The organism is Haloarcula taiwanensis (genome assembly GCA_002844335.1).
In the GTDB taxonomy this organism is placed as follows: Archaea; Halobacteriota; Halobacteria; order Halobacteriales; family Haloarculaceae; genus Haloarcula; species Haloarcula taiwanensis.
Map to the genome: position 1 here is coordinate 1,985,221 of CP019154.1, position 57,671 is coordinate 2,042,891.

The window sequence follows — 57,671 nt, forward strand, 5'->3', positions numbered from 1 at the left end:
GACCTGACGACCGGGTCGCCTGCAACTGTCTCCGTCTCGATGACGGCGTCTGGAAGCATGTTAAACAGGTACGAGAACCGGTCGCGTTCGTCTTCCAGCTCCGCCCGCGCCTGTTTGAGTTCGGTCAGGTCACGGACGACGCCGACGGTGCCACGGAACTGCTCCGCATCGAGCAGCGACACGTCGATTTCGACCGGCCGCCGCTCCCCGGCGGCCGTCTCAAGGGTCGTTTCGAGTTGGATACCGCCGGTCCCGTCCCGCTGACGGAGGTCGGCGATGCGGCGGGCGAACTCGTCGACAGCGTCCTGTTCGAGGACCACGCTCGGATGCTGGCCGAGAAGCGTCGCCCGCTCGTAGCCGAGCCACTCCGCGAGCGGTTCAGTGACCAACTGGACCCGGCCTTCGTCGTCGAGGACGTACATCATGTCGCGGACGTTCTCGACGACCGACTCGTACCGCAACAGGCTCCGCTCGCGCTCGACGCGGTCGAACGCGGCGGCCGCGTTGGAGGCAAGGATTTCTGCCACGGAGATGTCCGAGTCGGTCAGCTCCATCCCGTCTTGTGCGCCGATGCTCACGGCCCCGTGATCACCCATCGGGAGGTACATCGTTGCCGACAGGGCGTCGGAGTCGTAGTTGTCCACCCGGTCGAACTCGTCGATGACCAGCGGGTCGCCGCGCTGGAACGCGTCGCCGGGGAACCCCTCGTCGGCATCGTACACCGGCCGTTCCGGGACCTTATCGCTGGCGGCGGCGGGTCTGAGGGTGTCCGTTGCCTCGTCGTACAGCCGTACGAGCGCGTGGTCGAACCCGAGGTCCAACTGGATCGCTTCGATGACTGTTTCGGCGACCTCCTGCGGCGTCTGTGCCTGCATGAGCGACCGGGTCGTATCAAGCAGTCCGGACAGTGCCTCGTCACGCCGTTTCTGCTCCGTGATGTCCCGGATGACGCCCGCGGTCCCGGCGAACCGTCCGTCGTCGTCGTACAGCAGCGTCATGTGGTCCTGCGCGGGAAACGACCCACCCGACGCCTGCTGAATCGCCAGTTCGAACGTCTCCTCGTCGTCGCGGTCCTCGAATATCATCTCCTGAACGATGGATTCGGCCCGCTCGACGACGCCATCGTTCTTGATGAAACCGGTGTACGAGCCAAGCAGTTCAGACTCGGAGTAGCCCGTGAGGTCGGTCATCGCCTGATTGACGAACTGGAAGTACCCCTCGGAGTCGAGGGCGTACACGCCGTCGTCGACCGCCTCGATGATGTTCTCGTACCGTTCGAGTTCGTCCTCGCGGTGGCGGCGTTGGAGTTCGTGGTTCACCCACTCGACGAGCAGTTTCATGAACGCCTCCTCGCTGTCGGAGAATGACTCCGACCGGGCCTGTTCGTCGCCGAAGCAGAGCGTTCCGTAGGGCTCACCGTCGACTGTGATGAGCCCACCGGCGTAGCACGCGACGCCGCTGTTTCGATACACGTCACCCACGTGCCCATCCTCGGTGGTGGCATCGGTAATTGCGTAGAGGTCACCGGATTCGAGCACTCGCTGGCAGTACGTGTCTTCAAGCGGCGTCTGTGTCCCGGATTCGAGGGGGGTGTCCCCGGTGACCAGCTGGATTTCGTGGACCCCGTCTTCGATACGGCTCAGGTAGCCAAACGCCATGTCGAGCCGGTCCAGCCCGATTTCGATAACTCGGCCGACAGTTTCGGCCTTGTCGAGTCCGTTCCCGGTTGCAAGCTGTGTCAGCTCCTGCAGCGAGTCGTTGTTGGCACGCAGCGTCTGTTCGCGCTCCTTACGCTCCGTGATATCCGTGGCGATGGCGACAAGGCGTGGGGCCTGTGCGTCGCGGTCCTCGATAACGCCGCTCGTCCGGAGCCATCGCGTCTCTCCGTCGACATCGGTACGGAACTCGGCGTCGACCCGCTCGTCGCTCTCGGACACCCGCTCGAACGCCGCTTCGAGCGACTGCCGGTCATCGGGATGGACGCGCTCATAGAACGCGGAGACGGTGCCTTCGAAGGCCGCTGGCGTCGTTCCGAAGAGTTCCGCGGTCGCTTCGTCCCAGACCATCTCGCCGGTGCCCAGATTCCACTCGTAGACGCCGGTATCCGTTCCGTCCAGCGCCAGGTCGAGGCGGCGGTTCGTCTCTTCGAGCGCCCGCTCGCGCTCTTTCCGGTCAGAGATATCCCTGAGAACGCCCGTACAGAACCACTGCCCGTTTCGCTCGAAATCACCGAACGACACCGCAACGGTCAGCTGTTCTCCGGCAGCGGTTACGAGCGGCAGTTCGAGGTAGTCCCAGTCGACGTTCCGGTCGCCGGTCCGGCGGTAGCGGTCCACGCCGTCGAAGTGGGAGCTTCGCAGATGTTCGGGAATCACTTTCGCGAAATCGTCACCGACCAGCGTCTCGCGGTCATAGCCAGTTAGCTCAGCGGCCTCGTCGTTGGCGTACACGACTTCGCTGTCGGCATCGATTGTGACGACGGCGTCGGAGATACTGCCGGCGATGGCGTCAAAGGAGTCCGCGAGTTCCGGTGGGAGCCGGGTCGGCCCGTCATCGAGAGCAGCCGATGAGCGACTCTCGTTGCCGCGGCCCGCTGGTTCGCGCCCCTGCGTCACGATGTCGTACACTCGGTCCGTCAGCGACACGTCGCTGCGAGGGACGTACTCGGTCACATCGAGTCGTGTCGCGCGAGCGGCGACCGAGCCGTCCGGTTCGGCCGTGCAGAGCACGACCGGGAGCGCGTCGTACTGCTCACGTATCGCTGCCAGTGCCTCCAGCCCAGTTTCCCCTCCCGACAGGTGCTGTTCACAGACGACGGCGTCGTAGGCGTGCTCGGCCAGCTCCGACAGTGCGTCCGCCACGCCGGTGACTGACGTGACTGAAGCCGGCGTGCCGGGCATGGCCGTGTCCGCGTCATCGCCAGCAGAGCCTACGTACAACAAATGCGGCATATCGGACATAGCGTTCCGTTGTAAATGCTATACAACGGGGTGGCATATACGCTCGGGCGAGAGTATCAAATGTCGAAACGAGCGGCTACGTGTCGTCAAGCGCTTGCCAGGAGAGCCGCGGGGTCCGGGCCGCAGTCGCCTGGTCGATGCGTTTCGCCGTCGGACGCGACGGTGCGTCGGCCAGTTCGGCGTCCGAGTCACCGGCCACAGCGTTGAACGCGGCCGCGAGCTGGTCCAGCGAGCGCTTGGTTTCGCTCTCCGTGGGCTCGGTCATCAGCGCCTCGTCGACGATTTCGGGCCACTTCGTCGTCGGCGGGTGGACGCCGTAATCGAGCATCCGCTTGGCCGCGTCTGCAGCGTCTTGCTCGCCCGCGCTGGCGACGAACTCGTGGTGGAACGGGCCAAACGGAACGTCGTACTCGATCTGCTCGGCGAGATAGTTCGCGTTCAACACGGCCTTCGCGCTGGCGTCGCGGAGCCCTTCGTCGCCCAGTCTGGCGATGTACGCGAAGGTCTTGAGCAGCACCGGCCAGTTGCCGTAGAAGCCATGCACCTTCCCGACGGAGTTCGACGGCTCGTAGTGTTCGTAGTTCCCGCCGCGCTCTCTGACGTGTGGGTTCGGGAGGAACTGGGCCAGTCCCTCGCGGACGCCGACCGGACCAGCACCGGGGCCACCGCCGCCGTGGGGCGTCGCGAACGTCTTGTGGACGTTGTAGTGCATCACGTCAAAGCCCATGTCGCCGGGGCGAGCGCGCCCCAGCAGCGCGTTGAGGTTCGCGCCGTCGTAGTACAGCAGGCCACCGGCGTCGTGGACGATGTCGGCGATGCGCTCGATGTCGCGCTCGAACAGCCCCAGCGTGTTGGGATTCGTGAGCATCAGCGCGGCGGTATCGTCGCCGACAGCCGCCTCCAGTGCCTCGATGTCGACGCGACCGTCGTCGCCGCTCGGGAGCTCGACGACCTCGTACCCGGCCATCGCCGCTGTCGCGAAGTTCGTGCCGTGTGCCGAGTCCGGGATGACGACCTCCGGGCGCTCGTCGTCGTTGTGTTCGTGGTACGCCTTTGCGATCTGTATTCCGGTGAACTCGCCGGCCGCGCCGGCGGGTGGCTGCAGCGTCACGGCGTCCATGCCACCGATGCGGCCGAGATAGTCCTGCAGGCGATGACACAGTGCCAGCGTCCCCTGGACCGTCGAATCGGGTCGGTCCGGGTGGATGGCAGCATCGGCTCGTCCAGCGACATCCTCTGTAAAGGAGGGGTTGTACTTCATCGTACACGAACCGAGTGGGAACGGCCCGCTCTCGACGCCGTAGTTCATCTGCGAGAGGCGCGTGTAGTGCCGGGCCAGTTCGGGCTCGGCTGGGTCCGGCAGTGAGAGACTGTCTCGCGTCAGGTCATCGGGTAGCGGCGAGTCCTCGACCGCGACCGTCTTGTTCGCTTTCTCCGAGAGCAGCGGCTCGTACAGGTCCTCGCTGTCGTCAGTCCAGCGCGCTTGATCGTATTTCACGCGAGACACCCCCGTGTCGAGCGTGACGCTCGTGGGGCGTGGCTTGTCCCACGGTGGGTCGCCGAACGCAGTGCGGCGAGTGTCATTTCGCCACCTCTCGGAACGCCGCGACGAACTCGTCTGTGGCGTCGGCAGTGGTCTCGGTCGTACACACCTGTACCAGATGGTCATCGACCGCGTGGACCGCGAAGCCCTCTGCTGCGAGATCGGCAACGATGGCGCTTGCGGGCTGGTCCGTACGTGCGAGGAACTCCCGGAAGTGATGGCGGCCGTGAATCGGCGCTTTCACGCCGACGATGTCGTCGAGGCGGTCGGCCAGGTCACGAGCGCGGGTCACACAGTCCTCGGCGAGGTCGACCAGCCCGTCCGGGCCGAGCCACGCGGCGTGCATCGCGGTTCGGAGCGCGACCCACGCCTGGTTCGTACAGATGTTGGAGGTGGCTCGCTCCTTGCGGATGTGCTGCTCTCGTGTCTGGAGTGTCAGCGTGTACGCGCGGCGGTCAGCGGCGTCTTCGCTGGCCCCGACCAGCCGACCGGGGACCTGCCGCAGGTACTCCTCGCGGGTGACAAACATCCCCAGTCCAAAGCCGTAGGCGGTCCCGGTCCCCAGCGACGCGGCGTCGCCGACGACCACGTCTGCCCCGACATCGACCGGGCGCTCAAGCAGGGACAGCGCGAGCGGGTCCGAGCCGAGGCAAAACAGCGCCTCGTGGTCGTGAGCCAGGTCGCCAATTGCGCCGAGGCGTTCCTCGATAACGCCGCGGACCGTCGGCGACTCGGCGTACACCATCGCGGTGTCGTCGCCGAGTTGGTCAGACAGCGCCGGTACGTCGACGGCCCCGTCGGTCATCGGGTAGGACTCGATCGTGAGAGCCGGTCCATCGGCGTAATTCGACAGCACGGCTCGTTTGCTCTCCCGAAGGTGTTCAGGGACCAGAATCCGGTCGCCAGACACCGAGCGGACGCGCTGGGAGAGCGTCGCCGCCTCACCCAGCGCCGTCGCATCGTCGTACATAGAGCAGTTAGCAACGCCCAGCCCCGTGAGTTCCACCAGTATCGACTGGAACTCGAAGAGGGCCTGCAGGAACCCCTGTGCGACCTCGGGCTGATACTGCGTGTAGGAGGTCAAAAACTCAGACCGGCTTGCGAGGTCGTCGACGACGCTCGGGACGTAATGATCGTAGTGGCCGCGGCCAAGGAACTCGGTAAGGTCGGCGTTGCGGCTCAGGAGGCCGGCGACTTCTCGGCGGGTCGCCCGCTCGCTCCGGGCATTGATGCCGAACTCGCCGTCGAAAGCAACGGACTCGGGAACGTCGAACAGCGATTCGAGGTCGTCGGCCCCGACCGCGTCGAGCATCGCCGCGGTCTCTGCAGCCGTTTGCGGTGCGTACGGACTGCCTGTCGCGTGTGAATCACTATCGCTCATTGGAGAACCACCCAGTAGCGCCGGGGTGACATGATATCGACAGCTAGCGACCGTGTCCACATTAGGTTACTCCTTTCACCCCTGCAGGGGACCACTGCCACCGGGTTACTCGATCTGGTCGCGGTACGCGTCGGGTGAGAGCAAGTCGTCGACTTCGCTCTCGTCGGCCACTTCGACCTTGAGCATCCAGCCGTCACCGAACGGGTCCTCGTTCAGCAGTTCCGGCTCGTCGCGGAGTCGGTCGTTAACTGCTGTGACGGTGCCGGAGACGGGGGCGTACACGTCGGACACGGCCTTGATCGACTCCACGACGCCGAAGTCCTCGGCGGCGGTCAACTCCGCCCCTTCCTCGGGCAGCTCGACGAACACCACGTCGCCGAGCTCGTCCTGTGCGAACGCCGTGATGCCGACCTCTGCGGTATCGCCGGCGACGCGTACCCATTCGTGTGACTCCAGATATCGCAGGTCGTCGGGAACGTCGAAGCTCATCTATCGAGGAATGGCGTGCTCCTGGTACGTGCTTTCTTCGGTTCACCACGGACGACAACGCGGATAGATGTACCCGGTTCGGCGTACGCCGCCGGGACGTAGGCGAGGGCAATCGGCGCTCCCAGTGTCGGACTCATCGTTCCGCTGGTGATGTGGCCGATTGGCTCTCCGTCAGGCGTCGTCACGTCGTACCCGTGGCGCGGGACACCACGGTCGATGAGTTCGATGCCGATGAGCTTCTCTTCGGGACCGTCAGCGGCGACGCCCTCCAGTGCGTCCCGACCGACGAACTCCGTATCCAGTTTGACAGTCCAACCGATACCGGCCTCGTAGGGCGTCCTGGGCTCGTCGACTGGATGGAACTCCTGCCCTGAGAGCAGAAAGCCCATTTCCAAGCGGAGGGTGTCGCGCGCGCCGAGCCCACAGGGCTGGCACTCAAGCGCGCCCCAGACCGCTTCGGCATCGTCTGGCGGACAGAGGATTTCGAAGCCCGGTTCGCCCGTGTATCCCGTCCGGGCAATCAGAGAGTCAACGCCAGCGACAGGCCCGTCAGTCACCTCGAACCGCGACAGGCCAGCGAGCGAAACCTCTGTCTCGGCCGACAGCAGGTCCGGCGCGTCAGGCCCCTGAACGGCGATCATCGCGTACTCCTCGGTCCGGTTCGTCACTGTCGCGTCAAGCCCCCGTTCGTCCCGCTCGGAGAGCCACCGCTCGGTCATCTCCCCGTCGTGACCGGCGTTCGGGATGAACAGGAACTCATCGGCCGCGCCTTCCGGCAGCCGGTAGACGACGGTGTCGTCCAGCATGATCCCATCCTCGTCTGTGATGGCTCCGTACTGGGCCTCACCCGGGTCCAGCACGGTCACGTCGTTGGTGGTCAGCCGCTGTGTCAGTGTTGCCGCGTCCGGCCCGGCCACGGTTATCTGTCCCATGTGCGAAACGTCGAACTTCCCAACCTCGCTCCGAACTGCCTCGTGTTCCGTGCGAATCGACTCGAACTCGACCGGCATCTCCCACCCGCCGAAATCGGTGAACGAAGCGTCGGCTCGCTGGTGAACCGCAGAAAGCGGTGGTGCCCGCAGTGTCATACGCGAACCTCTCGAACCGCGTGGTCTTACCGTTTGGCCCTCCGCCGCCTTCGACCCACTGATAAATCACATACGACGATATCAAATCGGCAATCGTGGCAGACGCACGGCGAATTGAGAGAGAAAATAAGCAGTCGTCTTCGTTACTCGTTTCGCGCCTGCGGGAACACGAGTTCAACTCGGGTTCCGTCGCCGTGATCTTCGTCCATCGTCACGGACCCACCGAGTCGTCGGACAAGCCACATGACTGCCCATAGTCCGAGCCCACGGCTGTGTGCCACTGGCCCCTCAGTCTCCGAAGTCAGAACGTCGCGTTCCATATCGGGGATTGCGGAGCCATCGGTGTCGACCTCAACTGTCACCTGTCCCGACGGTGTCTCCTCAGCGGTAAGCTCAATTGTCGGGTCGGTCAGGTCGCTGTATTCCAGCACGTTCTCGACGAGAATCTCCAGTATCAGGTCGATAGCCATCCTGTCGCCTGATACCTCCGCGTCAGTCGGCGCTACCTTAATAGTCACCTCGGAATATTGTTCTGTGAGGTCGCTCTGGACAGCAGTGAGCGCCTGCTGGAGGTGAAATGTCCCACTCCGGAGGTCGCGCTCAATAGCCCGGTCGAACGTCCGTGCGCGCTCAGCCAGCGAGTCAAGCTCTTCGGAGGCGTTTTCGATTCTGTCGATGTGTCCGCTAGCAGCGTCAACAGTGAAACCAGGCGAATCGAGTTCTTCCTTGAGAAGTCTCGAATTACCCCGTATCACGGTCAGCTTGTTCCGGATGTTGTGCCGGAGAACCCGGCTCATGACCATGAGCCGCTGCTCTCGCTCTTTGTCTTGTGTGATGTCGCGAACGATGCCTCGCAGTTTCGGCGTCCCGTTCCGGACCGTTTTTTCGGCCCGAAGTCGGAACCAGCGCTCGGTTTCGGACGCGGTCTGGCGGCGTGCCTCTAGTTCCATCGGTTCGCCGGTCTCACAACAGGCCTCGATGGCGTCGCGAACGGCCGCTCTATCGTCGGGATGGTACTGCTCGATAGCCTCCTCAAGCGTCGGATTGTACTCTGACGTTCCGTAGAGGCGCTTCATTCCAGTCGTTCCCTCTATCGTACCCGTCTCCAGATCGAGTTCCCACCCGCCAATGTCGGCCAACGTTTCGGTCCCGACAAGCCACTCCAGTTGTTCTTCGCGCTGTTTCAATCCCGTGGCGTCGTCCAGACCAACGACGACGCGTTCGACAGTCCCATCCTCGCCCAGTATCGGCGCGGCATTGCTCGAAAGCCACCGCTCGTTCCCGTTGTCGAGTTCTATCCAGTGCTCGAACCCAAACACCGGTTCACCCGATTCGAGCACCCGCGTAACCGGGTGTTCCGAATCGGGGATTTCCGTCCCGTCTTCGTAGTAAATATTCCACTCCGGTTGGGTGTATCGTCTCTGAGTGATCTTCTCGCGTTCGAGACCGAGCAGTTCCTCGGCGCGCTCGTTAGCTAGCGAAATTTTGCCAGACCGTTCTACGACGACGATGCCGACCGGACTGACCTCGAACACCCGTTCGATGAGGGCCTGCTTTTTTTGCCGCTGTTTACGCTGTGTGATATCCTCCGCCAGCCATAGCACGCGCTCCATGTTATCACCGCCGACCGGCGTGACACGAGCCTCGAAGTATCGCTCTCCGTGATCGAGCGATAACTGGTACTCGATATCCTGCTGTTCACCACTTTGTAAAGCATCCTCTATAATCGCGTAGAACTGGTCTGCCTGTGCTGTAGAGAAAATATCCCAGAGATCTGCTCCAAGTAGTGTCTCTGGATCTTTGAAAAATAATGCCCCGTTGTGGGCGTTGTGGATAACATCGACAAAGGCGCCGTCGGCGTCTAGAACAATAGCCGGATCAGAAATAATCTCACAGAGCCCGTTTAGTACGTCTTGGTCGTGAAGGCGTTCTTCACTCATATGTCAATGTCCACGCATTGTTGCTGGCCGACTCCGGACGGAAATGCGTACATAGTGTGAGGAGGGTATCATACTAAACTTTGTGTCGTATTATTCTATATAGCGAGAAAGAGTTTACCGACCGAAGCGGCACGCATAAGCAGACCGGGCAGGGAAAGAGGCGTATGGAGCTGCTCCGTCGGATATTCGAGGAGAAAGATTCGCGACAGCGCGTCGGACTGTTCGTCGACGGCCCGAACGTGCTCAGGTCCGAGTTCGATGTCGATCTAGATGCGGTCCGGGATATCGCAGCCGAATACGGTCCGCTGGCGGTCACTCGTCTCTACGTCGACCAGAACGCCTCGCCGGGGCTTATTCAGGCCGCCGAGGCCCGCGGCTTCGAGGTTCGAACCACCAGCGGTGACGTCGATGTCCGGCTGGCTGTTGACGCGACAGACGCCGCCGTTGCTGGACAAATCGACGTACTGGCCGTTGCCTCGCGGGATACGGATTTCAAGCCGGCGCTGGAAGTGGCTGCACGAGAAGGAGTCCGAACGGTCGCCATCGCGCCGGGAGAGTATGGCCGCTCTGATGCGTTACGCAACGCGGCTGAGGACGCAGTAACGCTCTAAGGTTCGAATCTCATGACGCCAACTGTTTTTTCCGCCAGTGCTAGTGAGCACGTATGAATATCGACAACACGCCGATACTGGACAACCACCTGCATCTCGATCCGGTCAACGGCCGGAACGTCGCGGCAGCCGAGGAGTTCGCAGCACAGGGCGGCACACACCTGCTGGTGCTCAACAAGCCGTCCTGGCATTTAGTCGAGATGGCCACCGACGAGGCCACCTTCCGGGAAGTGTTCGACCTGACTGTCGAAGCGGCCGCCGACGCGTCGGACGTACTCGACGGCCGGGCCTGGCCCGTTCTCGGTGTTCACCCGGCGCTGGTTTCGAAGCTCGTCGACGACGGCCACACGCCATCGGAAGCGCGGGACATCATGCAGACCGGCCTCGACGTGGCGGCGGAGTATGTCGATACCGGTGACGCACTCGCGATGAAATCCGGACGCCCGCACTACGACGTGGACGACGCCGTCTGGGAAGCCTCGAACGAAGTCATGTGTCACGGGTTCGAGCGCGCCGCCGACGTGGGCTGTGCGATACAGCTTCACACCGAGGGCGGCGAAGACTTCGAAGAAGTCGCCCGCTGGGCCGAAGAACGCGGCCTCGACCGCACGCAGGTCGTCAAACACTACTCCGGGGGCCGGCTCCAGGGGCCGGTCAAGTCGGTGCTGGCCGACAAGGACGAACTGGAAATCGCCGTCGAGACAGACGAGCCGTTCCTGATGGAGACCGACTACATCGACGACCCGGACCGCCCCGGTGCGGTACTTGGACCGAAAACCGTCCCACGGCGCGTCCGCTGGCTACTCGAAGAGGGACACGAGGACGCGGTCAGAACGGCACACGTCGAGACACCGAAGGCGGTGTACGGTATTGACACCGAAGCGACGCTAGAACAGTAAGAGGCGACGAAAACGGCCGGTCCGCAGGCGACGGCTATCCGAACTTCCCAGTGATGTAGTCCTCGACGCGCTGGCTGTCGGGGTTCTCGAATATCTTGTCCGTGTCGTCGAACTCGACGAGTTCGCCGCCGGTGAGGAAGACGGCCGTCTTATCGGAGATGCGGGCCGCCTGCTGCATGTTGTGAGTCACGATGACGACAGTGTACTCCTCGGCCAGTTCCTCGATGAGGTCCTCTATCTGTGAGGTGGCGATGGGGTCAAGCGCCGAGGCCGGTTCGTCCATCAGGATGACCTCGGGGTCGACGGCGATGGCGCGGGCGATGCACAGTCGCTGCTGTTGCCCGCCAGAGAGATCGAGGGCCGACTCGTCGAGCCGGTCTTTGACCTCGTCCCACAGCGCCGCTTTCTTCAAAGACTGCTCTACCACCTCGTCTATGTTATCGGTCTTGTCCTGAATGCGGAGGCCGTAGGCGACGTTGTCGTAGATGCTCTTCGGGAACGGGTTCGGGTGCTGGAACACCATTCCGATTCGGCGTCGGAGAGCCACCGGATCCACGTCAGTGTCGTAGACGTTTTTCCCCTTGAACATGAGCTCCCCATCGATGCGGGCGATGTCGATGAGGTCGTTCATGCGGTTGATACACCGCAGGAACGTCGATTTGCCACAGCCCGAGGGGCCGATCATCGCCGTCACCTGGTTCTCCGGAATGGCCAGGTCGATGTCCTGGAGCGCCTGGGTCTCGCCGTAGAACACGTCGAGACTGCGGGACTCAATGACGGTCCCCGCCCCGCTTTGCCCGACCGAGCCGCGGTCGGCGTTCTCGTCCAGACCGCCTTTGCCGGGGTCGGTCGTCACGAGGGAGTCGTCGTCGGTCTCAACGTCGGTGTCGCTGGCCATGTCCTGTGAAGTCATTAGTTTGCCTCCTGTTGATATTTGTTCCGTACGAGAATCGCAACTGAGTTCATCGTCAGCATGACGATGAGCAGCGTCACGACGCCGGCCGCGACGACGCCGTACCGGAATTCGTCGCTCGGTTCGAACGCCCAGGCGAAAATCTGCATCGGCATCGCGGTGAGCTTGCCGAACAGCCCGCTCGGCGGGGAGAACTTCGTCGTCGCTGCGCCGACCATAATAAGCGGTGCGGTCTCCCCGATAGCCCGCCCGAGCGCGAGAATCGTCCCGGTCAGAATGCCCGGCAGCGAACGCGGCAGGACGACGTTCCGAATCGTCTGCCATCGGGTCGCGCCCATCCCGTAAGACGCCTGCCGCAGCGAGTCCGGCACGGACCGAATCGCCTCCTGCGCGGAGATGATGACGATGGGCAGGATGAGCAGGGACAGGGTCATCGCGGCGGTCAGCACCGTCCCGACGCCGAAGCCGGCGTAGGTGAACGGGCCGAGCTGGGACTCGATGTTGACGAAGATGCCCAGTCCCAGCAGGCCGTAGACGACCGACGGGACGCCGGCGAGATTCGAGATGTTCACCTTGATAATCCGCGTGATGGCGGCCAGCGGGCCGCTGCCGGGCGCGTACTCTTCAAGGTAGATGGCCGCGCCGACGCCGAAGACGAAGGTGAACACGCTCACCAGCACGATGAGGAATATCGACCCGATGATAGCGGGGTACAGTCCCGCCTCCGCCGCGGTCTGGGACGGGCCGCTGGTGACGTACTGCCAGTCGAGCCACGGGGTCGGCGGCGTCGCGCCGATGGCGGTGACGACGGCCTCGCCCGCGAGGAACCCGAGAGCGACGATTGCGGGGAAGGCAAACGCCGGCCACCGCTCGCGGGTTCGGGCCGTGTTCGCGACCGCGAACCCGGCCGGGAGGCCGAGCAACACGAGCCCGATGAGCCAGACCGACCGCGAGATGGCCGGCACGGTGTCGACCAGCGGGACGGCGGCGATGGCCAGAACCGGAAGGCCCACACCGATACCCAGGCTCCGCCGGCGGGAGAAATCCAGCCGTTCCGCCGAGAGGTACGCGGCGACGGCGGCCGCGGGGACCACGAGCGACAGGAAGTAGATGCCGGGCGAGCCGAGCAACGCGCCGACCGCGGTCAGCGGGCCCAGCCCGAGCGTCCCGACGACCGGGCCGAGCAGTACCACCCCGAGCATCGCCAGGCCGACCCAGGTCGCCTCGCGGTCGTACTGGCCGTAGACGTACAGGCCGACGATGGGCCCGACGACGGTCAGGAAGTACGCGAACCACACCCCGGGGCTGGCGATAATCGAGAGGATGATGACGCCCGCGCCGGTCAGCAGGACGCCGGCCAGCGTCATGCTGAACAGTTCGAACGTCCCCGCGACGACGGCGGGCCGTGTCCGGGCGTAGGCGAAGAACGCGAGCAGCGGGACGAGCAGCGTGCCCGTGTACGCGAGGTACCAGCCGGTGCCAGCGCTCTCTAGGCCCAGCGCGTCCCAGAACACGTACGCGAGCAACACGCCGAGCGCGAGGATACCGACGATAGACGCAGCAAACGAGATGTACTTGAAGACGATGCCTTTGATTCGGCTGACCTCGCCGAACTCGGTCTCGGTCGGTGATGTCGTGGCCATTTACTCGTAAACCTCCCGGTAGCGACTCGCCACGAGGTCGCTGACGACGTTCATCGCCAGCGTGATGACGAACAGCGTGAGCCCGATAGCGAACAGTGACTGGTACGCGGTCGACCCGCCGGAGATGTCCCCCTGTGCGATGTTGACCATCGCGACGGTCATTGTCGCAGAGCTCTCGGTAAAGAGCCCGATCACGTCAGCCGGTGCCACGTACGGGATGCCGAAGGCCTGCTGGACGGGCGGTATATCCGGCGGCTGCGACCCCGCGGCCAGTACGACAGCCATCGTCTCGCCGATGGCCCGCGAGATAGCGAGGATGAACGACGAGGCGATACCGGAAACCGCCGCCGGCACGACGATAGTCAGTGAGACATTGAACTTCGTCGCTCCGAGGCCGTAGCCGGCCTGGCGCAGTGAGTCCGGGACCGAACTCATCGCGTCCTCGCTGATAGAGGAGACCATCGGGATAATCATGATGCCGACGACGATGGAAGCCGAGAGCCCGTTGAACAGCCCCAGCTCGTCGAAGCCGGTCCCGAACGCGCCGTTGAGCCACGTGATTGCGGCGTTCAGCGCGGGCGTGACGTAGACGATAGCGAAGTAGCCGTAGACGACGGTCGGGACGCCGGCGAGCACTTCGAGCATCGGTTTGAGTATCGACCGCGTGCGGTCGCTCGCGTACTCACTGAGGTATATCGCGGTCAACACGCCGGTCGGGAGCGCGAGCGCGCCCGCGCCGATGGTGATGAGAATCGTCCCGAGAACGAGGGGCAACACGCCGAACGAGACCGGTTCGAGGTTCGGGCTGAACGTCGTTCCGGTCAAGAACGCGAGGACTGGCACCTCGGCGAAAAACTCCGCGGCGTCCAGGACGAGCACCCCGATGATACTCACCGTCGTCAGGACGGATAGGACGGCACAGCCCGCCAGCGCGTATTTGTATGCCGACTCACGGACCGACCTGAACCCTCGATCCCCTGCTAGGTCTGGCGTCTGTCCTTCGTTGCTCATCGGTGTTGTTCGCTCATTCTATGTATCTCGGGAAAAGTGCGTGATTGTATCTGTAGTTCTCTACTGTCTATATAGCTGACTCGTTACTGGACCTCGTCGATAACTTCGTTGAGGGCGTCGAGTTCCGCCTGCATCGCTTCCTCTGTCCGTGGGACGTAGCCGATGTCCTCGGCGACGAGTTCAGTGTTGGCGCTCTGTTCGATGAAATACCGAGCGAACTCGGCGACGTGCTCCTCGGCGAGCGCGCCCTTCTGTGGATAGGTGAACAGGGGGCGAGAAAGGGGCTGGTAGTCGCCGGCCTTGGCTGTCTCCAGTGAAGGCTCGACACAGCCGTCGCCGTTGTCAATGCTGAGTGCCGTGACTGCGTCCGTGTTACTCTGGTAGTAGGCGAAACCGAAGTAGCCGATGGCGTACTGGTCCTGCTGGACGCCCTGCAGGATGAGGTTATCCTGTTCGGTGGCTTCGTAGTTGCTGGTGTGGTCCGCTTCCTCGCCGAGAATCGCCTCGTTGAAGTAATCGAACGTCCCGGACGTGTCGGCGGCACCGAACCGGTTGATCGGCTCATCGGGCCAGTCCGAATTCACGTCCGCCCAGGTCGACGCACCGTCTGCGCGCCACATCTGTCTGAGCTGCTCCGGCGTCACGCAATCGACCCAGTCGTTCTCCGTGTTGACGATAACGGTCACCGCGTCGGTGGCGACCTGAATCTCGTGGAACTCAATGTCGTTATCGGCACAGAGCTGCTTCTCTTCGCTAGAAATCGGCCGTGAGGCGTTGTTGAACTCGGCGTTTCCGACACAGAAGTGGTTGCTGAAGCCGCCACCGGACCCCGTAGAGGAGAGACTGATGTTGACTTGGCCGTGTTGCTTCTGGAATTCGTTTGCGACGGCCGTCGCGAGGGGGAACACCGTGCTGCTCCCCGTGATCGTAATTTCACCGGACAGCTGTCCGCTGCCGCTACTGTCGGTGCTGCCACCGTTGTTACCGGTGCTTCCGTCACTGCCATCAGAGGACTGTTCAGTACAGCCGGCCAGTGCCAGCGCTCCGATTGCACCGGAGCTCGTCAGAAAACGACGGCGGGAGAAACCACCGCTCGGTGAATCTGTCATCATCCAGTTCCAGATGAAGAGCGGATAAGTACCCTACTATTAGCCCTATATCCAGATATAAACGCTATATACTGCTATATATTATTATGTTCTCCTACCAAGCTATGCCGTTTAAACCGATTCAGCGGCCGTCTGAAGCCGTTTTAATCCTAATACAGAGCGAAATCCATCACATACTCCGGTGGTGGCAGACCACTTGGAATAGTGCTTTCACAGTGGGTTGTGATTCCATGGCAGCATCTGATAGAGCACCGATGGCTAATATATAGTCAAATCATATTTTATAAATCTCTGGCGTGTATTTGTAGTACTATGGAGACGCGCAAAGTACAGTTGACGGGTGGGTCCACGTATACCGTCTCATTACCGAAGGAATGGGCGACAGAGAACGGTGTCGAGAGCGGCAGTATCGTCGAATTCTACGCCGAAGACGACCTGCTACTGGTCTCGCCACAGCACGGCGACGACCACGTCGAGGGAGCGCTGGACGTGACCGGCCTGGAAAACAGGCACGAACTCACGCGGGCAGTGATGACGATGTACGTCAGCGGCTTCGACATCATCCGACTGGAAGCCGCTCGGATCACGGCCGAGCAGCGACGCATCATCCGCGATGCGACCCAGGGACTGGTCGGCCTTGAGATGATCGAGGAAACGGCTGCCCGTGTTGTTCTGCAGGACCTGCTTGACTCCTCGGAACTCTCTGTTCTCAACGCCATCACACGTATGCGACTCGTGTCGCTAACGATGCTCTCCGATGCTGTCGAGGCGCTCATAGAGGACGACAACGACCTCGCAGAAGACGTGATGCAACGCGACGACGACGTAGACCGGCTCTGGTACATGGTCTCCCGTGTGTTCCGAACCGTCCTCCGGAACCCGACAGCGGCTAACGAGATCGGCTTCCCGCGTGAGACTGTGTTCGATTACCAGTCCAGCGCCCGGCAACTCGAACGCATCGCCGACCACGCGACCAAGATCGCCGGCCTCTCACAGGAGATTGACGAAATCACCGGCGAAACCGCCGACCTTCTCGACCAGCTGGAGACCGAAGCCATTGCGGTCCCCGAAACCGCGATGGATGCGCTGTTAGCTGACGACAACGACGAGGCCGTCGAGCTGGCAAACGAGGCTCGGTCCCGCATTCCCGAAGTCGATGAAACCGCCCGCGAGGTCGACGGAAAAGTCAGGGAGCTAGATCCACAGAGCGCACAACTACTTGGTCGCGTGGTTGACTCGCTGTCCCGGACTGCAGACTACGGTGGCAATATCGCCGAAAGCGCACTCCAGAAGGCTGCGCCACGGCCGTAGCTGTCGCTCCGAACCTGTGGCCAGCTAAAAACGCTGATTGCGCGCCGGATTACTCGACAAGCACGGCGTTGACCTGCCCGTGCTGCCCGGGACGGGAGGTCACGCGGGCACGTCCCTCGGTGGTTTCGAGGATTGCGCCTTTCGTGATGATGTTTCGCCGGGCGTAGTTCGGGTTCGACGGGTTCTCCACGACGTTCTCGATGGTCGCCTCGATGGTTTCCGCGCCGTCAGCGATGCTCGCAACGTCGGTCTTGACCGCACGGACCTTCTGGGTGTTGCCGCGGGAGTCAACGGTCTTCAGTCGCTGCTCGCCGACCTGCGTCTCGACGGTGTCCTTCCCGAGCTCGTGTTTCTTCTTCTTGTGGTTCGGTCGTCGGCGTCCGCCTGTCCGCTTGCGAGGGGAGCGTCCCTGGTCTTTCATAGGGGAAGGAAGACCCAGCGGCTACTTGAACCGTTCGATGCCGACTCGCCATCGTAATCGTTACCCCCGTGCCGAGCGGTTGCTCTGACGATGAGTCTGAAGACGGCCGTCGCCGCGCCGTTCCGCCAGCGTGGAACCGACCGGATGGCGGAAAGCGAGTTCGTCGTCGCGCTCTCGCTGGACCGGAACTGGTTCTCGCCCGACCAGGCCAAGACACTGGTCGATGTGGCCGCAAGCGAGGGGTTAGTCGAACGGGACGACGACGACCTCGTCGTCGGATTCGACGCCACGCACACCGACATCCCGGATGGGTTCACGCCCGGCGAGGAAATCCTGCAGTCGCGGTCGACGTTCGAGCGGGTGCTCGACGCTGTCGTCGAGGCCGGCATCGAAAAGCAAACCGCCGTCGCCGGCATCAACGCGCTTCAGTCCGACATCGGCGTTACGCTTGAGGCCGCGGCTGTCGTGTATGCGCGAAGTGAGAGTGTCGATGTCGAAGCTATCGCGGCGGACGTTCGGGAGGAACTCTGATGGTCAAGGACAGAATCACTGACGGCCGGCGGATCGGGCAGTTGCTCGCCTCGGAGTTGACCGGTCTCCAGCGCGGCCCGTTCGCGGACATTTCCGTCGTTGATGCGGACAGAGACGTGGAGCCGACGCCTGACGGGGCTTTCGCCTACCGTGTGACGGCCAACGACACTGAAGTGGCGGTTGTCGAGGTGACGCCGGAGACGGCCCGACTGGTCCTGAACGCGGAGCCCGTAACCGTCCCAGAGCGTAACGATATCACAGCCGACGGGGGGACCGTTGTTGTTCACAGCGGCGCGGCGGTGAAAGCCACGGTCGACGTGCTGGAGCAGACTCTCTCGGGGTAGACGGTCTTTCGGAGGACGGAAACGGTTGGACACCGACTGAACTGCACTCAGTGACGGCTCGGCTCAGCGATAGCTGCCGACGTCCATGCGACGAATCCGGTCAGGATGAGCACGGAGCCGAGTATAGCTGTCACGGCAGCGATAGCAAGCACCAGCGTTGGAAGGCCAAGCGGCGTCCCGAGGGCGATGACAATCGGTGTCACTGTGATACAGAGCGAGCCCAGCGCGACGGCCCGGCGCTGTGTCGTCGTCAGTTCGATACCGAGATGGAACAGCGACCCGGGTTCCGGGTCGGGGGCGGCGAGGCCGAGACACAGCAGTGGGACGCCGATAAACACCAGCGTCGCGGCGACGGCGTACGACCAGAACAGCCACTGCTCGGACGCGGGCGCGAGCGACAGAAGCGCGCCGAGGGCCACGAGCACGACACCGCCGACGAGTCCGAACTGCCGCAGCCGTGGGTCATCCAGGGCTTCGCTCAGGTCTGGGAGAGTCTCGGCCACGTGACCGACATCCACGAAACGATCCATACGCGGGCTTCTCCCTCCGGTGTGAAATAGACAGCGGAAGAAGTATCAAATCTGATTCCACCGAAGCAAGGGGCGACACGAGAAGGAAACGCTTGTATCGCTGCCAACCGCCGCGGTATCTATGCACTTCTTCGACCGCCTCGCGGACCGCATCGCGACCGCCGACAGCGTGGTATCGGTCGGTCTCGACCCGGACCCCGACCGCCTCCCAGACAGCGTGCTGGACGCCGACCTCCCGCGCTGGCAGTTCAATCGCCGGATTATCGACGCGACCCACGAGCACGCCGCGTGCTACAAGCCAAACGCCGCCTTCTACGAGGACCCCGACGGCTGGCGCGCCCTCGAAGAAACCATCGCCTACGCACACGGCAAAGACGTGCCGGTCTTGCTGGACGCCAAGCGGGGCGACATCGGCAACACCGCACGGCAGTACGCCCAGATTCTCGACGACGAGGCAGGCCCCGCCGCCGACGCCATCACGGTCAACCCCTTTCTCGGACGAGACTCGCTGGAGCCGTTCCTCCAGTGCGCGGACAAAGGGGTGTTCGTTCTCGGGCGCACCTCGAACCCCGGCGGCGAGGACTTACAGGACCTCGAACTGGCCTCCGGCGAGAAACTGTACGAGCGCGTCGTCCACCTCGCTGACCTCTGGAACGGCAACGGGAACGTCGGTCTTGTCGTCGGTGCGACAAACCCCGACGAACTCGAGGAAATCCGCGAACTGGTTCCAGACATTCCGTTTCTCGTCCCCGGCGTCGGCGCGCAGGGCGGCGACGCCGAGGCCGCTGTCGAGCACGGCCTCGCCGACGGCGTCGGCCTCGTCAACTCCTCGCGGGGTATCATCTTCGCCGGCGAGGACGCTGACGCGCGGCGCGATGACTCTGGTGACGCGTTTTTCAAGGCCGCCGGCCAGTCGGCACGACAGCTCAAAGAGCGATTGAATCAATTCCGGTAGCTCGTATGGTAGCCGTACCTTCGTGGAGATATTCGCCAGTTCGAGGTGGCAACATTCGGTACGTGATTACAGCCGACAGTATCAGAAGCGGAACGTGTCCACGCCGTCAGGCATGTCTTCCGGCGAGACGCGGTCGCCCGGCCGACCGACCTCTGCGCCACACTCGACGCACATCCCGGTGTCGTCGTCCCAGTGGCGATCACAGACGAGTCGCCCGCACCTGTCGCAGGTGTGGTCCACGTCGGGGCGCTCACAGAGTTCACACAGTCCGGCGACGCTCATGATAGTGGGTAGCACAGCTGGCCGTTTGAATCTTTGGCGGTGTGAGCGTGCAGTGGTTCAGCAACCCGTGCCGGGACAGTCCCCGCCGGCCACGAAGTATTTCCCCGTGGCTATTCCTATCTGTAGTATGTTGCCACTCCTTCAGCTTGGAGCGCTGCCATCGCTGCCAGCGATACTCGTCGGCTTGCTGGCTATCGCCGTGGTCCTGCTGGTCGGTCGGCTCGTGATGAAGGTGGCGTGGCGGCTCGTTATCATCGCTATCATCGCCGTCGCCGTCCTCTGGATACTCGGACTGCTGGGCTTTCAGGTCATCTAGAGGCCGGCGAGGAAGTTCCGAATCACGTCGTGGCCGACCGCAGTCAGGACCGACTCCGGATGGAACTGGACGGCCTCGATGGGATATTCGCGGTGGCGGACACCCATCACCAGCTCTGTCCCGTCCTCGGTCTCCGTGGTCGCGCTGACGACGAACTCGTCGGGCACGTCCTCGGCGATGAGCGAGTGATAGCGCCCGCCCTGAAACCCCTGTTCCAGGCCCTCGAAGACCCCCGTCTCGTCGTGGTCGATAGGGAACGCCTTGCCGTGAATCGGCTCCGGCGCACGACCGATGCTACCGCCGTAGGCGTACACCGCCGATTCGAGGCCCAGACAGACCCCGAGCGTCGGCACGTCAGGGCTGACCTCGCGGAGGACCGCCAGCGTGACACCGACATCCCGCTCGTTCTTCGGATGGCCCGGCCCCGGCGACAGGATGATGGCGTCGGGGTCGAACGCCTTGACCTCGTCGAGCGTCGCGGTGTTGCGGACGACTTCGGTCTCTGCGTGTTCGGAGACGTACTCGACGAGATTGTACGTAAAGGAGTCGAAGTTGTCGACGAACAGCACCCGGAGGTCGTCCCTGACAGCGTCCACACCAGCGGGCTGTGACGCACTCATCGGGTCACCTCCTCGGGGCCGTCGGCTCCGCTCGCAGCCTCGGTGTCGTCGGCACCCACAGTCGTGTCGACCGGTTCCCCTTCGATTTCCTCCAGCGCCGTCAGCACGCCGTCCATTTTCTGCTCGGTCTCGACGTACTCGCTTTCGGGGTCCGAATCCGCGACGATGCCCGCGCCGGCCTGGACGGTGATGCGGTCCCGGTCGCCCTCGTCCTCGACCGTGGCCGAGCGGATGACGATGGCGAAGTCGGTGTCCCCGTCCCAGTCGAAGTAGCCGACGCCGCCGCCGTAGGGGCCACGCGGCGAGCGTTCGAGTTCGTCGATTATCTCCATGGCGCGAATCTTCGGCGCGCCCGAGAGGGTCCCCGCCGGGAACGTCGCGCGGGCGGCGTCGAAGGCGTCCTTGTCCGCGGCGAGCCGGCCAGTGACCGTGGATTCGATGTGCTGGACGTGGCTGTACTTGAGGACGTTCATGAACTCAGGAACGCGGACGCTCCCGGCCTCGGCGACGCGGCGCACGTCGTTGCGCGCCAGGTCGACCAGCATGGTGTGTTCGGCCCGCTCCTTCCCGTCGGCGAGCATCTCGCCAGCGAGGCGGCGGTCCTCGACGGGGGAGTTTCCGCGCTGGCACGTCCCCGCAATGGGGTTCGAGACGACGTGGTCGCCGGCGACCGAGACCAGCGTCTCCGGGCTCGCGCCGACGATGGTCAGGTCGTCGTAGCCCAGCAGATACATGTACGGCGAGGGGTTCACCGCCCGGAGCGCCTCGTAGAAGCCCAGCGGGTCGACCTCGCCGTACAGCTCGCGGGTCCGCGAGATGACGCCCTGGTAAATGTCCCCCGAGAGGACGTACTCCTTGGCGCGTTCGACGGCGTCCTCGTACTCGTCTTGCGGACCAGCAACTTCGTCCTCGCGGCGGAAGCCGTCAGTCTCCAGCGGGGCGAGGTCCGTCAGCACGGCCTCGACCCGTTCGGCCTCGGCGACCAGTTCGTCGTAGCGCTCGCCGGCGTCCTCGCCTTGCCTGACAACAGGTGTGAACACGAGCGAGACAGTATCCTCGACGTGGTCGAATCGGACCGTCGACGTCGTGAGGACGAACTGCGCGTCCGGGAACCGCGAGTCGGGGCGGTCCAAGCCGACCTCGTCGAGCCAGAGGTCGTAGACGGCGTCATAGGAGAGGAAGCCGACGAGGCCGCCTTCGAGATGCTGGCGGTCCATCTCCGGGAAGTTCCGCAGCGCCACATCGGGCATCGCGGCCCGGAGGTCATCAACCACGTCGCCGCCATCGGTCGTCACGAGGTCGGCGTAGCGGTCGTCGAACGCCTCGACCTCGCTCTCGTCGCCGGTCACGGTAACGACAGCGCGCGGGTCGTAGCCGACGAAGGAGAAGCGGGCGTGGCGGTCGTCGGTCTCCGGCGCGAACGCGCCGTCGGGGTCGCTGGAGGCGACCTTCTCGGCGCTTTCCAGCAGGAACGTGTAATCGTTTGCGGCTACGTCACTCGTGCGGCCGGTCAGCGCTGCGTACGCGGTCAGCGGTTCCACGTCGACGTCCAGCTCCGCGGCGGTGCGGACGACGACCGGGCGGTCGGCCTTGGCGTGTTCGACGAACTCCTCGCGGGAGATATCGAGGGTCATACCGCTCCCTCCGCTGCTTGCTTGGCGTTCCGGACGAACCGGCTGACCGCGTCGTGGTCTTTCGTGCCGCCAGCGGACTCCACGCCGCTCGCCACGTCGACGGCGAACGGTTCGACCGTCTCGACGGCGTCGGCCACGTTCTCAGGGGTCAGTCCGCCAGCCAGCACGATGGGCACATCCAGCGAGTCGACGAGGTCGCGCGTGCGCTCCCAGTCGTGTGTCTCGCCCGTGCCGCCGCCGCCGTCGGCGTCGACTGAGTCCACGAGCAAGGCGTCGGCGTGGGTGGCATAGCTCTCGATGGCTGGCGCGTCCGCCTCGACGACGGCGACGATATCCTGGGTGATGCGGCTGTCGAGGGCCCCGAGTTCTGCCGGTGAGAGTCCGTCGTGGACCTGCACTGCGTCGGGTTCGATCCTGTCGACGCGCCTGACGGCCTCCTGAACCGTCGTCGGCATCGTCACCAGTACGCTCGTCACGAACGGCGGGACGCCGTCGGCGAGCTTCTCGGCAGTGGCCGCATCGACTTCCCGTGGTGTGTCGACCGGGACACCGTGGATGACGCCGACCGCGTCAGCGCCGGCCGTAACGACGGCATCGCGGTCCGTGCTGTCCGTCACGCCACAGATCTTCACGCGCGTCATGCCCCGATCAGATCGTCGAGTTTGTCGGCCGCCGCGCCCGACTCGATAGCCTGCCGGGCCTGTTCGACCCCCGCCTCGTGCGTGTCGGCGACACCGGCGACGTAGATGGCTGCGCCAGCGTTAGCGAGGATGATGTCCCGCTTCGCCCCGGTGATCTCTCCGGAGACGATGCCACGAAGGTCGGCGGCGTTCTCCGCGGGCTCGCCGCCCGCCATGGCCTCGATGTCATGTGTCTCAAGCCCCATGTCTTCCGGGGAGATGGTGTACTCCGCGATCCGGTCGCCGGTTACTTCCGCGACAACCGTCTCGCCGTGGACTGCAATCTCGTCGAGGCCGTCGCCGTGGACGACCAGCGCCCGCTCGACATCCAGCCGAGCCAGCGCTTCGGCCATCACGGGCACGAGGTCCGGGTCGTAGACGCCAAGCACCTGTGCGTCCGCATCGGCAGGGTTCGTCAGCGGGCCGAGAATATTGAACACAGTCCGCATCCCGAGTTCCTGGCGCGGGCCGATAACGGCCTTCATCGCCGGGTGGAACACGGGTGCGAGCATGAAGCCGATCCCGTCTCGTTCAATCGTCTCCTCGACAGCCGGCGGTTCGGCCTCGATGTCGACGCCGACCTCTTCGAGCACGTCGGCGCTCCCAGACGATGAAGAGACAGAGTAGTTGCCGTGTTTGGCAATCGGGACGCCAGCCCCGGCCGCGACAATGGCGCTCGTCGTCGAGACGTTGATTGTGTTGTAGTCGTCGCCACCGGTCCCGCAGGTGTCGACAAGCCCCTCGCGGTCGGGCCGAATGGTCCGTGCGGCGTCTCGCATCCCCTCCGCGAAGCCAGCGATCTCGGCCTCTGTCTCCCCCTTTGCCCGCAGTGCCGTCAGGAGCGCTCCGATCTGTGCCTCGGTCGCATCCTCGAAGACAGTCGTCGCGACGGTCCGAGCCTCGTCCTGTGTCAGGTCTTCACCGTCGGTGACGCGTTCAATATACTCTTTCATTGTATTCATCAATGGACTCTTTCGTGTTGTGATGTACAAATCCGTACATTGACTTAAGCCTATCGGGACTTTGCCCGTTGACGGATACGTGTGGACAATCAACAGACAACGTAGCGATACGGAATTCGAAACCTTCAATTACACCCGCCGGAAACAATGTGGTGTACCTCGCAGTGAGGGTTCGTGGTCTAGGTCGGTTATGACACCTCCTTGACATGGAGGAGGCCGGCGGTTCAAATCCGCCCGAACCCATTTCTACTATCTCTGCCGGCGAGTGAAGCAAGTCTGCAGCGATTGCTGGCGTTGGTTCGCCGAGTCTGTGCAAACGCACCCGTCTCGACGTGGACCACAATCCTCCCGAGTCCACTCCCGTTGTCGTCGGGAATGAGTACGACACTGGCGCACTCCGACGAAGTCGGAAGCAGACCGATCGGCCGGCAGAACCGTCCCATAGTTTCTTGCCCCAACCGCGTTAGAGTCATCTATATGAGAGATCAGGTCCAGTCGGCGGACGCGTTCGAACAGTTCGTGCTGCTGGCCGTTGTGGAACTCGAAACCGCCGGTGAAACGCCAGTCCACTCCTATCATGTGACGCAGACAATGAAAGCGCACCTCGCAGATATCGACCGACAGCCCTTCGGCGGCGTCGAGCGCCAGAAGGTCATCTCGGTGCTGGGACAACTCGCCGAGAAGGGACTGCTGAGCAACGAAAAGACGGAGTCACCCACGGGGAAAGGGCGGCCGGGATACGGACTGGCTGGAGACCCGGACGAAGTGCTCGAAGCGCTGTCGACGACGGACGAATTCAAGTCGTATATCGAAACGGTGCGGTCCTCGTAGGTACCCGTTAGACGACACTCACGTCGCCACCCTCTTGATCGAGAGCGGGTGGTTGGCCCACTTCGAGACGGTCAAGGCGGTCCATAATCGTGTGGACGACATCGTCTTTCGTACAGGGTGCGACGTGGACGAGTTCGCTGCCGTCGTATTCAGCCAGCCCCATGACTGGCAACGCCATAGCGTCGTACGCCGACTCCGCTACTTCTGAATCAACGGTTGTGTCCTGATAGAACGAGTCCAGCGAGACATTGTTGCTCAGTGCCCACTGCTTGAACTCGGCGACCCGGTTCAGGATGTACTTGCCTTCCTCCGTCAGTGCGGCGGCCGACTGCGGTGCGATCTGTTTGCCCCAGACGATGACGTTGAACCCGTCGATGTGGTCGTTCTCGTCGAGCGTCTGAAGGCGGTCGATGACCGCTTCCTGTCGTTCGTGTGCGCCGTCGGGCAGCATCGACCGGACATACAGTTCAATGTGAGGTGTCGGGTTAGTATCACTCATGGCTATCCGACAGCACTCCCGGCTGACACATATAGATACTGTGAGAGATGTCTGCATAGTACAGATGGCCTTTTCAGGACGAGATACGCGCGAAATCAGCAGTATCTGTGAGCGGTCCGCTTCCAGTTGTAACGCAAATTTGGAAGTAGTTAACAGCTGAAAACGATATCTGATTTCTTACTATTCGCTGTTCGACCCGGACGAAAGACCGTGGAGATTCTCGTGGATACCGAGAATGAGCGCGGGAACGACGATCATGAAAATATGTTCTTCGATGGGAATCCCGAGCAGGTCGACACCGGTCCGGAGTTTGATTTCGAAGACACCAACGGTCAGTGTGTACCAGTCCCAGACGTAGGCGATCGGATAGAGCGCGACGATGGTCTTGGCCGCCATCCGGAGGGCGTTCGCGCGCCAGAGCAACACGAGAGCGATACTCCCCCAGATCACCTCGGTCACTAGGTAGGTGTAGGGGCCGAAGACCCCGATGTCAGGCAGCATACACCGACCTTAGATCTACGGGCCTAAAGCTTAGTTCGTCTCTCGGTTTCCGGGGACTAAACCAACCTTGATAACCCCACACGTCGAATCTACGAATTGTGAAGAACGATGGATATTGCTGATATCGCCACCAGAGAATTTGTCGAGGTTGACGCCAACAAGCGCTTGGGGAAAGTCCGGTCTATCTTCGAACGCGAGAACCCCAAGGGTATCATCGTCACGGAAGACGGTGACTACGCTGGCGTTATCACGCAGAAACAGCTGGTCCAGTCCCATGTCGAGGACAACGCGAAAGCGGGGGCGATGACGCGCTCGGCGCCGAAAGTCGAGCGCACCGACGACGTGCGCGAGGTCGCGCGCGTCCTCGTCGAGGGTGGTGTCAAGCTCGCGCCGGTGTTCGAGGCGGGCGAGCTCTGGGGTATCGTCACCGAGGACGATATCCTCGACGCGGTTCTCGACAACCTCGACGCACTGCGCGTCGAGGACATCTACACGCAGGACGTCATCACAGTCTCTGAGGACACCAACGTCGGGCAAGTCGTCAACCTCCTCCGGAAACACGGCATCTCCCGGCTTCCGGTACTTGGTGACGACGACGGCCTGACTGGGATGGTCACGCGTCACGACATCGTCGACGTGGTCGTCCGGGACATGAACAAGACGACGCGGGGCGACCGCTCCGGCGAAGTCGAGCGCGTGCTCGACATGCCGGTCTACGACGTAATGAGCAGTCCGGTGGAGACGGCAAAGCTCGGCGACTCCGTCGAGAACGCCGTCGCGCGGATGCTCGAAAACGACTTCGCCGGGCTCGTCGTCACGCCGGAAGAGGACGACACCCACGTCGCCGGCATCCTCACGAAGACCGACGTGCTCCGTGCGCTGACCTACACCGAAGAAGAGCACATGGACGTCCAGATCACGAATATAAAACTGCTGGACACCATCTCCCGTGCGGATATCCGGGCCGACATCGAGACGGTCGCGGACAAGTACGGAGCGATGCAGGTCCAGCACGCGCACGTCCGGTTCCACGAGCACAAGGAGAAGCTCCGTGGCACGCCGCTCATCCAGTGTCAGATCCGCCTGCGCACCAACAAGGGTCAGGCGGCCGGCTCCGGTGAGGGCTACGGCGCTGAAACCGCCTTCAACGTCGCGCTCGACAAGCTAGAACGCAACGTCCTCGAACTGAAAGGCGTTCAGGCCGACGAGGAGTACCGCGGCCAGCTCCTCCGTAAGCTCGGCGAGCTATAACCGGATACTCGTTTTTTCTATCGCTCGGCGACCTGCACGAGCTGCTTGCCGATGTTCTCGCCCTCAAACAGCCCGAGGAACGCGTCGGGCGCGTTCTCGATGCCTTCGGTGACGGTTTCTCGGTAGGAAATGTCGCCCGAGGCGACCCACTGACCGAGCTGCTTCGTCGCTTCCTCGAACCGCGGCTCGAAGTCGGAGACGAGAAGCCCTTCGACGGTTGCCCGGGACTGGATGACCTGAGTCAGCTTGCGCGGCCCCATCGGGACCTCCTCGCTGTTGTACAGCGAGATCTGTCCGCAGACGGCGACGCGCGCGTCGGTGTTGAGTCGCGTGAACACCGCGTCGGTGATCGGGCCGCCGACGTTGTCGAAGTAGGCGTCGACGCCGTCCGGCGCGGCCTCGTCCAGCGCGGCCCGGTAGTCGTCGGTCGTTTTGTAGTTGATGCCAGCGTCGAAGCCGAGGTCGTCTTCGAGGAACGAGACTTTCTCGTCGGAGCCGGCGAAACCGACGACGCGTGCGCCCTGGAGCTTGGCGAGCTGACCCGCCACGGAGCCGACGGCGCCCGCAGCGCCGGTGACGACGAACGTGTCGCCGGCCGCAGGCTGCGCGACTTCCCGCGTGCCGAAGTACGCTGTCAGACCCGGCATCCCTAAGACGCCGAGCGCTGTCGAAATGGGTGCGAGCTCCGGATTGACTTCTGTGAGCACCGGTCCGGGCGCTGTGGCGTACTCCGCCCACTCTAGCTCGCCGGTGACGACATCGCCCTCGTCAAAACGTGCACCGTTGGACTCGACAACCTCACCGACGACAGCACCCTTGAGCGCGTCGCCCACATCCCACGGGTCCGCATACGATTCGCTGTCTCGCATCCGGTCACGCATATACGGGTCGACAGAGAGGTACAGCGTCTTGATGAGTACCTCGCCGGGCCCCGGGTCCGGGATCTCTTCCTCGGAAAGCTCGAACGTATCGTGGTCGGGCGTCCCTTCGGGGCGCTTCGCCAGCCGGTAAACGCGGTTTGTGTTCGACATCACCCCTCATACACTTGCGACTTGAAAGGGGGCTTCGAAAGGAGAAACAAGCACCGGTTTTATAGTTTATCTAATAATTATCCACGGGTATTGTGCAGCCACGAGGGATGCATCGCTGATCGAGAGCGGTGAAGCGGAAAACGCGTTCAAATCAAGCGAGAAGCAGTATCGAGGTCGCCGGCGTTACTGGAAGCCGATCCGGCCGCCGGTTCCAGCCTGACGCTGTGGGCTGGAACCCCCTCTGAACTCCTCTTCCATCTGCTCGTAGTACTCGCGGATGTCGTCGGTAATCGTCGGACGCACGCTGTCCATCGCCTGCCGGAAGTGGCGCATCTCGACTTCCTCCGCGTCGTCGTCCTCACGGAGCGCCTCGATAGCGGCCTCACGGGCAATGGATTCGAGGTCCGAGCCGACGAAGCCCTCGCTGACTTCGGCCAGTTCACGCAGGCTCACATCGGGCGACAGCGGCGTGTCGTCCGTGTGGATCTTCAGGATCTGCTCGCGGCCCTCGATATCGGGCTCGCCGATCATCACCAGCCGGTCGAACCGGCCCGAGCGGATGAGGGCCGGGTCGATCATGTCCGGGCGGTTGGTCGCGCCGATGACCATCACGTCCTCCATCTCTTCGAGCCCGTCGAGTTCGGTCAGGAGCTGGTTGACGACGCGTTCGGAGACGTTCGACCCCATCTCGCCGCCCCGACCCGGTGCCAGCGAGTCGAGTTCGTCGAAGAAGATGATGGTCGGGGCGACCTGGCGAGCCTTCCGGAACGTCTGGCGGATGGCCTTCTCGCTCTCGCCGACCCACTTGCTGAGTAGTTGCGGCCCGCGGACCGAGATGAAGTTCGCGTCCGTCTCGTTGGCGACAGCTTTCGCCATGAGCGTCTTTCCGGTGCCGGGCGGACCGTACAGCAACACGCCCGACGGCGGCGTCACGCCCATGCGCTCGAACTTCTCCGGGGAGTTCATCGGCCACTCGACGGCCTCCTGGACCTGCTCTTTGGGCTCGCTGAGGCCGCCGACGCTGTCCCAGGACACCTTCGGGAGTTCCACCAGCACTTCCCGCATCGCCGACGGACTCACCTCGTTGAGCGCGCCCTTGAAGTCGTCGCGCTTGATTATCATGCGGTCGATGAGGCTCGGCGGGATGTCCTCCTCGTCCAAGTCGATTTCGGGGAGGTAGCGCCGGAGCGCCTTCATCGCGGCCTCCTTGGTCAGACTCTCGATGTCGGCTCCGACGAAGCCGTGCGTGTCCGTCGCCAGTTTGGCGAGGTTCACGTCGTCAGACAGCGGCATGCCGCGGGTGTGAATCTGGAGGATTTCCTCGCGGCCGACCTCGTCGGGCACGCCGATCTCGATTTCGCGGTCGAAGCGGCCGGGGCGGCGAAGCGCCGGGTCCACGCTGTCGACGCGGTTGGTCGCGGCGATGACGATGACCTGGCCCCGCGATTCGAGGCCGTCCATCATCGTCAGCAGTTGGGCGACGACGCGGCGCTCGACCTCGCCGGTCACGTCCTCGCGCTTGGGCGCGATGGAGTCCAGTTCGTCGATGAAGATAATCGAGGGCGATTCCTCGCTCGCGTCCTCGAATATCTCGCGTAACTGCTGTTCCGATTCGCCGTAGTACTTCGAGATTATCTCGGGGCCGGCGATAGAGAAGAAACTGGCGGAGGTTTCGTTGGCGACGGCCTTCGCGAGCAGGGTCTTCCCGGTGCCGGGCGGCCCGTGGAGCAAGACCCCCTGTGGCGGCTCGATGCCGAGCTTCTTGAATATCTGGGGGTGTTTCATCGGCAGCTCGACCATCTCGCGGACCCGCTGAATCTCGTTTTGGAGGCCGCCGATGTCCTCGTAGGTGATGCCGCCGCCGGTCTTCTCGAACCCGGAGATGGGTTCCTCGCGGAGTTCGACCTCGGTGTCCTCAGTGATGAGACAGACGCCCTCCGGCTCGGTCTCGACTGCGATGAGCGGGATGGCCTGTCCGGGCGAGCGCATGAACGGGTGGTTCGTCGAGGACATCACGGGGACGATGTCGCGCTCGACGACCGGCCGCTTGAGAATCTGGCGTTTGACCATGCCGGCGGCGTCGGAGCCGAACTGGACCGATGCCTCCTCGGGCGGGGCGAGCACGAGCTTGTCGGCCTTCTCGGCCTCGGCCTTGCGGATGGTGACCCGCTCGCCGATGCCCACGTCTGCGTTCTGGCGCGTGAAGCCGTCGATGCGGACGGTGTCGGTGTTCCAGTCCTGTCGGTCGGCCCGCCACACCTTGGCCGCGGTCGTATCGCTCCCTTCTATCTCGATGATGTCGCCGGGGGAAAGCTTGAGATGCAGCAGCGTGTCGGGGTCGAGTCGGGCGATGCCGCGCCCCGAGTCGTTCGGGTACGCCTTCGCCACTTCCAATTGGACTTCGTTCATAGTAGAGCCTGCTTACAACGAACTCGGGTAGCCCCGGAGATATGCTTTATGCTACCGGCGGCCAAGACGCAGGGCGACGGGTTTATATGATACCTAATAACATACCGCACAGCATGCGGTAATAGCCTCTGTTTTGGGACGCAGTGACACAGGCTGCCGCCATCGCCGCGTTTCATAAGGCTGGACCCGATAGCGCCGATATGGTATTTCTTGTTCCCTTCGATGGGTCACCGCTTGCAGATGCCGCACTCGACCGCGCCGTCACCTACGCTGGAGCGCTTGACGAGGATGTCGTCGCCGTCGCGTTCATCCCCACTGGGGCCGACTACGCCGAGCGCCGCCGACGCGTCGACCCCACTGAAGACTTCGCCGCCGAAACCGCCGCAGATGACCTCAGACGCAAGATCGAGGAGGCGACCGACGACTCCGAACTCCGCTACGACGACGTGAGCGCCCACTCCACCAGTGAATTGTCGACGACGATCAGGCAGACCGCCCGAGACGTTGACGCCAGCGTCGTGTTCCTCGGTAGCGACGACACCGAAGACATCGTCGTCCCCATCGGCGAAGTCACAGACGGCGAGTCCTACGACATCCACATCGTCCGCCAGACGTGAGGCTGTAGCGAGAGGGCTTTTACCGGCCCAGCCTGACTCTCCGGGTATGCGAACACTCGCTTTCGATGGCCGGATAGGTGCTGCCGGCGACATGCTGCTGGGGGCACTACTGGCCGCCGGGGCCGACCGCGAGGCTCTGTCGCCGGTTGAAGACGCGCTGGACGTCGAATACGCCGTCTCCGCGGTGGACCGCTCAGGGATTGCTGCAACGCGCGTCGACGTACTGCTGACCGACGCCGACGATGTCGACGATTCTCACGACGACCAGTCGCATTCTCACTCCCACGACCATGACGAGGGACACGGCCACGCTGGGGACGACGACGCACACCCACACACCCACGAAGACCACGACCACACCCACGCTGAGGGGCGCGGCCCGAGCCGAACGTACGCCGAGGTCGTCGAACTCGTCGGGGAGATGGACCTCCCGGCGACAGTGCGAACGGACGCGCTGGCGATATTCGAGATACTCGGCGAGGCCGAGGCGTCTGTCCACGGGACGGATCTCGACGACACGCACTTTCACGAGGTCGGGGCCGACGACGCCATCGCTGATATCGTCGGCGTCTGCCTCCTGCTGGACGACCTCGACATCGAGCGGGTCGTAACGACACCGCTGGCGACGGGCGGCGGGACTGTCGAGATGAGCCACGGCAGTTACCCGGTCCCGACTCCCGCAGTAGTTGCAATCGCGGAGCAAGCCGACTGGTCGCTGCAGGGTGGCCCCATCGACAGGGAACTCCTGACGCCGACCGGCGCGGCGATTCTCGCCCACATCGCTGACGGGACCGACTCGTTGCCACCGCTCGATCTCGACGCGTCAGGCTACGGCGCTGGCGGCTGGGACCTCGACGACCGCCCCAACGTCTTGCGGGCCATGGTCGGCGACGGCGCGGGGCGGCTCCGCCGCGATGAAATCACGGTCCTCGAAACGAACGTCGACGACGTCCCACCCGAAGTGCTTGGCGACCTCCAGCGCTCGCTCCCGGAGGTCGGCGCACGCGACGTGTCGATAGTGCCGACGACGATGAAGAAGTCCCGGCCCGGCCACATCGTGAAGGTCATCTGCAGGCCGGAAGACGCCGAGCGGGTCGCGCGCCGCCTCGCCGAAGCGACCGGGACGCTCGGCGTGCGCGAGTCCGGGGCCGGTCACCGCTGGGTCGCCGACCGGGAGTACAAGACGGTCGCGCTCTCCGTCGACGGCGAGCAGTTCGAGGTCACGGTCAAAGTCGCAAGTGACACTGACGGCACAGTGTTCGACGTGAGCGCGGAGTACGACGACGCCGCGGCCGTCGCGGACGCGACCGGGCTCCCCGTCCGGGCGGTTATGCAGCGAGCCGAGCGGATGGTGCGGGAATAGCCGCTACTCGTCGGCCGTGTTCGGGTCGGAGTCGCCCTCGTCTCCGTCCCCGACCGCAGTGTCGCTGTCGTGTTCGGCCAGCGCCTCCTCGACGGTGAGCGCGCCGGTGGCGACCTTTCGGGCCAGCCCCTCGCTGATTGCCCGGTTCGTCTCGCTTGCCTCCCGCGAGCGGTCCTTGATCTTCTGGAGTTCGCCGGCGGTGGGTTCGATGGTTCGGCTCTCGATTTCCTCGCCGTCGAGCCGGGCGATGTTGACCGCGGCCAGCACGTCACCCATTCCGCGTGCGCCGGACCCGAGATACGGCGTCGTCCCCGTTTCGTCGACCAACTCCACCGGCACGGACTGAATCTCGTCGATGATGCGCGCGCCGACGAGCCGTGCACCGTCGCCGATGCGGACGACCGGGTCGACCGCGTCCTCGACTTCATCGCGAACGATGTCGGTGATTTCCGCCACAGGTACCTGAAACGCCGCGACGACCATATCGCCGTGGAGAATCGCGACACCCGGCCGTTCGCCGGGGTCGATACCGATGACGGTTCGACCGTCACCACCCCGGAGTGTCGAGATGACGGTTTCGACGGCTCGACGCGGTGTGTCCGGGTCCGCCTGCACGAGGTCGACGCCGTCGGGGATTTCGACCGATTCCCCGGCCGCGATGACCGCGACCTCCGCCTCCTCGGGCCATTGGTCGCCCGGTTCGATAGTTGTGAACGCCACGCCACGGTCGCGCAGCTCGTTGACGACACCGTGGTACACTTCGAAGTCCGCTGTGGCGACGACAATCACAACCGGAGTTCGGACGCCGATTACTTACAGATATGGGAGTCCGTTAGTCCACGTTTGTGCTCTAGATATTTACCAGACACCATTGGATACATCGAGTTGGGGACATCTACGATTCCTATTATATTTGATAGGATTTTTATAACAGCTAACTGGACTGCTAGTGATGCGTCCGGTGGTTCGCACTGACGGAGCAGGCGCGGCTTCCGACCCACTGTTCAGTGGTGCCAGCGGAGCCTATCTGGGCTTGCTTCTGGCACCGCCGATTGTACCGGGGCTGAAGTGGGTCGGCGTTACCGAAGCGTGGGCGCTCTACGCCGCGCTGGTCGGGACGGTGACCGCTGTGACCACCGTAATAGGATGGCTGCTCTCCAGTCGACCGGCAGTAGCCGTTACAGTCGGCGCGACTCGCGCCCGGTGGCTTCCAGCGGCGATCGCGGCCGTGTACGCCGCCGTCGGCTTTGCGTCGCTGGAGATGAGTGGTGTCAGTGGCGTGCTGGCGTTTTTTTTCGGCTTGCTAGCCGTTTTGCTCGGAGTCGCTGTCGCGGTTATGTCACAGACACGGTACACTGCGGCAGTTACCGCAGGGGCGGAGGAGTTGACCCGCTGGCGAGCGAGCTGGCCCGAGTCTGCACAGCGTCGGCGGTTGCACGTCGGCGGAGCCATCGCTAGCGTCGCGACCATCGGGTTCGCCGTCGGTGCGGTGTTCGATATCGCCCTGCTCCAGTACGTCAGTCAGGTGCTGTTCCCGTCCGGCTTCGTCCTTCTCTCGACAGGCGGAACCCGAACCGTCGTGGCGACCGAGCGCGGTCTGGAAGTCAGACTCCCAATTGCCAGACGGTTCTACGCCTGGGAAGAACTGGAATCTTACGAGCTCGACGCCGAGTCGCTCGTCATCACCCGCAGATGGGGGACTGCCCTCCGGTTTGCAACAGCCGACATCGACGACGTGTCCCTCGCCGAGTGGACGCTGGCCGAACGGCTTTCGGACGACTGACAGCAGTGTCGTCAGGTACCAGTGTTTTTATCCGAACCTGCCCAACCCCTGCCCGTGAGCGAGTACGTCCCGACCGGGTGTGACGCTATTGACGACCTCCTGGGTGGTGGGCTGGAGCGCGGTGCGGTCACACAGGTGTACGGCCCGCCGGCGGCCGGCAAGACCAACTTCGCCCTGTCGGCGGTGATGGAAGTCGCCGCTGCCGGCGACGCGGCGCTGTACATCGACACTGAAGGACTCTCGGCCGACCGGATGGAACAGGTCGCTAGCGGCCGCGCTCGCGGGACCGCCCAGACCGTGGACGACCTCGCCGGCCGCCTCATCATCACCGAGGCGCTGGACTACGACGAGCAGGCCGAGGCCGTCCAGGACGCCGCGGAGTTCGCCGCCGAGGTCGAACTCATCGTGCTCGACAGCGCGACCGGGTTCTATCGACTCCGCCGCGACGACGAGGACGGCGGTGAGACGCTTCGGGACGTGGCCCGCCAGATTACCCACCTGCTCTCGCTGGCCCGCAAACACGACCTCGCGGTCCTGTTTACGAACCAGGTGTTTACCGACCCCGACAGCGACCGCTCAACGGCGCTCGGCGGCCATACCCTCAACCACTGGTCGGGCGCAATCGTCCGCCTGGACCGGTTCCGCGGCGGCAACCGCCGCGCCACACTGGAGAAACACCGCGCCAAACCGGCCGGCGACACGGCCCAGTTCCGCATCACCGACTCGGGACTTGTAGGCGACGACACGCCCGAGACGCCGCAGTAGCCCGCCCTAACTGCTGAACCAGTCGGGCACGGGCCGTCGCGGTTCTGTGGCCGTTCGACGCATACCGCGCGAGCGGAGCGAGCGCGGTTTCACCGAGCACGGCTCGCCGTGCTCGGCCTTTTTCATGACCGTTTTTCGAGGAGCGGTCGCCCCCGGCGACCCGACGACGAAAAAGGTTCAGTAGATGAGGTCGTCGTCGTTCTCGGCCATGTACAGCGTCCGCGCGGCGATGTTGACGGCGTGGTCGCCGACCCGCTCGATGTCACGAATCGTCAGCAGGAGACGGGACACGTCGGCCATCAGTTGCTCAATCTCGCCTTCGCTGGAGTCGGTGTCTATCTCCCGCTCAATGAGGTCGCGCACGACCGTCTCCGAGGCGGCCTCACAGCGTTCGTCCACCTCGTCGTCGACATCGGCGATGGCGTAGCACTGGTCGGCGTTCTCGTCGCCGTAGGCTTGCATAGCGTTTTCGACCATCTCGATGGTCACGTCGGCAACGTCCTGAATGTCGACCTCGGGGTATACATCGCGTTCGGCCTCCAGCGAGTACTCGCCGAGGTTCGTGGCGAGGTCGCCGATCCGTTCGAGGTCGGTAATGATCTTGAACGACGCGGCGATAAAGCGGAGATCGGATGCGACCGGCTGTTGCAGCGCCAGCAGGTCGATACAGTCCTGTTCGAGGTCGAGATACAGTTGATTGATCTCGTGGTCGCCCTCGATGACCTCTCGGGCCATCTCTTCGTCTTTCTGTTCGAGCGCATCCAAGCCAAGCCGAAGCCGCTCGAGGACGATCTCTGACATATAAAGGACATCCTCGCGGAGCGAGTTCAGTCCCTCCTGATAGGAATCGCGTGGCATAGTCCGGAATGTGCTAGTGCCATGCATCAGCCTTTCCCTTCTCCCAATATCTCCCGATACTGACCGGTGCGACAGTCGCGGCGGACTACTATGCAGGAACAGACACGCTCGACAGCAAAAAACGGCTACTGGGGCACTGCCTCGGTGTCGTTACGGGGATGAACGTCAAGCGTCGTTTCGTCACCAACTGCCGTTCCGGCCTCGACGCGCTCGACGCGCAGCACCACGTCCTGTGGCGTTGCGCAACCACAGCTCACGAACTCGTCCCACTCCTCGCCGACGGCTACCGGGCCGCTGTGGGCGCGTCGAAGGTACTGTTGATAGGTGTCCCCGCGGAGTTCGTCAGCTATCCACTCGGTATCGACGCCGGACCACGGGTCTCCATCGGTGGTGTTGGGAGCAAACGAGAGCACGATACGGGCCGCAACGGAAGCCATACACTAACTGAGGCGGGAAACAGGCTTAGTCTCTTGGGCGTAGCGCTGTTACTACAGCTTGTCGTTGACCGCTTCCAGACAGTCGGCGTCCACGAACACCACGACGTGGTCGCCGGGTTCGATAACAGTGTCACCGCGGGGGATGACAAGCTCGCCGCCGCGGCTGATAGCTCCGATGACCACGCCAGTCGGCAGTTCCTGCACCGATTCCTGGATCGGTCGCCCGGCGAGGACACTGTCAGCGGCTATTTCGATTTCCAGCACTTCGGCGCGGTCGGATTCGATGATGGCAACCTTCGTCGCGTCGTACTCCCGGGTGAACCGGGTAATCTCTTCTGCGGTCGTCTCGCGGGGATTGACAGCTACATCGACGCCAACAGCTTCGAACAGGTCAACGTACTCGCCGGAGTTGACGACGGCGACGGTTCGCTCCGCACCGAGTCGCTTGGCCAGCAGCGTCACTAAGAGATTCTTCTCGTCGCTATCGAGCGTCGCAACCACAGCATCGGCATCGGAGACGTGTTCCCGTTCGAGGAACTCAGTGTCGGTTGCATCACTCTCCAGCACGGTGGTTCCTTGCAGCTCTTCTGCCAGCTCGCGCGCTCTGTCGTGGTCGCGCTCGATAAGCCGCGGTTTGATACCGCGATCCTGAAGCAGTCGTGCGGTGTGATAGCCGACGTCGCTCCCGCCGACAACGAGGACGTTCTGGGTCGCCTCCGACTTCGGCGCGATCTCGGTCGCGAACAGGCGAACGCTCTCGCAGCTGCCGATGACGACGATATCGTCGCCGGCTTTGATGACTGTCTCTCCGCGCGGGATAATGACTTCGCCGTCGCGCAGTACGGCAGCGAAGGTTAATGACTCGTAGCGGTCGGCCTCAGCGACGGTCAGGTTCGTGATTGGACTGGATTCGCGCACTTCGAACTCACCCATCTGGACCTGACCGTCAACAAATGTTTCTACGTCGCGCGAACCGGGGAGCCCGATTACTCGGGCGATATTCTCCGCAGTGAGCAGGTTCGTCGCGACCATGTGATCCACGCCAAAGGCGCCCTCGGATTTCTCCCAAGTCCGGAGGAACTTCGCGCTCTTGACGCGGGAAATGGTGAAGGGGTCAGCCGCCGTTACCGCCGTCCCGCAGGTGACGATGTTCGTCTCGTCGTCGTCGGTACTGGCGATGAGAACGTCGGCTTTCTCGATACCGGCCTCGGAGAGGGTGTCGAGTTCCGCACCGTCCCCTTCGACGCCCAGCACGTCAGCCTCGTACATCAGGCTTTCAACGCGGTCTGGGTCGATATCTACGACGGCGACTTCGTGGCTCTCAGCGAGGCTCTCAGCAATGTTCGAACCGACCTCGCCCGCGCCGACGATTACGATATACACGGCTGCGCCTCCGCCTGATTCATATGCATCAGCTTTCCGCCGATGGGTGAAGTGTATTTTCATCCGGCCAGCAGTCCGGCCCCATCGGGGCGGACAGGCTACCGAATCCGGCGGTCAAGACGTACCTGTGGCTTACTTACGGCTCATCCCGAAGCGGTACATTCAACCAAGGACAGAGGGCTGACCGACGTTGGAACCGCTCGACCGCGTCGAACGATTCTTTCGTCTCTTCGATCGCTTTTCGCATACTGGCGTAGTCGGTCATACACGCTTTCTCTGTCGCCCACCGTTTGATTATATGCTTCTTTACGCCCGCTATCTACCCGGTAGACACGTACTTCTGCCACGCAATTCAGGGAACCGCCGTCAGGGACTGTACCACAATACGGCACCGGTCTTTGTCTGCAGCCCTGTCAAACACGCAACAGCCGCCCGGCGGAGCGTTCACTACGGTAGCAGGTGACTACTATTTCACCACTGGCCAGTGTATGTGCTACGCCCGACCAGACGGACGCGCTCAGTCACTACTTCTGAACGGAGACGCGGACCCGAGGATGAGAACGAAAAGGTGAATCCCAACGAGTCCGGAAAGCAGTACGGTTCTAGCTGTCGGTGGACTCGCGACTGCGGCCCCGCCTATCGCCACCGTCAGAACACTCACGATGGTCTCTGCCCGAAGACTCTCGGCTGCCTGTTCTCTGGGCGTGCGGGCCGCTTCGAACTGGTCCCTGATAGCGTCAAATCTGGGGCCCTGACAGACACGTTTCCGGTCTTGCTCGTACTCTACCAGCCCGACAGCGTCGAGTTTGGGCAGGTGAGTCTGACAGAGGGAGATGTACACACTGTCGTAGAGTTCGTCACTATCGGTCTCTGCATCGGCGACGGCCCGCGCCACCTGTTTGCCCAGCGTACTGACAGAGAGCGCCGTCCCGTGTTCAGCAAGGCAGTACAGGCATGCGCGGCGGCGCTCGTTACCGAGAATATCGAATAGGGTTGCGCCATCGAGGTCGTTCTGCGCTGGCGGCGTAGTCTTTTTTCCGGTATCAACGACGGCGTCGGGCCCTACTGCCGGTCGCATATGTTACTCACCCCGGGTGTACCGCTGTGTGCACGCATTTGTCCAGTACGTAGCTTACATCTCCGTATCGAGAGCCGCTCGTAGACGGTCTGAAAGCGACCGCGACCCCATCAGTGAGAGCCGATGGATCACCGCCAGTGCTACAAATACCACGCTCACGACGAGTGCGACTGCGACACCTGACACTGTAGTCCCGCTGAGTGCGAGTCCACCGACTGCAACCAGTGTGGCACACGCAGTCCCGAGATACCGACCTGCCCATCGCTCATCGGCAGGCGTGTGGGCCCCGGGCCGGTCGTGGTCAGTTACACCGGCCGACAGCGTCGACTCCGCAGGCGGCGTCGACAGAAGTGATGGTTCCGCAGCGAGATACTTATCAAAGGAGTTCGCGAGCGCGGTCGCTTCGACGAGTCCTCGATCTTGGTTGTAGTTGATAACACCCGCATCGTCCATCTTTGGGAGGTGGGACTGGTACAGCGCGATGTAGACGCGCTGGCGCTGTTTCGAGCGCAGCGAGTCGATGGTGGTGTCGTGTTCCAGCGCCGCGATGTGTTCTGCGATGTCGCTCATATCGGCTGGCTCTTCGCCGGAGTGCTCGTGGAGGTACTTGAGGACTAAGCGGCGACGACGACACTGAAGGACATGGAAAATGTCGTCTCGGGTGAGGTTATCGTCAGACGAGGCGTCTCCAGACGATGACTCGTCTGTCGTGGACGCCTCTGCCTCGGCTGCTGTGGGTTCGGAAGTCGTTTCAGCTATCGACATGTGACTTTTCCTTTTCCAGCGGCCGTCATATACCGGGTCGACTGTTCCGTCGGTTGCGACTGTTTCACCGATTTAGCCGGTCGGTAGTGACCGACTTACTCTGGACACAGGACAGTAAAAGTGGCTTCTGAAGGACGAATACAGCCATATAGGTCGTTTCGCCCCAGCTATTGCTTTCCAGTACTGTTTCACGCACCGTACCGGATCGTTCCACCGTTTCGACAGCAACTAGTATGTGAAAAACCACACTCGTGCACCGTGGGAATTTCGCATGTCACGGGCCTATTCGACTGTTTTCGGGACGTAGAAGGCACAAAAGCCGGGAGTACGGTGACCTTTATCTGCCGCAGGGTGTTGTGCACATATTCCTGACCGCCGTGACGGCGGCGGACAGGTGCGCTTGGCGGAGATTTACCCATCTCTGTGCAGTGACGCCACTACCGACCAAGCTATCCGGCCCGTGTGTCAGCTTATCCGCCGGGCGTCGGCGGCTTGATATCGCCTGCGTGGGGCGAGTTCGCCGCCGGGGGCTTTGCCCGCTCCAGACAGATGAGGTTCTCCCTGCCGAGACGTATTTTTACGACTTCGTCTTCGTCCACCATCCGCGAAAGGAGGCGGCTAACCTTCGCTTTCGACCAGTCCGTCGCCTCAACGATATCTGTCTGGTGCAGACGACCGTTCTCGGCTTGCAGCATCAGCTTCACGAGGTGCGCGTCAGGGGTGAGTTCCCGGTCAGCTTGCTCGAAGGCCTCAGCTGCAGTGTCCACGTCGATGTCTGCACTGTCGGCTTCGACCACCCTGTCCGTGGCGTCGATTTCACGGTTAATTTCGAGTATCTCCCGATCCAGTTCGAGGTAGCGATAAATGAACAGTCTGGCCGCCGTGGAGAGCCTTATGACCCAGCCACGCCTGATCGCTGCGACTGTCAGCCCAGTCCCTATCAGGAACCCCAGTAGCGAACTCGTCACCCAGGCTGGCGTCAGAACGCTGTTCGGGTTCGTCCCCCAGGTGACTTCCTGTGGGTCGGTCAGGAAGTCACCGTCCGAATCGGACGCGAGCGGGTCCGTTCCAAGGGCCGAAACCTCGCGCCCGTCGCTGAGACCATCGCCATCCGTATCGACGGTGGTTGGGGACGTGCCGGCTGCCAGTTCTCTTCCGTCGTCGAGGCCGTCACTATCTGTATCACTCTCGGTAGGTTCGGTCCCCGATTCGAGTTCTGTTCCATCTGCCACCCCATCACCGTCAGTGTCTGCGACCGTCGGGTCGGTGCCCAGGGCCAGCTCCCTGCCGTCAGCGACCTCATCAGCGTCGGTGTCGGCCTGTACCGGGTTCGTGCCGACCGCCAGCTCCCTGCCATCGACGACGCCGTCGTTGTCCGTGTCCGCGTCGGTCGGATCGGTCTCGCCAGACGCCTCTCGCTGGTCGGACAGCCCATCGCCGTCAGTGTCCGCGACGGTTGGATTCGTCCCGAGTGCCAGTTCGCGTTCGTCTGCTAACCCGTCGCCATCGGTATCGGCCCGTCGCGGGTCGGTGCCCTGTTGGATCTCAGTCCTGTCGGCGACACCGTCTTCATCAGTGTCTGCGGCTGTGGGGGCCGTCCCGTGCTGGTGGACTTCTGTCCCGTCCAACAGCCCGTCGCCGTCAGTGTCGGCGTCAGTGAGGTTCGTACCCTGGACCACCTCGTGGCTGTTGTTGAGCCCGTCGTCATCAATATCACCGGTACGCTGAATCGGCTGCAGAGACACCGGTTGCCGATCTATCATGGTGTCGGTGCGCGTGTTGTAGAGAGAGACTGAGAGATCATCGATCCCCGTTGTCCCGGGAGTCGTGAGGGTCGTTGTTCCGTTCGGGCCGACCGACGTACAGTTCAAAGACCCGTTCGCGCGCGCACAGACCGAGCGGTTCTCCTGCGGCGAGCTAACGGTCACTGCGATCTGATACCCGCCGGGCCGCGCGCCGTCTATCCGTTCCCAGACGAACGCGGTTCCGTTCGGCCCGTGCGCAACAGCCTGTGTGGGACCAGCCGACTGTATCGCTGGCGCTGTTTCGTTGCCCGTCGCTGTGTCATCAGCATACTGCCCGGCGTCCGCTGCAGCAGCGACACCCACGGAGACGGACGCGACTGTCAAGAGGAGGAATAAAGCGCATATCCCGCTCACGATCCGGTGTCTCATACGGAACGGGTGTCACAGCGGAACAATATCCTTTTTGGCACATGATAGCCCTGTCACGTCTGGCCACACTTGATAATTCAGATATAATTATTTATTCTTTAGTCATCTACTCATCAGATAGTCCAAGCTCCGACCCGACGACCTGATCCATCCCGCGCCGAATCCGCTGTGACATCGCAGATGGTGAAATGCCGAGTTTGTCCGCCAACTCTGCTTGTGAGATGCCACGGGGAACGTCGAAGTACCCCTCGCTGTGTGCCGTCTCGAGTGCGACTTGCTGGTCTGCGGTTAGCCCGCATGCACCGGCATTGACTTCTCCGGAGGTCCAGTACAGTCGATCAAGTCGAAACGTGATATTCCGGTCAGAGCAGTCAGAGCGGAACTGTGACAGTGCCGCCCGCGACCGAAACTGGGCGTGTACCAGCCACTGTCCACTTGTCCCTTTGATATCGAGCGCCCGACCACCGGCGCGGACGAGCGAGGGCGTGAGTCGAACGGCGCTGTCGGCCACCTCAACCCGATAGACGCGGTTCGTCTCCGTCCAGTCTAACACGACGGACTCGCATACCGTGCTATCCCTCTCCAGTTCTGTTTCGAACTGGTCGAGACCCTCACCGACGGCCTCTATCACCACGAAACTCGACGTACCGTCGTCGACCATCTGCTCCGGACGGACTGTTATGTCCGGACTACTCTCGACTGCCTCCGTCAGAACCAGCTCCGGATGACTCAGACACAGATCGACACCGAGGCTCTTCCCCCGTGATGTCTCACCCGTCTCTGATGGGCTCGCCGGCCCGTACCCAGCACCATCGACTGGCTGGTCCGCTTCGGCTGCTGACCCTTGGTCGCCGGTGTTGCGCATATGGACACCAGACGGATCGCGCACAAGCCTGTTACTGCTATAGGAATAGTGTATGGGAATCAGGATGCTATATTGATAGCCGAAGAAGGAGGTCGTGTCTTTTCCTGGTTATCAGTGCTTCGTTGAAGGACTGTCTGAGAACGGGGAAACGCTCACACTCTGCCGGAATAGATGTGTGATATGGGCGACCCAGCGTGTTATCGTGACTACTGTCCGTCGTGCGATGCACAGCTAACGATTACCGACGGTGAGTGTCCGGATTGTGGCACAACCCTTGAAACTCTCCGGTGGTAGTATCGTTGTAGGTTTGCGGTTGTGCTGGACGCACTCTGAACACTGTGCATTCGACACGAGGCTTTCTACACACTCTTTGGCATAACCGAGATACGGTGAGAGGCAGTGACCAGAGAAACAGTATGACGAGGTGAGAAAGTAGCACGCTGACTGTGAATACACACTCGCAAAAGCGATCAGTGACTGTCCATAACCCACGTTATTATCAAAGGGGTGTTGTCGGTGGCGTGTTGAGAACTCTATTGCGGACAACTCGACCTAAGATTCTATAGAGAGGATAGTAGACATTGACAGATCATATAAAAGCAGTCGTGTTCAAGTACTCCGTCTGACTTCAGAGCTGTGAGTCTCTCCATCTGGACGACAGTCCGTTCTGACGTATCCATCCCACCCATTCACTAACAGGGACTGATTTTTCCAAGACTGGCGTACCGAATGCGAAATTGCTACGCTAGAAATTGATCACCTCGTTCACTCTCGTGGGTCGTCACTGAACGTAACCGCAGATAACACATCCGTCCGGACAAAAGAGAGCTCTCGGAGCTGGATGGCCGAAATTCATATTCGACAACTAAGCGCTCGCAGGACAGAGTTAAGCGAGTGTTTGCTGTACCAATGGTTCTGTGAAATCGATTTGGTGTTTACCACTGCAAATATAGAACCGCTGCGTGTTCCACTCTAACTATGCCTCAGCCTTTATTCAACGGAGTAAATCCAATTTCACTTATAATAATATTTTGAGCACCAGCGACTCATCGGTTACGAATTGATGACAACGGTTCGTGAGGGCACTGAGCAGTTCATTGATCGGCATTGAACAAACCAAGAGTAGGATGTGCTATAGTAGCCATTGAAAATCAATGCACACCTGATCGCCCGACGGCAGTGCGATCAGTGTGTAAATCGTTTCAACTGTTACTATAGTTACGGGAAAACTCGCAACACACTGGGACTAGGTAGCTGCAGCGTCTTCAGTGTCGTCGCTGCTAATAACCACCATGTCAAGGATGGTTTTGAGCCCGTATCCGGCGTAGAGGCTACCCACGACAGCCATCGGGAGGAGATATCTAGGGGACAGGTATAGGATAGCAAGAAGACACAGATACGGAATCGTAGCAAACAGCGGGAAGAGTCGCTTATCGGTCGATTGTAACACAAGCACGACGAGTGCGACGAAAATGCTAGCATATAGCCATGCAACCAGCTCTATCGAAGGCCCAATGAGCCCCGTCCCGACAGTTAGCTCGCGATACATGAATGCGGCAGCGATGATGATAGCAATAGTTACCGGCAAGATGCGAGCGTACCGCACCCTTGGGAGAAGGGCCACAACTCCAATCAAAAAGAGTACCGGTAGAAGAGGGTTCACCAGTACGAACTCGAAGTAAGGAACACCCCAATGAAGAAAATGAGGCGCATAGAATTGGAGGTTCCGAACCGTATGTTCGAGTGGTGCATTCGACAAGCCGACGAAGAAGCCGGTCGAGAACAGCGAGGGCATTGAGACGAGTGTCCGAACGGTAACTACTGGTGAGTCCCCTGACGAGAGCTGATAAAGCAGTATGACTCCAACGAACCCCAGCAGTGGGCCGAGTACGAAGACGTGGCGAAACCTGTCTTCAGAGAACGCATAGAGTCCGGCGAGCGGAGCAAGGAGAAGAAACAGGTATTCTAGACGCATAAAAAATACGATGATTCCGACGGCCGCTCCGGCCACGTACCTTCGACTAACGAAGAAGTATAGGCTGAGAGTGAAAAAACAGACAGCAATCGGTTCTGTGTAAGCCCACCACGAGAAGTTGATGTGAAGCGGCGTAACTGCGAGGACGAATCCGGCGGCGTGACCTGCCCGGGGAGAATCAAACAGCACAGTGGCTGTTCGACCGACGAGCCACACCGTTGCCAAAGACGCCACAAACGACGCGAGGTTTCCACCCATTTGGCCAAAGAGCCCGAGAAACAGCGCCATGATGGCTTCTACACCGATGTGTCCGGAAATTGTGATCTGGCCCTCAAGCAGGTTGAGTGCTCTCCCGACGTATACTGAGGAGTCGTCGTGGACGGGTTTCAATACCGTGTACGGGAGCCGAACGAGTATGCCGACGAGCAGGATAGCGAACCACGCCCGACTCCGGCAGAGGAGGGCTGCACCGCTGAACAGAATAAGGAGGGTGAGTACGATTGAGATTAAGGTAAGCACCGCTGTCAAACCCCAAACGGCGAGAATCATACCGACTGCCATCGCCACTCCGGCTCCCATCGCCATCGTAGCGCCCTGACGCATTCATTATCGATTAGAATGTCGCCGTATAAACTCTATCGAAAGAGATTACTCCCTTCTCGCGATATTCGGCGACCCTGCGTAGTGCTGACGGATGGGAAACCCGGTATCATCAGTCCTCTGGTTAGAAGCATAGCCAAATGTGAGGATCTCAAAATATATGACCTATTGAGCATAAAGGAGTTCGTAATCAGTTCGAACACATGCAGCCGACTAAAATCACCACACTGATTTCAGAGGAGCTGCGGGACGCGTACATTGCGCTGTGGGCCTCGCTCACTTCCCGATACCCAGTTGGGGCGAATGTCTTTGAGCGAGACTGGGATGCGCTCATCATACTCGACACCTGCCGTGTAGACGCACTGAAAGAGGTTGCAGATGAGTACTCGTTTTTGTCAGATATCGATTCGATAGTTTCTGTTGGGAGCACCAGTCGAGAGTGGGTCGCAAACACGTTTCGCACAACGTATACGAGCGAGATTCGTGGAACGGCCTACGTTTCAGCGAACGCCTTCTCGAAGCGAGTTCTCAAAGATCGTAACTTCCCGGCTGACCGGGCACCAGTGAACTGGAAGGTGGCGGATGCAGACGACTTTTTGCTTGTAGACGACGCGTGGCAGTATCAGCCCGAGCACCCCTACAAACACATGCTCCCCGAACATTTGACCGACCGCGCTATCACGGTCGGCCGCGAACTCCAGCCAGACCGACTCATTGTCCACTACTCGCAACCCCACTCACCGTACATCGCCATGGCGAGGCGTGAAGGACGGGAACTGAAACCATGGGAATCGAATCCATTCAAATGCCTTCGAGCCGGAAGTGTAGAGCGAGAGACGGTCTGGAACGCGTATCTCGAAAATCTCAGGATGAGTCTTGACTCCGTTTCGGTGTTGCTTGAGAATCTGAATGCCGAGCGCGTCGCAATTAGCGCGGACCACGGCGAAGGATTCGGCCGCTGGGGAACGTACAAACACCCCCTCGGAAGCCTCCAACCGAACGTGAAATGCGTCCCATGGGCGACTACAACTGCACGTGACAGAGGCGAGTACGAACCCAAGTTCAAACCGAGGGTTACTGGCGAACAAGGTGACAAGGACGAATTTGAACGAAAGGAGACAGTCGAACACCTTCGAGACCTCGGTTACCTGTGAAATGGATTCTCGCGGTTCGGTCAGTCCCTGTCAATCTCGATTAGTTCGTGTAGCCAAGGCTACGCAGTCGCTGTTCAACCACGTCATGCTTAATTTCTTCGTCGCCACTCTTCGACGACCCGGAGGTCACATCTCGTCGCTCACCCTGTTCGTGGACTAGCCACGGCACACGTACGAGTTCGTCGACGTATGTTCCGTGTGGGTGTCCCCAGCCCGAAACCGGTACCGGATATAATCGTTCTCCCAGTAGCTCTCCGTGGTCCGCAGTGACAACGGTCTTTCCGTCAAGCCCCTCGAGTAAGTCAGTTACGTGCGGAAGCGTAATGTCAACGTTCCGTCGGTACGCCTCACGCAGCGTCGAGGCGTCCACCGATAGCTCTCCGCTGATGAACTGTCGGTACGTGTTTCGGTCAGTATTCAGTTTCTCGGTCGGTCGATCGAGGAAGGGAGTGTGGGGCTGGATGTAATGCACCAGTAGCCGCTTGTTCGGGTACTGCTCGGCGGCTTGGAGTGCGTGCTCGGTGGTCGTTTCGGGGCGCACGACCTGTCGTCCACCATCGTGCCATACGTTCGAATCATCGCTCCAGATGTTAACAACCTCGTGAAACGTCGCGTTGAGTTCGTCTTCGAACCGGTAGTACTGCGGCGTTGCGGTAACATAAACCGTGTCACGCAAGTCTCGGTCTGTGAAATTCGCTCGGAGGAATTCGTATGTTTGTGACCCCTTAGAAACCCGTGACTCCAAGTTACCGGGGAGTTCATCCCGGTCTACGAGAGCATCGTACCGACAAGCGTCAAGAAGAACAAGTGAGTCCCAGTCCTCGTCAAAAATGTCGATTCCGTCAGGATTGGACTCTACTGTGTAAAGCCGTCTGTGATAGAGTCGGTTGGCTCGGAGGAGCCACTCGTGTAATCGACCACGGAACATCGACTTGAGCGTCATTACCTTCTCTGTTGGAACACTACAACCGACGAATATAGTTGTGATGGTATCCACTTAAAAGATAAGTAGCAATTGCCCTTCGGCATCGATTCGTAGACTGGTGTCCGACGGCACAATATCTTGTCCGCATGCCATAGATGAGAGCTTTCAAACGGTCAGGCCGTCTTTTGAGCCTGATATCCTCCTGGAGTGGGTATCGGGCGATAAGTATTCGTGGTTCTATCTTGGCCTCGACCGTTGCTCACATCTTAGCTATATCCCCTCCCATTTAGACAGCGTTCACGACCGCTGTTCTTGTATACCGGCGGCCTTCGATAATCGCTCTCGAAGGAGACTAAGCATTATTCGGCTCGGTCGTGTCTTGGAAGCACATGGTTCAACGAGGCCCAACAAATCTGGTCGGTTCTGGTGAGGGACAAGAGCATCGTTGAGCGGTATTCCGAGTGTCCTAAACTCACCGCTGGCATCTGACTGGCGTAAGTGGTGCTTCGTCAGGCTCAGACAGACCAGACTCGCCGGGAGTAACGGCCTGAGTAAGTCACGATGCGAAAAGGAATCGAAGTACAACATTAAAAACGTTTGAAACAAATTACTCTGGCTCGACATAAAAATTTCATTCGAAAGGTGGGATTCTGCACCACGGCCATTGTGCGGATAGTTCGTAGATTGGTCGGTCGATGATGAAGTTTCGGCAATCCTTTACTCGAGTCGTCGAAACGTAGACCTGTGACTGAGCCGTATCGTGTCCTCCACCTCATCACTCGGTTTCTCGATGGCGGTGCAGAGAAGAGCGTCGAACAAATCCTCTCGGCGCTTCGGACCGCACCAGAGCAGTACGACCTACGAGTCGGTGTCGGCGCGGAACATGCTTCCGAGCGACTTGATGCTCTCCGGGAGAGAGGAATCGACGTCACTGTGTTCCGGGCGATCAGACACTACAACCCAGTAACTGCACTTCCGGCGGTCCTGTGCGTCGCACGGTATCTCAAACACGAACAGATAGATATCCTCCACACACATAGCACAGAGGCAGGCGTGATTGGACGCTGGGCGGGCGCCCTTGCAGATGTCCCAGTCACTATCCACAGCGTTCACGGTGACCCAATCGCAAGCGACCGGAACCCGCTGTTGAACGCCACACTCTACGTCTTCGAGCGCGCGAGTGCACCGCTGAGCGACCGCATAGTCACCAACTCAGTGAGGGTTCGTGACACCTATCTCGACCGCGGGTTTGGTCATCCGGACCAGTACGAGGTCATCTACGACGGTCTAGACTTAGACGCATATCGCGTTCCGGACCGGTGGGATAACCTGCCATCCGCCGATGAACCAGTTTCGCTACTTTTCGTCGGCCGACTAGCGGACGGCAAGGGCCTGTTCGACCTGATAGAGGCAGTCGATCAGGTCGCCGGAGAGCATCCGGTCAAGTTAGATATCGCGGGCGAAGGAGAAAGCCGAGAAGAACTACAGGATGCGGTCAAGCGACGTGGGCTTGAAGACAACATCTCATTTCTCGGCTACTGCGACGATGTTGCCCGGCTCCTCGCCACGGCGGATGTCTTCGTACTCCCCTCCTATCGTGAGGGAATGCCCCGCGTCGTCACCGAAGCCCGTGCTGCCGGGTTGCCGGTCGTCTCGACGACTGTCGCAGGAATCCCCGAACAGGTTTCGCATGGCGAAACCGGATTTCTAGTCGAGCCGGGTGACATCTCAGAACTGAGCGCCCGCATCGGGCAACTCGTCGCATCACCGTCGCTCCGGCGTAAGATGAGCAAACAAACTACCGCCGACCTCAGCCGATTTACGCTCGAAAACATGGAACAGTCGTACCAATCGCTCTACCGCGATTTGGTGGACAGTATCTCTTGATAGATTGTCGCTACTTCTTCGACCATCCTATCGACCGTGAACTTCCTGTCGAGCCGTTCCCTCCCGGCTTCGCCCATCGATTCGGCCAGTTCTCGGTCCTCAAGCAGGGTTGAGATAGCATCGGCAAACTGCGTCTCGTCTGTCGGGGGACACAGCAGTCCAGTCTTGCCGTCTGCGACCACTTCTGGGATGGCACTCACTTCAGATGCGACGACGGGTGTCTGGGCGGCCATCGCTTCGAGAAACACAACGCCAAAGCCTTCCCACCGCGATGGCAGTGCGAACACGTCAAATGCGTGCATAAGTTCGGGAATGTCAGTCCGAAATCCGGCGAATGTCACGGCGTCCGCAATACCGAGAGTGTCTGCAAGGCGTATCAAGCGGTCTTCTTCCTCGCCGCGTCCAACGATAGCGAGATGTGCGCCCGGCACCCGGTCTCTGACTTGCTCGAACGCGCGGAGAAGCGTTTCCAGATTTTTCTGCTCAGTGAGTCGAGCGACGGTTCCAACGAGTGGCTTATTATCGTCGACAAATTCTCGCCGTACCGATTGGACGTCACTCTCAGATACGTCTTCGAAGTCCTTTAGCGAGAACCCGTATCGGACCGTCTGAACTCGATCTGGGCTGACATTCGAGGTTTCAAGCAAGTAGTCACGGACATGTTCAGAAATTGGGAGAATACGGTCGGTACGAGACAGCGACAGGTCGTGTACTAGCTTGTGCGGTTGGTCCTGCCAGTATGGTGGATCGTTATGCTTCGAGGAGACGATAGCTGGAACTCCAGCAACAGTTGCGGCTGTCGCGCCGTATACGTCACCGTGAAAGAGGTGAGTGTGGACAATGTCGTAATCGTTTCGAGCTATTTTTGCGACGAGTCTCCCGAGCCCGAGTGGGTCCAAGTCCGACCGGATACCAATTCGCTCAACAGAGCAGCCTGCTTCTCGGAAGTCGTCCGCGAGTTCGCCGTCGCCTTTCAGATATGCTACGGTAACGTCAAACTCCCGTGAGGCGAGTCCGTCAAGAAGCATCAGAAGGTGATTCTCTGCGCCGCCGACATCGATACCAGAAATAACATGGAGAACGCTCGGTGTATCTGTCATTGTCGCCTGATTTCTAGTGTTCTACCAAAGGTGTACTGACTTTGGCTTCCTCCGGCCACGAGCCAAGTTTGACCGGCCGCTCGCATATCTGTTCGCTGAGTTATCTATTGCCCAGTAGCTCACCACGGGTAGTGGCCACGAGGAATCCCGCTCCCCGGCATTGAGTCGCTGACCAATTCGGTAGTTGACCGACGCACGCGTCGGCATCGTCGAGTTCGTTGTCGTACAGTGTGCGGATAATGTCCCAACTCTTGCTCAATGCACTCGTACCGATAAGATACCATATATTTCGTTCTATTTTCGTTCAATGTCGCGTGGTCTCTGCGTGCGCTATCGAGAATGGTTGAGATGACGTTCGGTAGCAGATAAGTATCAGTCCTCACTGGCGAGAGCGTGTTTAATTCGATAGTGCTTTTCTGGAGACTGGCCAGAGAAGGCGACAGGTTCTTGAACGGCCGTTACACGCTTTTCCGAGAGTTCCATCGCGAATAGAACGATATTTCAAGCGGGACAGACACTGTTCAGCCAACAGTGAAGGAGTCAGTCAGCGTATTGCTCGCCCCCGGTATCTTTCCACCCGATTCCGGAGGTCCAGCGACATTCGTCTCATCGCTTGGACGCGAACTCGTCAACCGGGGCCACTCTGTCCGCGTCGTCACGAACGGTCGTGCCTCGTCGGGGTTCGACGACCGGTTTCCGTTCAAAGTCGTACGCATTCCTCGTGGTGATTCCGTCGTCTTTAGATATGCCCGACAGATTCGAACCCTCGTGGCCGAACTCCGGTCGTACGAACCGGACGTGATGTTGGTAAACGCGTTCGACTTGCAGGCGATAACTGCCGGGCGCATCGTGGGCGTCCCGACCGTCAGCAAAATCGTCGGTGACGCCGCATGGGAGCGGGCCCGCCGTTCCGGCGAGACCTGCAACGACATTGAGACGTTCCAGCAGTTCACTTTTAATCCGAAACTCGAAGGTTGGAAACTTCTTCGGACAGCGCCAGTTCGATTGGCAGACCACGTCGCGGTGCCAAGCAAGTTTCTCCGCTCACTCGTGACTGGGTGGGGAGTGGCTCCCGACCGGACGAGCGTCATCTACAATGCGATAGACATAGAGAGGCCGTCGATAACCGACTCCGATCGACCACCCCGAATCGTGACCGTCGGTCGACTCGTCCCGTGGAAAGGGATAGGCGGAATCGTTGATGCTTTCGAACGAGCCGACGTACCCGACGCGGAGTTACACGTCATCGGTGACGGGCCTGAACGGGACACCCTCGAAGCGCACGCAGACAAACGGGGCGTGAGTGAGCAAGTTGTCTTTCATGGTCGCATCCCTCACGAACGTGTACTCGACATCGTCTCTCGTAGCCGCGTCTTCGCGTTAAATTCGACCTACGAGGGGCTTCCCCATGTTGTCCTCGAAGCGATGGCCTGCGGGACACCTGTCGTCGCGTCCGCGGTATGTGGCACTCCTGAGGCCATTACCGACGGCGAAGACGGGTTCCTCGTTGAACAGGACGACATTGAGGCGTTCTCTGAGCGGTTTGAGCAATTACTCTCGAACTCCTCGCTCCGGAGTCAACTCCGAACGCAAGCGTACAAGCGCCTCGAGAGCCAGTTTGAACACGAACAGATGGTCGCCGAATACGAGACCCTTCTGCGGAAGGTAGCCTCCGCGAGAGACGGCCACCGAAAAAAAAATGGCTAGGATACAGTACGTGGCAAACGCAAGGCTTCCGAGCCGGCGAGCACACGCCTATCAAATCGTCCAGATGTGCGACGCATTTACCGAGAACGGACACGAGGTTGAACTAGTCATCCCTGATCGCGTCCAGCCAGACGACGCGCCCGATTCAGTTGAGGAATACTTCGACTCACCTATTAACTTCGAAATAACACGACTGCCGTGTATCGATTTTCTCGGCAGTAGCTCACGCCAGCCGCTCCTCCGCTTCGCGTTCTACCTCCAGTCGATCACGTTCACACTCGCTGCGCTCGCGTACACGCTCAGATCCGACTGGGACTGGCTGTACTCCCGCGGACTTCTGTTCGCCGTCCTCGGTGCACCGTTGTTCGGCGATTCGCTTGCGGTCGAACTGCACCGTCGGCCTTCGAGAGACCGAGTCGCAGCACTTCTTGGACGGGCATTGGAGCACACTTGCGGTGTAGTTGTCATCAGCGAGGGGCTCCGGGACGAGTGGCGCTCGTTCACCAATGCGCCGATGCTTGTCGCACCGGATGGTGTACGCCTTGACCGGTTCACAATCAAGCGCTCAAAGTCGTCACTTCGAACCGAGCTATCGCTCCCGGAGGGCGAGTTAGTCTGCTACGCCGGCAGCCTCAAACAGTGGAAAGGCGTCGATACATTGGTCGAAGCAGCTAAAGACATACCTGAAGTGACTGTCTGTCTCGTGGGCGGTACGGCCGCTCAGCAGGACCGACTTGAAACTGCTGTGGGGACAATGCCGAGCAATGTTGAGATGGTTGGACACGTCCACCCAGACCAGGTCCCGAAGTATCTCGCGGCCAGCGATGCGCTCGTCCTCCCGAACACAGCTGAAAGAGCTATCTCACGCCGGTACACCTCGCCGCTCAAACTGTTCGAGTACATGGCAGTCGGGCGACCGATAATCGCCACCGATATCCCGTCGTTGAAGGAAGTGTTGAACGACTCCAGTGCCTACTTCGCACCGCCTGACAGCTCCAGTTCACTCGCGCGTTCAATACGTCAGGTGTTGGACGACCCGGACGCAAGCAAGGTCGCACGCCACGCTCGAGAGGACGTCAAACAGTATACGTGGAAGCACCGAGCCGAGAGCATCGTTGATTTCCTACAGATAGGGGTCTGAGCATGCACGTCCTAATGATCACACAAAAGGTAGATTCGACCGACGATATCCTCGGATTCACTGTCGACTGGGTCAGCGCACTTGCCGAACACGTTGAGAAGCTTGACGTACTAACAAGCTACATCGGCCAGTACGACCTCCCCAACAACGTTACGCTTTACAGCTTCGGGAAGGAGAAGGGATACTCGAAGGCGAGGCGGGTCCTCTCGTTCGAGCGACACTGTATCGAGGCCGTACGGCGAGGTATCGATGCGGTCTTCGCCCACATGATTCCACACTACGTTATTGCGGGCTGGCCATGGTTCAGGTCGGCAGGAGTTCCAGTTACGCTCTGGTACGCCCACAGCAGCGTCGAGTGGCATCTAAAGGTTGCACACCGGCTAGCCGACCGGGTAGTGACCGCGACCGAAGGTAGCTTCAGACTTCCGTCAGACAAGCTCTCGGTGCTCGGTCACGGTATCGACACCAATACGTTCGCGCCAAACGGTTCAAGCACCGACCGACGACTGGCTCTTGGCGTCGGCCGCCTTGATCCGGTAAAGCGGTTCGAGACACTTGTCGGTGCTATCGAGGTGCTCGATACCCGCGGTATCGACGCGAAACTACAGATCGTTGGTGCACCGTCGGGTGACGAGGCGTATGTCGAAGAACTATACGAGACGGTTGAATCACAGGGGTTGACCGATTTGGTCGAATTCGTTGGAGCCGTCCCGCATGAGGAAGTCGTCCTGAAGTACCAGCGTGCGGGTGTCTTCCTCAATGATAGTGCGACGGGAAGTCTCGACAAGACGGAAGTCGAAGCGATGGCATCCGGGACACCGGTCGTCTCCTCCAACGATTCATACGTAGATATGGTCCACGACTCGGACCTTAACGCCTCTCGCCTCACGTTCCCAAGTGGTGATCCGGCGGCGCTTGCCGACCGTCTCGAATCCATCTTTGAGTTGAACGACGCCGAGTACCGTAGCCTCTGTCAGCGGAGTCGAGAAGTTGCCCGTGACCGCCACGACGTACGGGCCTTGATGTCGAATCTGGCGTCCAGACTCTGAGAACCCTGCGAAGGCGGCTGAATCACTCGCTCACCGCGACGATACAGGTGTCTGTTCAACCCCGGTTGAACAGAAACTCTGGAAGAGCGGTCAATCGAGGGCACGTCGGAGACCTAGATAGAGTGATACTTGGGCGGGTCCGTTCTTCAACACGGAATCCGTGACCATCAAACAGATGTGACAGCGAGAGCGGGGCTACAAGCTGGACATGGCCGTCCGCCTCGTGGTAGTGACCCTGGTCAGGAGAGTCCACTAGTAGGGAGTGTCGAAGGTAGCGATACAGGCCGAGCGGGTTCTTGTTAGATATGGCCGCCCGCCTGTTTCAAGAACAGTTGCGAGCTCTGGTATCGCGTCTCCAGGATTGGGCAAGCGTTCCGGTACCTCTGCAAAAACGACGCCATCGAAAATGCCATCTGCAAAGGACAGAGGAAAGAGGTCGTCTCTGATGGGCTCGCCAGCCGCCCGTTCCCCAACAGTCGGTTTTAAATCAGTTCCTACAATGTTGCATCAGGATTCGGCTATGCAACGCTTCGGCGTGCAGTATTTGTTTCACACTCGTCGACGAATCAAACGTCGAGTATGCGTTCACTCTCAGCGGTTTGTTCTATCCACTTCATACGAGGACTCTCAAAACCTAGTATCTTCGTTCTCCACATAGTCCATCCTGCAAGAACTCTACGTACTCTTCAACCAGCCGCTCGGCGTCGAATCGCTCCATCAAGTGTTCCCGTGCCCGAGTGCCCATCTGTTGGCGTACGGTCGCGTCTTCGAGTAGCTCGCAGACTCGTCGAGCGAGCGTTTCCACGTCTTCAGCGACAAAGCCAGTTTCTCCGTCAACAATGTTATCCATTGCGCCTGCAAACGGTGTCGCGACGACCGGCGTCTCGTTCATGCCAGCCTCAACGACGACTCGGGAAGTGCCCTCATAGTCAGAGGTTATTAGAAACACGTCTGCGAGGTCGTAGTACTCCGCGAGGCGCTCGGTCTCTACCCATCCAGGGAACCGGAAGCTGTCCTCTATGCCGAACTCAGTGACCTGCTGTCGAACATTCTCGGACTGTGGGCCGTCACCCACCATGACGAATAGTGGCGTCCTGTTAGCCGCTTCGTGAACGATCGCGGCAACTTCGAGCCACTTATGCAAATTCTTTTGATCGGTGAACCGGCCCGCAAAGAAGATGACTGGGCGCTCGCCAAAACCGAAGGCCGACCGAAGTTCGGTCACCGACCGCTCACTACCACCGACAACCCCATCGAAGTCCATCCGAACCGGAGCGACCGAAACCCTGGTCGAGTCTTGGACGACCGAACTGACCTTTCTACGTTCGTGTTTAGTTCCAACTCGAACCGCATCAGCATGCTTCAATACGATTCGGCCGAGCGCTTCCGCGAACGGGTTCTTCGCCGACTGCCACCGCCACTTTGGGTTAGATATGAAATCGGCGTGAACCTGCACCCGTAGCGACGCATCGAACTGTCGTGCAAGCGCGAGTCCAACGACGCCAGTTGAGAACGGATCCTGCGTTGTCACGCAATCAGGTGCCCACTCTTCGGCCGCCGTACGTCCGAGTCGGTAGGCGTCTATCAGAAAGTGATACCGTGTCGTCGAATTCGTGGGAATCACCCGTAGTGCCCCGTCCCGAATCTGCTTGTCGTGTTCTGAATCGGTTTTTGCCACAACAGTGTATCTGTCGAAATACTTGGCGTACCTCCGCTGTCGCTGGTGAGCGTCGCTCTCCGACAGCGCAATCGACTCGTCTAAACTTATTGAAAGTACGTGCATGCGTTCGATCTAACGACAGTAGTATCGGACTAGGATGCGCAAATAAATACGTGTTGGTTATATACTAACAAACTGGTGAAGGAGTTCCCACTCCTGCTCGCGGATGAATCCTGTAGCGTAGAGCGTCACAAAGTACGTGGCCGCACCGACAGCGACGGCAGCGAATGTCGTCAGTACACCAGCTATCCACGGTTCTACGAGCACTACGGCTATCACCATCATAGCGAGTGACAAACAGAGCTTCCAGACCGTCTCGAAACTCGGCCGTGGAAGTTCAAGGATGGTAGATTGATATCTGAGTGAGATTGATAACGCGATAAGGTTTTCTGCGAGATATCCGGCTGAGACGATAATAAGTGAATCGAAGACGAAAGCTCCGAGCAACACGAGCGAGAGAAGGCCGACTGCGGACAGGATCTGGGTATATGTCGCGAGATCACTTCGATCAGTGGCCACGTATACCGAACCCGTTATCGCATTGATCGATTGGATGCCAAACCCGGCGAGCAGAAGCCAAATCACGACGTCAGCGAGAACATACTCCGCACCAAAGACGTACTGAATGACCTCAGCACCGAGAAGCCAGCCGCCGACGACCGCCGGTGAAATGAGAGTTCCCATCACGCGGTAGTACTGGTATACGAGTCCGTCGAGCGACTGGCCTTCTGAGAGCGCTTTCGATATCTTCGGCAGGAGAATCTCCGAGAACGGCCTGCTCAATAGCCGAAACGACATGGCAAGGGAGAAGACAACTGACCAGCTCCCGAAGGTTCCGACCCCGAACGCGCTCACGATGAGGAATCGAGGAGTGAGCCCTTTTGTCTTCTCGACAAGTGACCTGGGAATCAGTGGCGCTGAGACTCGACGGTACTCGCCAATCAGCTTCCCAAAGTCGGGCTTCGCGCGGAGTTCATCGTGGACAATCACGAGGATGATACCGATGGCTAGCATACTCGCGCCTACGTACGCCGAGATTGCCGTTACAATCGTGAGCAGATCGACAGCGAACAACGCGACAAGTGCCCCCAAGAACGTCATCTCGTACAGGAACTTGACGCCACTGTACGTCGCAAACTCGTCCAAGGCTTTGCATACAGTAAGGCCGTATTGATACAGCGACCTCGATGCCACGAGAGACATCGTCAACCAAAGGTTAGCGGCCACGAACTCTTGGATCCGACCCGAAACCTCGTTCAATATCCCTATCTCTGTCAAAAGGACGAGTCCGACGAGCGACATCGTGGTCAAAGCAACCGTACATACGCTGACTGCCACCGTCAACGACCTCTGGCGCTGTCTCTCGAGCCGTGGTAGTTGGTCGAGAAGAAGCGGCTGGAGGTTCACTACACCCCTGACGAACATCAACAGTGACACCACCACGAACGCCGACCGATAGAGACCGTATTCAGACGGGACCAATGCCCGTGTAAGGAGTGGGACTGTGGCAAATGACGCGGCCTGTGAGAAGACTTCAGCAAACGAAACCCAGCGCAGGTCGCGGATGAAATCCGATGCCATCGAAATTATTCGAAGTATCCGAGCTCGGCCAGTTTCTCCTTCACCTCGT

At 60.9% G+C, this 57,671-nt stretch carries 53 protein-coding genes and 1 tRNA gene (2 of these 54 only partly in view); 19 read left to right on the plus strand and 35 right to left on the minus strand.

Annotation, left to right across the window (positions count from 1 at the left end; translation table 11 throughout):
- From BVU17_10090 to BVU17_10115, 6 genes are all read right to left on the minus strand, one after another.
- Positions 1-2,960 carry the 5' portion of a transcriptional regulator gene (locus tag BVU17_10090; GenBank protein AUG47847.1) on the minus strand. The gene continues 928 nt to the left of window position 1, outside the view, so the window shows 2,960 of its 3,888 coding nt (coding positions 1-2,960); it begins with the start codon at positions 2,958-2,960; its stop codon lies off the left edge, out of view.
- Between the two features lie 76 nt (positions 2,961-3,036).
- Positions 3,037-4,458 carry a glycine dehydrogenase (aminomethyl-transferring) gene (locus BVU17_10095; protein ID AUG47848.1) on the minus strand — a complete coding sequence of 474 codons (1,422 nt, stop codon included), beginning with the start codon at positions 4,456-4,458 and terminating at the stop codon, positions 3,037-3,039.
- An 82-nt stretch (positions 4,459-4,540) separates the two neighbouring features.
- Positions 4,541-5,884, minus strand: coding sequence for a glycine dehydrogenase (aminomethyl-transferring) (locus BVU17_10100; GenBank protein AUG47849.1), 1,344 nt, complete (start codon positions 5,882-5,884; stop codon positions 4,541-4,543).
- Between the two features lie 105 nt (positions 5,885-5,989).
- The gene (locus BVU17_10105) at positions 5,990-6,373 is read right to left on the minus strand and encodes a glycine cleavage system protein H (GenBank protein ID AUG47850.1); all 384 of its coding nucleotides are present in this window, start codon (positions 6,371-6,373) and stop codon (positions 5,990-5,992) included.
- Positions 6,370-7,461 (minus strand): glycine cleavage system protein T, encoded by a 1,092-nt coding sequence (locus BVU17_10110; GenBank protein AUG47851.1) that lies wholly within the window; start codon positions 7,459-7,461, stop codon positions 6,370-6,372. The genes BVU17_10105 and BVU17_10110 overlap by 4 nt, the downstream gene beginning before the upstream one ends.
- A 143-nt stretch (positions 7,462-7,604) precedes the next feature.
- Positions 7,605-9,401 carry a peptidylprolyl isomerase gene (locus BVU17_10115; protein ID AUG47852.1) on the minus strand — a complete coding sequence of 599 codons (1,797 nt, stop codon included), beginning with the start codon at positions 9,399-9,401 and terminating at the stop codon, positions 7,605-7,607.
- A gap of 164 nt (positions 9,402-9,565) precedes the next feature.
- Here BVU17_10115 and BVU17_10120 point away from each other — a divergent pair, with 164 nt between their 5' ends.
- Entirely contained in the window at positions 9,566-10,012 is a 447-nt protein-coding gene (locus BVU17_10120; GenBank protein AUG47853.1) for an NYN domain-containing protein, read from the plus strand.
- Positions 10,013-10,065: 53 nt separating this feature from the next.
- Positions 10,066-10,911, plus strand: coding sequence for a deoxyribonuclease (locus BVU17_10125; GenBank protein AUG47854.1), 846 nt, complete (start codon positions 10,066-10,068; stop codon positions 10,909-10,911).
- A gap of 34 nt (positions 10,912-10,945) precedes the next feature.
- On the opposite strand, the gene BVU17_10130 is transcribed toward BVU17_10125, so the two are convergent.
- The 4 genes from BVU17_10130 to BVU17_10145 form a co-directional block, all read right to left on the minus strand.
- A complete protein-coding gene (locus tag BVU17_10130) occupies positions 10,946-11,824 on the minus strand; it encodes a phosphate ABC transporter ATP-binding protein (GenBank protein ID AUG47855.1) in 879 nt (292 codons plus the stop codon).
- Positions 11,824-13,467 carry a phosphate ABC transporter, permease protein PstA gene (locus tag BVU17_10135; protein AUG47856.1) on the minus strand — a complete coding sequence of 548 codons (1,644 nt, stop codon included), beginning with the start codon at positions 13,465-13,467 and terminating at the stop codon, positions 11,824-11,826. Before BVU17_10135 ends, BVU17_10130 begins: the two co-directional genes overlap by 1 nt.
- Positions 13,468-14,478: a phosphate ABC transporter permease subunit PstC gene (locus tag BVU17_10140; protein AUG47857.1), complete on the minus strand. Its 1,011-nt coding sequence runs from the start codon at positions 14,476-14,478 to the stop codon at positions 13,468-13,470.
- An 83-nt stretch (positions 14,479-14,561) separates the two neighbouring features.
- Positions 14,562-15,590, minus strand: a complete 1,029-nt coding sequence (locus BVU17_10145; protein AUG47858.1) for a phosphate ABC transporter substrate-binding protein — start codon at positions 15,588-15,590, stop codon at positions 14,562-14,564.
- A gap of 309 nt (positions 15,591-15,899) precedes the next feature.
- On the opposite strand from BVU17_10145, the gene BVU17_10150 reads away from it, so the two are divergent.
- Entirely contained in the window at positions 15,900-16,898 is a 999-nt protein-coding gene (locus tag BVU17_10150; protein AUG47859.1) for a histidine kinase, read from the plus strand.
- 49 nt (positions 16,899-16,947) lie between these two features.
- On the opposite strand, the gene BVU17_10155 is transcribed toward BVU17_10150, so the two are convergent.
- Complete coding sequence (locus tag BVU17_10155) at positions 16,948-17,319, minus strand: 30S ribosomal protein S8e (protein ID AUG47860.1); 372 nt, start codon at positions 17,317-17,319, stop codon at positions 16,948-16,950.
- Positions 17,320-17,409: 90 nt separating this feature from the next.
- Here BVU17_10155 and BVU17_10160 point away from each other — a divergent pair, with 90 nt between their 5' ends.
- Positions 17,410-17,850 (plus strand): hypothetical protein, encoded by a 441-nt coding sequence (locus tag BVU17_10160; GenBank protein ID AUG47861.1) that lies wholly within the window; start codon positions 17,410-17,412, stop codon positions 17,848-17,850.
- Entirely contained in the window at positions 17,850-18,194 is a 345-nt protein-coding gene (locus BVU17_10165; GenBank protein ID AUG47862.1) for a hypothetical protein, read from the plus strand. The genes BVU17_10160 and BVU17_10165 overlap by 1 nt, the downstream gene beginning before the upstream one ends.
- A gap of 47 nt (positions 18,195-18,241) precedes the next feature.
- Here the strand turns inward: BVU17_10165 and BVU17_10170 are convergent, their stop codons facing one another.
- Positions 18,242-18,724: a hypothetical protein gene (locus BVU17_10170; protein ID AUG47863.1), complete on the minus strand. Its 483-nt coding sequence runs from the start codon at positions 18,722-18,724 to the stop codon at positions 18,242-18,244.
- Positions 18,725-18,845: 121 nt separating this feature from the next.
- On the opposite strand from BVU17_10170, the gene BVU17_10175 reads away from it, so the two are divergent.
- Positions 18,846-19,679 (plus strand): orotidine-5'-phosphate decarboxylase, encoded by an 834-nt coding sequence (locus tag BVU17_10175; protein AUG47864.1) that lies wholly within the window; start codon positions 18,846-18,848, stop codon positions 19,677-19,679.
- A gap of 81 nt (positions 19,680-19,760) precedes the next feature.
- On the opposite strand, the gene BVU17_10180 is transcribed toward BVU17_10175, so the two are convergent.
- Entirely contained in the window at positions 19,761-19,961 is a 201-nt protein-coding gene (locus BVU17_10180) for a hypothetical protein (GenBank protein ID AUG47865.1), read from the minus strand.
- 127 nt (positions 19,962-20,088) lie between these two features.
- Here BVU17_10180 and BVU17_10185 point away from each other — a divergent pair, with 127 nt between their 5' ends.
- Positions 20,089-20,277 carry a hypothetical protein gene (locus BVU17_10185; protein AUG47866.1) on the plus strand — a complete coding sequence of 63 codons (189 nt, stop codon included), beginning with the start codon at positions 20,089-20,091 and terminating at the stop codon, positions 20,275-20,277.
- On the opposite strand, the gene BVU17_10190 is transcribed toward BVU17_10185, so the two are convergent.
- Genes BVU17_10190 through BVU17_10205 form a run of 4 tightly spaced genes read right to left on the minus strand, consistent with a single transcriptional unit; the run spans position 20,274 to position 24,164 of the window.
- On the minus strand, positions 20,274-20,897 hold the full coding sequence (locus tag BVU17_10190; GenBank protein ID AUG47867.1) for an anthranilate/aminodeoxychorismate synthase component II: 624 nt from the start codon (positions 20,895-20,897) through the stop codon (positions 20,274-20,276). The genes BVU17_10185 and BVU17_10190 overlap by 4 nt on opposite strands.
- Entirely contained in the window at positions 20,894-22,531 is a 1,638-nt protein-coding gene (locus BVU17_10195; GenBank protein ID AUG47868.1) for an anthranilate synthase component I, read from the minus strand. The genes BVU17_10190 and BVU17_10195 overlap by 4 nt, the downstream gene beginning before the upstream one ends.
- Positions 22,528-23,172 carry an N-(5'-phosphoribosyl)anthranilate isomerase gene (locus tag BVU17_10200; protein AUG47869.1) on the minus strand — a complete coding sequence of 215 codons (645 nt, stop codon included), beginning with the start codon at positions 23,170-23,172 and terminating at the stop codon, positions 22,528-22,530. Before BVU17_10200 ends, BVU17_10195 begins: the two co-directional genes overlap by 4 nt.
- A complete protein-coding gene (locus tag BVU17_10205; protein AUG48892.1) occupies positions 23,169-24,164 on the minus strand; it encodes an anthranilate phosphoribosyltransferase in 996 nt (331 codons plus the stop codon). Before BVU17_10205 ends, BVU17_10200 begins: the two co-directional genes overlap by 4 nt.
- 177 nt (positions 24,165-24,341) lie before the next feature.
- Here BVU17_10205 and BVU17_10210 point away from each other — a divergent pair.
- Positions 24,342-24,416 (plus strand) — tRNA-Val (locus tag BVU17_10210).
- Positions 24,417-24,650: 234 nt separating this feature from the next.
- Complete coding sequence (locus BVU17_10215) at positions 24,651-25,004, plus strand: hypothetical protein (GenBank protein AUG47870.1); 354 nt, start codon at positions 24,651-24,653, stop codon at positions 25,002-25,004.
- 7 nt (positions 25,005-25,011) lie between these two features.
- Here BVU17_10215 and BVU17_10220 read toward each other — a convergent pair whose 3' ends face one another.
- Both BVU17_10220 and BVU17_10225 read right to left on the minus strand, forming a co-directional pair.
- Entirely contained in the window at positions 25,012-25,503 is a 492-nt protein-coding gene (locus BVU17_10220; protein ID AUG47871.1) for a hypothetical protein, read from the minus strand.
- Between the two features lie 180 nt (positions 25,504-25,683).
- Positions 25,684-26,004 carry a lycopene cyclase gene (locus BVU17_10225; protein AUG47872.1) on the minus strand — a complete coding sequence of 107 codons (321 nt, stop codon included), beginning with the start codon at positions 26,002-26,004 and terminating at the stop codon, positions 25,684-25,686.
- Between the two features lie 108 nt (positions 26,005-26,112).
- Here BVU17_10225 and BVU17_10230 point away from each other — a divergent pair, with 108 nt between their 5' ends.
- Positions 26,113-27,255 carry a CBS domain-containing protein gene (locus BVU17_10230; protein AUG47873.1) on the plus strand — a complete coding sequence of 381 codons (1,143 nt, stop codon included), beginning with the start codon at positions 26,113-26,115 and terminating at the stop codon, positions 27,253-27,255.
- Between the two features lie 17 nt (positions 27,256-27,272).
- Here the strand turns inward: BVU17_10230 and BVU17_10235 are convergent, their stop codons facing one another.
- Together BVU17_10235 and BVU17_10240 are read right to left on the minus strand one after the other, a co-directional pair.
- A complete protein-coding gene (locus BVU17_10235) occupies positions 27,273-28,286 on the minus strand; it encodes an NADP-dependent oxidoreductase (GenBank protein ID AUG47874.1) in 1,014 nt (337 codons plus the stop codon).
- Positions 28,287-28,469: 183 nt separating this feature from the next.
- A complete protein-coding gene (locus tag BVU17_10240) occupies positions 28,470-30,695 on the minus strand; it encodes an ATPase (protein ID AUG47875.1) in 2,226 nt (741 codons plus the stop codon).
- A 200-nt stretch (positions 30,696-30,895) separates the two neighbouring features.
- On the opposite strand from BVU17_10240, the gene BVU17_10245 reads away from it, so the two are divergent.
- Positions 30,896-31,312 carry a hypothetical protein gene (locus tag BVU17_10245; GenBank protein AUG47876.1) on the plus strand — a complete coding sequence of 139 codons (417 nt, stop codon included), beginning with the start codon at positions 30,896-30,898 and terminating at the stop codon, positions 31,310-31,312.
- A 46-nt stretch (positions 31,313-31,358) separates the two neighbouring features.
- Positions 31,359-32,675 carry a TIGR00299 family protein gene (locus BVU17_10250; protein AUG47877.1) on the plus strand — a complete coding sequence of 439 codons (1,317 nt, stop codon included), beginning with the start codon at positions 31,359-31,361 and terminating at the stop codon, positions 32,673-32,675.
- 3 nt (positions 32,676-32,678) lie between these two features.
- Here BVU17_10250 and BVU17_10255 read toward each other — a convergent pair whose 3' ends face one another.
- Positions 32,679-33,464 (minus strand): hypothetical protein, encoded by a 786-nt coding sequence (locus BVU17_10255; protein AUG47878.1) that lies wholly within the window; start codon positions 33,462-33,464, stop codon positions 32,679-32,681.
- 163 nt (positions 33,465-33,627) lie between these two features.
- Between BVU17_10255 and BVU17_10260 the strand changes: the two genes are divergently transcribed.
- Positions 33,628-34,458 carry a hypothetical protein gene (locus tag BVU17_10260; GenBank protein AUG47879.1) on the plus strand — a complete coding sequence of 277 codons (831 nt, stop codon included), beginning with the start codon at positions 33,628-33,630 and terminating at the stop codon, positions 34,456-34,458.
- 54 nt (positions 34,459-34,512) lie between these two features.
- Positions 34,513-35,223, plus strand: a complete 711-nt coding sequence (locus BVU17_10265) for a DNA repair and recombination protein RadB (GenBank protein AUG47880.1) — start codon at positions 34,513-34,515, stop codon at positions 35,221-35,223.
- Positions 35,224-35,400: 177 nt separating this feature from the next.
- Here the strand turns inward: BVU17_10265 and BVU17_10270 are convergent, their stop codons facing one another.
- From BVU17_10270 to BVU17_10305, 8 genes are all read right to left on the minus strand, one after another.
- The gene (locus BVU17_10270) at positions 35,401-36,081 is read right to left on the minus strand and encodes a phosphate transport system regulatory protein PhoU (protein AUG47881.1); all 681 of its coding nucleotides are present in this window, start codon (positions 36,079-36,081) and stop codon (positions 35,401-35,403) included.
- Positions 36,082-36,206: 125 nt separating this feature from the next.
- Positions 36,207-36,518: a hypothetical protein gene (locus tag BVU17_10275; protein AUG47882.1), complete on the minus strand. Its 312-nt coding sequence runs from the start codon at positions 36,516-36,518 to the stop codon at positions 36,207-36,209.
- A 51-nt stretch (positions 36,519-36,569) separates the two neighbouring features.
- A complete protein-coding gene (locus BVU17_10280; protein AUG47883.1) occupies positions 36,570-37,901 on the minus strand; it encodes a Trk system potassium transport protein TrkA in 1,332 nt (443 codons plus the stop codon).
- A gap of 517 nt (positions 37,902-38,418) precedes the next feature.
- Positions 38,419-38,979 carry a hypothetical protein gene (locus tag BVU17_10285; GenBank protein ID AUG47884.1) on the minus strand — a complete coding sequence of 187 codons (561 nt, stop codon included), beginning with the start codon at positions 38,977-38,979 and terminating at the stop codon, positions 38,419-38,421.
- A 54-nt stretch (positions 38,980-39,033) separates the two neighbouring features.
- Positions 39,034-39,744, minus strand: coding sequence for a hypothetical protein (locus tag BVU17_10290; protein ID AUG47885.1), 711 nt, complete (start codon positions 39,742-39,744; stop codon positions 39,034-39,036).
- Positions 39,745-40,214: 470 nt separating this feature from the next.
- Positions 40,215-41,918, minus strand: coding sequence for a hypothetical protein (locus BVU17_10295; GenBank protein ID AUG47886.1), 1,704 nt, complete (start codon positions 41,916-41,918; stop codon positions 40,215-40,217).
- Between the two features lie 106 nt (positions 41,919-42,024).
- On the minus strand, positions 42,025-42,783 hold the full coding sequence (locus BVU17_10300; protein AUG47887.1) for a DNA-binding protein: 759 nt from the start codon (positions 42,781-42,783) through the stop codon (positions 42,025-42,027).
- Positions 42,784-44,029: 1,246 nt separating this feature from the next.
- Entirely contained in the window at positions 44,030-45,361 is a 1,332-nt protein-coding gene (locus BVU17_10305; protein ID AUG47888.1) for a hypothetical protein, read from the minus strand.
- Between the two features lie 200 nt (positions 45,362-45,561).
- On the opposite strand from BVU17_10305, the gene BVU17_10310 reads away from it, so the two are divergent.
- Positions 45,562-46,512 (plus strand): hypothetical protein, encoded by a 951-nt coding sequence (locus BVU17_10310; protein AUG47889.1) that lies wholly within the window; start codon positions 45,562-45,564, stop codon positions 46,510-46,512.
- Between the two features lie 40 nt (positions 46,513-46,552).
- Here the strand turns inward: BVU17_10310 and BVU17_10315 are convergent, their stop codons facing one another.
- On the minus strand, positions 46,553-47,455 hold the full coding sequence (locus BVU17_10315) for a hypothetical protein (protein AUG47890.1): 903 nt from the start codon (positions 47,453-47,455) through the stop codon (positions 46,553-46,555).
- Positions 47,456-48,181: 726 nt separating this feature from the next.
- Here BVU17_10315 and BVU17_10320 point away from each other — a divergent pair.
- Positions 48,182-49,324 (plus strand): hypothetical protein, encoded by a 1,143-nt coding sequence (locus tag BVU17_10320; protein ID AUG47891.1) that lies wholly within the window; start codon positions 48,182-48,184, stop codon positions 49,322-49,324.
- Here BVU17_10320 and BVU17_10325 read toward each other — a convergent pair.
- Positions 49,294-50,424: a hypothetical protein gene (locus tag BVU17_10325; GenBank protein ID AUG47892.1), complete on the minus strand. Its 1,131-nt coding sequence runs from the start codon at positions 50,422-50,424 to the stop codon at positions 49,294-49,296. The genes BVU17_10320 and BVU17_10325 overlap by 31 nt on opposite strands.
- Positions 50,425-50,955: 531 nt before the next feature.
- On the opposite strand from BVU17_10325, the gene BVU17_10330 reads away from it, so the two are divergent.
- The 3 genes from BVU17_10330 (at position 50,956) to BVU17_10340 (ending at position 54,321) form a co-directional block, all read left to right on the plus strand.
- The gene (locus tag BVU17_10330; GenBank protein AUG47893.1) at positions 50,956-52,131 is read left to right on the plus strand and encodes a hypothetical protein; all 1,176 of its coding nucleotides are present in this window, start codon (positions 50,956-50,958) and stop codon (positions 52,129-52,131) included.
- Between the two features lie 64 nt (positions 52,132-52,195).
- Positions 52,196-53,272, plus strand: a complete 1,077-nt coding sequence (locus BVU17_10335; GenBank protein ID AUG47894.1) for a hypothetical protein — start codon at positions 52,196-52,198, stop codon at positions 53,270-53,272.
- A 2-nt stretch (positions 53,273-53,274) separates the two neighbouring features.
- Positions 53,275-54,321, plus strand: coding sequence for a hypothetical protein (locus tag BVU17_10340; protein AUG47895.1), 1,047 nt, complete (start codon positions 53,275-53,277; stop codon positions 54,319-54,321).
- A gap of 634 nt (positions 54,322-54,955) precedes the next feature.
- On the opposite strand, the gene BVU17_10345 is transcribed toward BVU17_10340, so the two are convergent.
- The 3 genes in view from BVU17_10345 to BVU17_10355 are tightly spaced (at most 57 nt apart) and all read right to left on the minus strand, a layout consistent with a single transcriptional unit that may run on beyond the window.
- Positions 54,956-56,104, minus strand: a complete 1,149-nt coding sequence (locus tag BVU17_10345) for a hypothetical protein (GenBank protein AUG47896.1) — start codon at positions 56,102-56,104, stop codon at positions 54,956-54,958.
- 57 nt (positions 56,105-56,161) lie between these two features.
- Complete coding sequence (locus tag BVU17_10350) at positions 56,162-57,622, minus strand: hypothetical protein (GenBank protein ID AUG47897.1); 1,461 nt, start codon at positions 57,620-57,622, stop codon at positions 56,162-56,164.
- Positions 57,623-57,627: 5 nt separating this feature from the next.
- A protein-coding gene (locus tag BVU17_10355) for a hypothetical protein (protein ID AUG47898.1) crosses the window boundary here: on the minus strand, positions 57,628-57,671 show its end. The gene runs 1,510 nt beyond the window's last position; 44 of the gene's 1,554 nt are visible here — the last part of the coding sequence; the start codon falls outside the window, past its right edge; it ends in the stop codon at positions 57,628-57,630.

Coding starts and splice junctions, on each gene's coding strand:
- BVU17_10100 (AUG47849.1), bottom strand. CDS start 5,884: ATGAGCGATAGTGATTCACACGCGACAGGCAGTCCGTACGCACCGCAA.
- BVU17_10105 (AUG47850.1), bottom strand. CDS start 6,373: ATGAGCTTCGACGTTCCCGACGACCTGCGATATCTGGAGTCACACGAA.
- BVU17_10110 (AUG47851.1), bottom strand. CDS start 7,461: ATGACACTGCGGGCACCACCGCTTTCTGCGGTTCACCAGCGAGCCGAC.
- BVU17_10115 (AUG47852.1), bottom strand. CDS start 9,401: ATGAGTGAAGAACGCCTTCACGACCAAGACGTACTAAACGGGCTCTGT.
- BVU17_10120 (AUG47853.1), top strand. CDS start 9,566: ATGGAGCTGCTCCGTCGGATATTCGAGGAGAAAGATTCGCGACAGCGC.
- BVU17_10125 (AUG47854.1), top strand. CDS start 10,066: ATGAATATCGACAACACGCCGATACTGGACAACCACCTGCATCTCGAT.
- BVU17_10130 (AUG47855.1), bottom strand. CDS start 11,824: ATGACTTCACAGGACATGGCCAGCGACACCGACGTTGAGACCGACGAC.
- BVU17_10135 (AUG47856.1), bottom strand. CDS start 13,467: ATGGCCACGACATCACCGACCGAGACCGAGTTCGGCGAGGTCAGCCGA.
- BVU17_10140 (AUG47857.1), bottom strand. CDS start 14,478: ATGAGCAACGAAGGACAGACGCCAGACCTAGCAGGGGATCGAGGGTTC.
- BVU17_10145 (AUG47858.1), bottom strand. CDS start 15,590: ATGATGACAGATTCACCGAGCGGTGGTTTCTCCCGCCGTCGTTTTCTG.
- BVU17_10150 (AUG47859.1), top strand. CDS start 15,900: ATGGAGACGCGCAAAGTACAGTTGACGGGTGGGTCCACGTATACCGTC.
- BVU17_10155 (AUG47860.1), bottom strand. CDS start 17,319: ATGAAAGACCAGGGACGCTCCCCTCGCAAGCGGACAGGCGGACGCCGA.
- BVU17_10160 (AUG47861.1), top strand. CDS start 17,410: ATGAGTCTGAAGACGGCCGTCGCCGCGCCGTTCCGCCAGCGTGGAACC.
- BVU17_10165 (AUG47862.1), top strand. CDS start 17,850: ATGGTCAAGGACAGAATCACTGACGGCCGGCGGATCGGGCAGTTGCTC.
- BVU17_10170 (AUG47863.1), bottom strand. CDS start 18,724: ATGGATCGTTTCGTGGATGTCGGTCACGTGGCCGAGACTCTCCCAGAC.
- BVU17_10175 (AUG47864.1), top strand. CDS start 18,846: ATGCACTTCTTCGACCGCCTCGCGGACCGCATCGCGACCGCCGACAGC.
- BVU17_10180 (AUG47865.1), bottom strand. CDS start 19,961: ATGAGCGTCGCCGGACTGTGTGAACTCTGTGAGCGCCCCGACGTGGAC.
- BVU17_10185 (AUG47866.1), top strand. CDS start 20,089: ATGTTGCCACTCCTTCAGCTTGGAGCGCTGCCATCGCTGCCAGCGATA.
- BVU17_10190 (AUG47867.1), bottom strand. CDS start 20,897: ATGAGTGCGTCACAGCCCGCTGGTGTGGACGCTGTCAGGGACGACCTC.
- BVU17_10195 (AUG47868.1), bottom strand. CDS start 22,531: ATGACCCTCGATATCTCCCGCGAGGAGTTCGTCGAACACGCCAAGGCC.
- BVU17_10200 (AUG47869.1), bottom strand. CDS start 23,172: ATGACGCGCGTGAAGATCTGTGGCGTGACGGACAGCACGGACCGCGAT.
- BVU17_10205 (AUG48892.1), bottom strand. CDS start 24,164: ATGAAAGAGTATATTGAACGCGTCACCGACGGTGAAGACCTGACACAG.
- BVU17_10215 (AUG47870.1), top strand. CDS start 24,651: ATGAGAGATCAGGTCCAGTCGGCGGACGCGTTCGAACAGTTCGTGCTG.
- BVU17_10220 (AUG47871.1), bottom strand. CDS start 25,503: ATGAGTGATACTAACCCGACACCTCACATTGAACTGTATGTCCGGTCG.
- BVU17_10225 (AUG47872.1), bottom strand. CDS start 26,004: ATGCTGCCTGACATCGGGGTCTTCGGCCCCTACACCTACCTAGTGACC.
- BVU17_10230 (AUG47873.1), top strand. CDS start 26,113: ATGGATATTGCTGATATCGCCACCAGAGAATTTGTCGAGGTTGACGCC.
- BVU17_10235 (AUG47874.1), bottom strand. CDS start 28,286: ATGTCGAACACAAACCGCGTTTACCGGCTGGCGAAGCGCCCCGAAGGG.
- BVU17_10240 (AUG47875.1), bottom strand. CDS start 30,695: ATGAACGAAGTCCAATTGGAAGTGGCGAAGGCGTACCCGAACGACTCG.
- BVU17_10245 (AUG47876.1), top strand. CDS start 30,896: ATGGTATTTCTTGTTCCCTTCGATGGGTCACCGCTTGCAGATGCCGCA.
- BVU17_10250 (AUG47877.1), top strand. CDS start 31,359: ATGCGAACACTCGCTTTCGATGGCCGGATAGGTGCTGCCGGCGACATG.
- BVU17_10260 (AUG47879.1), top strand. CDS start 33,628: ATGCGTCCGGTGGTTCGCACTGACGGAGCAGGCGCGGCTTCCGACCCA.
- BVU17_10270 (AUG47881.1), bottom strand. CDS start 36,081: ATGCCACGCGATTCCTATCAGGAGGGACTGAACTCGCTCCGCGAGGAT.
- BVU17_10275 (AUG47882.1), bottom strand. CDS start 36,518: ATGGCTTCCGTTGCGGCCCGTATCGTGCTCTCGTTTGCTCCCAACACC.
- BVU17_10285 (AUG47884.1), bottom strand. CDS start 38,979: ATGCGACCGGCAGTAGGGCCCGACGCCGTCGTTGATACCGGAAAAAAG.
- BVU17_10290 (AUG47885.1), bottom strand. CDS start 39,744: ATGTCGATAGCTGAAACGACTTCCGAACCCACAGCAGCCGAGGCAGAG.
- BVU17_10295 (AUG47886.1), bottom strand. CDS start 41,918: ATGAGACACCGGATCGTGAGCGGGATATGCGCTTTATTCCTCCTCTTG.
- BVU17_10300 (AUG47887.1), bottom strand. CDS start 42,783: ATGCGCAACACCGGCGACCAAGGGTCAGCAGCCGAAGCGGACCAGCCA.
- BVU17_10305 (AUG47888.1), bottom strand. CDS start 45,361: ATGCGTCAGGGCGCTACGATGGCGATGGGAGCCGGAGTGGCGATGGCA.
- BVU17_10310 (AUG47889.1), top strand. CDS start 45,562: ATGCAGCCGACTAAAATCACCACACTGATTTCAGAGGAGCTGCGGGAC.
- BVU17_10315 (AUG47890.1), bottom strand. CDS start 47,455: ATGACGCTCAAGTCGATGTTCCGTGGTCGATTACACGAGTGGCTCCTC.
- BVU17_10325 (AUG47892.1), bottom strand. CDS start 50,424: ATGACAGATACACCGAGCGTTCTCCATGTTATTTCTGGTATCGATGTC.
- BVU17_10335 (AUG47894.1), top strand. CDS start 52,196: ATGTGCGACGCATTTACCGAGAACGGACACGAGGTTGAACTAGTCATC.
- BVU17_10340 (AUG47895.1), top strand. CDS start 53,275: ATGCACGTCCTAATGATCACACAAAAGGTAGATTCGACCGACGATATC.
- BVU17_10345 (AUG47896.1), bottom strand. CDS start 56,104: ATGCACGTACTTTCAATAAGTTTAGACGAGTCGATTGCGCTGTCGGAG.
- BVU17_10350 (AUG47897.1), bottom strand. CDS start 57,622: ATGGCATCGGATTTCATCCGCGACCTGCGCTGGGTTTCGTTTGCTGAA.